Raw genomic sequence first — 57,671 nt, forward strand, 5'->3', positions numbered from 1 at the left:
TGCCGTCATATCGCCCCGGGCCATCGCCTACTCGGTTCTCGGCGCCATCGTGCTGAACGCCTTTCTGGCGATCAACCACCGGACCGATCGATACCTCGCCACCTGACTTGGCGGCATCGCTGCCCGATCCTATGTTGAGGCGGTGACGATACACCCCGCCAACGACGCCGGCCTGCGCCTGCCCGAAACAGTCCGCGCATGGTTTGCCGGCAAGGGCTGGACACCGCGTCCCCATCAGCTGGACCTTCTCGGCCTGGCCGAGAATGGGCGATCCGTGCTGCTGATCGCGCCAACCGGGGCCGGCAAGACGCTGGCCGGCTTCCTACCGTCGCTGGTGGACCTGTCGCGCCGCACGCCGCGCAAGCCGGGCACCCGCGCACCCGGCATCCACACGCTCTACATCTCGCCACTCAAGGCGCTCGCCACGGACATCCAGCGCAATCTTGCCGCCCCGGTGGAAGAGATGGGCCTCAGGATCGAGATCGAGACGCGCACCGGCGATACCAGCCAGCACCGTCGCCAGCGCCAGAAGCTGCGTCCGCCGGACATCCTCCTCACGACGCCCGAGCAATTGGCGCTGCTGATCGCATCCAAGGACGCGGAAGCTTTCTTTTCCGATCTGAAGACGGTGATCTTCGACGAGTTGCACTCGCTGGTTACGTCCAAGCGCGGCCATCTCCTTTCGCTGGGCCTTGCGCGGCTGCGCAAGCTGCGTCCCGACCTGCAGACGATCGGTCTTTCGGCCACCGTTTCCGAACCGGGGGAACTGCAACGCTGGCTCGTCGGCCAGCGGCCCGGCAGCGAAGCGCCCATGGCCGATCTCATCACCGTTGCGGGCGGCGCGCGGCCGCAGATCACGATCCTGCAGTCCGAGACGCGCATTCCCTGGCAGGGGCATCGGGCGCGCTACGCCATTCCGGAAATCTATGAGGCCGTCCGGCGGCACAGGACGACGCTGCTCTTCGTCAATACGCGCAGCCAGGCCGAGCTCCTGTTCCAGGATCTCTGGCGCATCAACGAGGAGACATTGCCGATCGCGCTGCATCACGGCTCGCTGGACGTGCAGCAGCGCCGCAAGGTGGAAAGCGCCATGGCGGCCAACCAGTTGCGCGCCGTCGTCGCCACATCGACGCTGGATCTCGGCATCGACTGGGGCGATGTCGACCTCGTCATCCATGTCGGCGCGCCCAAGGGCGCCAGCCGGCTTGCCCAGCGCATCGGCCGCGCCAACCACCGCATGGACGAGCCGTCGCGCGCCATCCTGGTGCCGGCCAACCGGTTCGAGGTCATGGAGTGCCAGGCGGCGCTGGATGCCAACTATCTGGGGGATCAGGACACCCCGCCCCTGCGAAGCGGGGCGCTGGACGTGCTGGCGCAGCATGTTCTGGGCATGGCCGTTGCGGCGCCGTTTCATGCGGACGATCTGTTCGACGAGGTCCGCAGCGCAGCTCCCTATGCGGCACTTGACCGGGAGACATTCGACCGTGTCGTGGATTTCGTGGCCACCGGCGGCTATGCGCTGAAGGTGTACGACCGCTATGCGCGCATTCGCCAGACGGAGGACGGCACCTGGCGCATCACGCATCCGCGCGTCGCCCAGGATTACCGCCTGAACGCGGGCACAATCATCGAGGCCAACAACCTGAAAGTGCGCGTCATCAGGCGCCGTACGCGCGCCGCCATCGCGCGCGGCGGGCCGGTGCTGGGCCAGATCGAGGAAAACTTCCTGGAGACGCTGTCGCCCGGCGACACGTTTCTGTTTGCCGGCACGGTGCTGCGCTTCGAGGGTATCCACGAAATGGAGTGCCTCGTCACCCGGGCGCCCGATGGCGAGGAAGCCAAGATTCCCTACTATGGCGGCTCCAAATTTCCGCTCACCACCTTCCTGGCCGCCCGGGTGCGCGAGATGCTGGCTGATCCCGCCCGCTGGCGCGCCTTGCCGGAACAGGTGTCCTCCTGGCTGGAAATCCAGAAGACCAAGTCCCTCATACCCGGCCCGGACGACCTTCTGATCGAGACGTTTCCCAACGGCAACCGCTTCTATCTCGTCGCCTATCCGTTCGAGGGGCGCCTCGCCCACCAGACTCTCGGCATGCTCCTGACACGGCGCCTCGAACGCGCACGCGCCAAACCGCTGGGCTTCGTCGCGACCGATTATTCGCTGTCGATCTGGGGCGCCGCCGACATGGGCCGGATGATCCGTGGCGGCCTGCTGGATCTGGCCGACCTCTTCGACGAGGACATGCTGGGCGACGACCTCGAGGACTGGATGGCCGATTCCTGGCTGCTCAAGCGCACTTTCCGCCAATGCGCCGAAATTTCCGGGCTCATCCACCGGCGGCAATCCGGCGCCGAGAAGACGGGGCGGCAGGTTACCGTTTCGGCTGACCTCATCTACGATGTCCTGCGCGGCCACGAGCCGGACCATATCCTGTTGCGCGCCACCTGGGAGGACGCGGCGACGGGCCTTCTCGACGTGCGTCGCGTCTCCGACCTCCTTGGCCGTATCCGCCACCATATCGTGCATCGCGACCTCGACCAGATATCGCCGCTGGCCGTCCCGATCATGCTGGAGATCGGCCGCGAGCGCATCGAGGGCGAAGCGCGGGACGAGGTCCTTCGCGAAGTCATGGAGGCCGAGCTGGTGGCGCAGGCGCTCGGGTGACGCGCGCCTGCCCTCACTTGAGCCGCAAATCCGGTATGGTTAACGCAACGACCGCGAATCACCATGCACGAGCCTTGTCGATGAACATGATCCAGCGCCGCTTCCGACTGGCGGAGCAACCGGGCACCGAGGCAGAGGTGAATGGCGAGCGCCTCGTCTGCGACCCGACGGGCGCGCTTTACGTGCCGGCGCACCGGCTCCTGGTGGTGTCCGACCTGCACCTTGAAAAAGGCGCCGCCTTCGCGCGGCGCGGCATGATGCTGCCGCCCTACGACACGGCGGCGACGCTTGCCCTGCTGGCCGGCGTGATCGCCCGGTACGAGCCGTCGCATGTCGTTTCGCTGGGCGACAGTTTCCACGATACGCACGGCGCGGCATACATGCCGGCGCCGTTCCGGCAGCAGCTTCTGGCCTTGATGTCCGGGCGCGACTGGACCTGGATCACCGGCAATCACGACCCGGAGCCGCCGGCTTCGGTTGGTGGCCGGACGCTGGGGGTTGCCCATGTGGCGGGACTGCATTTCCGCCACGAGCCGGGCATCGCGGCCGGTGCGGGCGAGATCGCGGGGCATCTGCATCCGGTGGCCAAGGTGGCGTCCCGCGGACGCACGGTGCGCTCGGCCTGCTTCGCCACCGATGGACGACGCTTGATCATGCCATCCTTCGGTGTGACGACGGGCGGGATGAACGTCCTGGGACATGCCTTTGCCGGCATGTTCGCGCCGGAGCTCGGCCGCGCCTACGTGGTCGGGCTGTCCGGTATCTTTCCGATTTCCTTCGCCGCGCTCTGTCGCTGAGGTCAGTCCCGCTTGAAGAGGACGCGGCCGAACCAGCCGGTCGCAACGGCAAGCGCCACGGCCAGCAGGCCATAGAGCGCGCCGTAATTGGCGGCGAAGGTCGACACCTCGTTTTCAAGGCCCGTCTTTCGCACCCACAGCTCTTCGCTTCGCTCGCGGATGAACTGCCCTTCGCGGAACAGGTAGGCGCGCACCAGATGCCGTCCCACCGGCAGGTCCGGCGGCAACACCAGCGTTGCCCGGAAAAGCGTCTGGCTGACGAATTCGATGGTGCCGAACGAAACGGAGTAAAGCCGGCTCTGCTCCTTGAGGCGCAGCATGGCGTTGGCGTAGTCGTCGGCTTCGGCCGTCGTGTCGTCGGTGCTGCGTTGGGCACGCAGCACTTCGTTGCGCGGCCCGATGTTCAGCTGTTGCAGTACGCTGGCGGCTGCCGTGTCACGCAGGGGCCGGCTGGACGACAGCGCGTAGGATTGCGGCAGATTGTCGAACCGCTCGGACCCGCGGTTGATCCAGATGCCGAAGACACGGTCGCGCTGGCGCACCACGACGTTGCGCCTCGGCCCTTCCAGCACGACCACGATGTCGTAGCGGCCCTGCCGCAATACCCGCGTGTCGGCATTGTCGAGCGCCCCGAAGACCACGAGCCGCGATCCCCCGAAATTGGTGCCCACGGTGATCGTGTCCGTCGACAGGCCGATCTCGAACCCCTCGGTCGGGGTTTGCGCGGCGGCGGGCGCGGCAGCCGCCAGAAGCAGGGCCAGTGCGGCGAGGATCGCCCTCATTCCCGCACCCCGCTGGGCAGGCTGATGGAATACAGCTCGGCGGGGGTCACGACCAGTTCCACCAGGAGGCGGCCGGCCACGGCGATGACGAGCAGCGCCAGGAGCGCACGCAACTGGTCGCCGCGCAGCTTGCGGCCCGCCTCGACACCGAACTGGGCGCCGACAACGCCGCCGACCATCAGCAGGAAGCCGAGCATGATATCGATCGTCTGGTTTGATGCGGCCTGCAGGACGGTCGTCACCGCGGCGGTGAACATGATCTGCATGAGCGACGTGCCGACGACCACGCTGGTTGGCACGCGCAGAAGGTAGATCATCGCTGGTACCATGATGAAGCCGCCGCCGACGCCCATGATGGCGGCCAGCACGCCGATCACGAAGCCGATGCCTAGAACCGGAATGATGGAGACGTAGAGCTTGGAGCGCTTGAACCGCATCTTCAGCGGCATTTTCTGCACCCAGTTGTGGTGCGAGGCGTGCCGAATTTCCCCCGAACCGCCCTTGTGGACACGCAGCATCGCCTGCACGCTTTCCACCAGCATCAGGCCGCCCACCGTACCCAGCATGACGACGTAGAGCAGCGATACGGCAAGATCGAGCTGGCCGAGGCGTCGGAGCAGCGTGAACAGCCAGACGCCGACGACCGAGCCGGCCGCACCGCCGATCAAAAGCATCAGGCCCAGCTTGATATCGACCGTGCCGCGCTTGTAGTGCGCCAATGCCCCCGAAAAGGACGAGGCGATGACCTGGTTGGCGCCGGTGGCCACGGCGATCGCGGGAGGGATGTTGTAGAAGATCAGGAGCGGCGTGATCAGGAAGCCGCCGCCCACGCCGAACAGGCCGGACAGAAAGCCCACGGCTGCCCCCATGCCGATCAGAATGAAGGCATTGACCGAGATTTCAGCAATGGGCAGGTAAAGATTCAAGACCGGCCCCCAAGCGCCCCTACCTTCGATCCCTGGAGATGCGTCCACCGTCTGGCAGGGCGCCGCTCCGCACTAAGCCGACCCTGAGGGTCGTGTCAAACACGAGATCCGGAATACCGCTCTTCGTTGGCGGCACGGGTCGGCGTCGCGGGCCGCCAGCGCGCCACTTCCGCATCGATGGCCGCGCGCTGCGCCGCATCGAGTTCGGCCCCGACCTCGTCTCGGTTGCGCTGCGCCGTCGCGTCGCCGCCGCGCGCAGCGATGGAAAACCAGCGATAGGCCTGCGCCGGGTCGCGCGGCAGCCCGGCCCCGCGTGCGTACAGGACGGCAAGGTTGAACTGGCTGTCGGCCATGCCCCGATCGGCCGCCATACGGAACCAGTCCGCCGCCGCGCTCCTGTCGGAGGGGCCGGCAAGGCCGGATATATCGATGACCGCCAGATTGTGCATGGCGCGGACATTGCCGGCGCGCGCGGCGACGAGATACCAGTCGCGCGCGAGGGAAAGATCCTTGCTCACGCCGACGCCACGCTCATACAGGCTGCCCAGGCGATACTGCGCCGGTGCGTATCCGCGCCGCGCCGCCTGGCCCAGCCACGACAGGCCCTCCGCCGTAGCCCCACGGTCGATGGCGGCGGCCCCGATGGCAGCCATGGCCGCGGCATCGCCACCGATCGCAGCGCGGGAAAGGGTCGTGTCACCGGCCGGCGGAACCGGCAAGGCCCCCGCCGCCGCTGGCGGAAGATGCGATACCAGACGTCCTATCAGGTCGCCGCTCGTCACGTCGTCGATGGTCTGGCCCGCTGCGAGCGGGCGGGGGATGGAGGCCGTCGTTTCCTGCGTTACAGCCGGGGTCCGCGCGGAACCGTTGTCGGCAATCTCGGCCGGACGCTCGGACTGGCTCGTCTGCAGGCGCGAGATCGGCAGTGCCGTCAGCGCCAGCATGATGGCCCCGGCTGCCATCACCATGGGCTTGCGATACGTGCGATTGCGGCCGGACGGACTTTCGCCCATGCCGTTGCCGGCCCCATTGCCGGCATGCAGGGCTTCGGCTTCCGCCGCGGCCGCCGCGGCGGCGCGCCGTGCCGCCGCAATGAAATCCGCCCGGGTGGAGGGGCCAAGGCCGGCGGCGCGCTCGTGGCGGCGGACCCGCTCCAGGATGCTGCCGAAGTCGGAAACGTCACGCCCGTAGCGTGTCGCGCCATCCGGATCGGCCGTGGCCGCGCCCCCGCCATCCTGCGCTTGCGGCGCCCCGTCGGCGCGCCGACGCTTCAAATGCCGGTCGAGGGTCGCCCGCAGGCTGTCTTCCTGACCGTCTTCGGCCGGTTGCCATGTGGCGAACTCGGCGTCGAAAACGGTGCCTCCGGCGTTTTCCCCGGCCTGCCCGGTTTCCGTTTCCAGATCCGCCAGCCGGTCGGCGATATTCCTGAGAATCGAAAGAAGCTGGGCCTCGGTTTCCGCCGCCCGCTCGTCGGAGCCCTGCCACAGGGCCTCCAACCGCTTCAACTCCTGGGTAAAGGCTTCCGCGTGGCGCAGCGAGCGCTCTTCCTCGGCTTCTTCCAGGCGCTCCATGAAGGCGTCGAGCTGCCCGGACAAAGCGTCCAGGCGCTTCTCGATCCGGTCGCTGCCTTGCTCCGGCCTGTCCAGCACAAGGATCGCGCCGGAAATCTCGTCGAGCCTTTCCTCCAGCGCCGAAAGATCGACGCTGACCGAGACAGCGTCCAGCGCAATGGGGCCGGACGGCGCCGCAAGCGCCTTGAGCCGATCCTCGATGCGCTCGATCCCGAGGGTCTCCGGCAGCCGCGCCAGGAGCGTCTCGATGCTCGACAGCCGTTCGCCCAAGGCGGCGACACCGGCGTCGAAGGCACCGCGGTCCACTGCGGCGGCGCTTGTTTCCAAAAGCGCGTCGAGCCGGCCGGTGACCGACCCCATGTGCCGGGTCAGGTCTTCCTGCGTGGCCAGCCCGGAAACGACCGTCCGCATGCGGTTGAGATCGCTATTGAGTTCGGAGAGGGCCTCATTGGTCGCGCCGCGCTCCTCAAGCGTGGCCATGCGCGTCAGCATGGCGGCAAGCCCGTCGGCGATCAGCTCGGAACTGTCGCGCGCGGCAAGCGAGGCTTCGAGCGTGGCGAAGGCATGCCCCATCGTCGCCTGTCCGGCCTTTGTTCCGGCGGCGATTTCCTTGCGCATCTCGCCTCTCAATGCCCGCATTTCCTGCACGAGTTCGTCGATCGCCTCGCTCGATCGGGCTCGCGCCGATGGAGCCGAGGCCGCATATTCCGCGCTTCGGTCCACGATGCGGCGCAGCCTCTCTGCCGGGGTAGCGCCGGCGCCGACCGGTGCCGGTGCCGGTGCGCGGCTGTCTGCCTGCTTTTGCGTGGACAGACGCGCAAGGCGGCGCTCCAGCTCTTCCAGGGTCCGGGTCAGCGTCGCCACGCTGGGCGCGCCCGGCGGATCGCCGGTGCCTCGTGCCGCCTTCGCCTTGTCGGCTACGCCCATTTCCGTCCCCTCGAACGCTCGGCACAGGCGCAAAGGCCCGCCTTGCGGCGTCTCGTCAATCCCACCGGCATCTTCACGGGTAATGGTTAATTGCGCGCTAATGTATGGGAAAGAGCAGCGCCTCACGCGGAATTTTGCGCCCTGTCCGCTTTACAGGCGACCGCATTTACGTTTACGAAAACGTCAATCGAAGGGAAGGTTTTTCGATGACGCTCTACAAGGCTCCCATTGCCGATACGCTGTTCGTTCTGCGCGAAATCGTCGGGCTCGACGCCCACAACAACCGCCCGGGCTTCGAGGATGCCACGCCCGACACGGTCGCCGCGATCCTGGACGAAGCCGGGCGCTTCGCCGAAGAGGTGTTCCATCCGCTCAACCAGTCGGGCGACCGGCAGGGTTGCACCCGTGCCGCGGATGGCTCCGTCACCACCCCTTCCGGCTTCCGCGAAGCCTACAGGCAGTTCCGGGACGCCGGCTGGGGCGGCCTTTCGGCCGATACCGCCTATGGCGGTCAGGGGCTTCCGCATGTGCTGGCGGCGGCCGTCAACGAATATCTGTCTTCGGCCAACATGGCCTTCGCCATGTATCCGGGCCTGACGCGTGGCGCCATCGCCGCCATCGAGGCGCATGGCACATCGGAACAGAAGGCCGCCTACCTGCCCGAGATGATCGACGGCCGGTGGACCGGCACGATGAACCTGACGGAGCCGCATTGCGGCACCGACCTCGGCCTGCTGCGCACCCGGGCGAGGCCGCAGGATGACGGCTCCTACGCCATCTCCGGCCAGAAGATCTTCATTTCGGCGGGCGAGCACGATCTTTCCGACAACATCATCCATCTGGTACTGGCCCGAATCGACGGCGCGCCGGAGGGGGTGAAGGGCATTTCGCTCTTCATCGTGCCGAAGTTCCTGGGCGATGGCACCCGCAACGGCGTGTCGTGCGGCGCCATCGAAGAGAAGATGGGCATCCACGGCAACGCCACCTGCGTCATGAACTACGACGATGCCAGGGGCTGGCTCCTGGGCGAAGCGCACAAGGGCCTGCGGGCCATGTTCACCATGATGAACGAGGCGCGTCTGGGCGTCGGCGTACAGGGACTGGCCATCGGCGAGATCGCCTACCAGAACGCCGCAGACTATGCGCGGCAACGCCTGCAGGGCCGCAGCCCTGACGGCAAGGCGGAACCGGGCAAGCCCGCCGATCCGATCATCGTGCATCCCGATATCCGCCGCATGCTGATGACGATGCGCGCCATCAACGAGGCCGGGCGCGCGCTGGTCCTGCATTCGGCGCTGAAGGGCGATATAGCCCATCGCTCCAGCGATGCGGCGGAAGCCGCCGAGGCGGACGAGTGGCTGAGCCTGGTGACGCCCGTGATCAAGGGGGTCCTGACCGACAAGGGCTTCGAAAGCGCGGTGATGGCGCAGCAGGTGTTTGGCGGGCATGGCTATATTGCCGAATGGGGCATGGAACAGTTCGTGCGCGATGCGCGCATCGCGCAGATCTACGAGGGCGCAAACGGCATCCAGGCACTCGACCTCGTCGGGCGCAAGCTGGCGTTGAACGGCGGCAAGGCGATCATGTCCTTCTTCGGCGAGGTCGGCCGCTTTTGCGAGGGAAACCGGGTAGACCCGGCTATGGCGCGCTACACCAAAGGGCTCAAGAAGGGTCTGGACGACCTGCAGCAGGCCACCGGCTGGCTGATGCAGAACGGCCCGGCCCGCCCCGACAATGGCGGCGCCGCCGCAACGGACTATATGCACCTTTTCGGCCTGGTGGCCCTCGGCTACATGTCCGCCCGGATGGCGCTGGCGGCGCACCGGCGGCTCGCGGCGCAAGACGCGGAGGACGAAGCCTTCCTGAAGGCCAAGCTGGTAACGGCGGCTTTCTTCATGGACAGGCTGATGCCCGAGACGGCGGCGCACCTTGCGCGCATCGCCTCCGGCGCGGACAGCCTCATGGCGCTTGGCGCCGACGAATTCTGATGGGAGCGCAGAAATGAGCGAAGCATTCATCTACGATCACGTCCGCACACCGCGCGGACGCGGCAAGAAGGACGGGTCCCTGCACGAAGTGCCGGCCGTGCGACTGGGCGCGCGCGTCCTGGAATCCCTGCGCGACCGCAATGGCCTGGATACGGGAAAAGTCGACGACATCATCTTCGGCTGCGTCGACCCCGTCGGTGAAGCCGGCTCCGTCATCCCCAAGGCTGCCGCTTTCGAGGCCGGCTACGATTATTCGGCCCCGGGCATGCAGATCTCCCGCTTCTGCGCCTCCGGCCTCGACGCCGTCAATCTTGCCGCCGCGAAGGTGGCGCAGGGCGCGGACGATATCGTCATCGCCGGCGGGGTGGAGAGCATGTCGCGTGTCGGGATGGGGATGTCGGGCGGCTCCTGGTTCATGGACCCGTCGGTGGGCATTCCCGCCTATTTCATGCCACAGGGTATTTCGGCGGATCTGATCGCCACCAAATACGGTTTCACGCGAACCGACGTGGACGCCTACGCCGTGGAAAGCCAGAAGCGCGCCGCGACCGCCTGGCAGGAAGGCCGCTTCGCGCGGTCCGTCGTGCCCGTCCGCGACCAGAACGGCCTGACGATCCTGGACCGCGACGAACATATGCGTCCGGGCACCGACATGCAGGCGCTGGGTGGCCTCAACGCCTCCTTCGAGATGGTCGCGCAGATGGGCGGCTACGATGCCGTCGCCATCCAGGCCCATCCGGAGATCGAGTCCGTCACGCATGTCCACCACGCCGGCAATTCTTCGGGCATCGTCGATGGCGCGGCGGGCGTATTGATCGGCTCCGCCCGCGGCGGCGAGACGCTGGGCCTCAAGCCTCGCGCCCGTATCCGGGCCTTCGCCAATATTGGCTCCGATCCGGCCCTGATGCTGACCGGCCCCGTCGACGTTACCCAGAAGCTGCTCGACCGCACCGGCATGAAGCTCTCCGACATCGACCTCTTCGAGCTCAACGAAGCCTTCGCCGCGGTGGTGCTGCGCTACATGCAGGCGTTCGACATCGATCCGGCCGTCATGAACGTCAATGGCGGCGCCATCGCCATGGGCCACCCGCTCGGCGCGACGGGCGCCATGATCCTGGGCACCGTGCTGGACGAGTTGGAGCGGCAGGACAAGCAGACCGCGCTCGTCACCCTGTGCATCGGCGCGGGCATGGGCACGGCAACCATCATCGAGCGCGTGTAAGGGGAGGAAAAGACATGGACTTCAACAATTTCACCCTCGCCGTCGATGGCGACGGCATCGCGCTCCTGACCTGGGATATGCCGGACCGTTCGATGAACGTCTTCACCGAGGAGGTGATGGACGAGATCGAGGCGGCACTGGACGGCCTCGTCGCAGACGAGGCGGTCAAGGGCATCGTCTTCGCCTCGGGCAAGGCGGGCAGCTTCACCGGCGGGGCCGATCTCAAGATGCTCGGCCGCATGCTGGGCGACTATCGCAAGCTGGAGGCAATCGATCCGCACGCGGCGATGTCCCAGTTGTTCGAGCGCTGCGGACGCATGGGCGCGCTCTGGCGCCGCATCGAAACGTGCGGCAAGCCGGTCGTCACCGCCATCGACGGCACCTGCATGGGCGGCGGCTTCGAACTGGCCCTCGCCTGCCACGGCCGCGTCGCCACCCCGCGCGCCAAGATGGGGCTGCCGGAAGTCAAGGTCGGCATCTTTCCGGGCGCCGGCGGTACGCAGCGCATCGCCCGCATGCTGGACACGCAGGCGGCGCTTCAGTTTCTGCTGAAGGGCGAGGCCATCGGCGCCGACAAGGCCCTGGCCATGAAGCTCATCGACAAGGTCGCCGCGCCGGAAGAGCTTGTGGAAACCGCCAGGGCGATGCTCAAGGCCGGCATCCCCGCCGTGAAGCCCTGGGACCAGAAGGGCTACAAGCTGCCGTCCGGCCCCGTCTATTCCGCTGCCGGCGCGCAGCTCTGGCCGGCGGTCTCCTCGCTCTACCGCAAGGAAACGCAGGATAATTATCCGGGTGCGCGCGCCATCGTGAAATGCGTCTACGAGGGCCTTCTCCTGCCGATCGACCTCGGCCTCAAGGTCGAGCAACGCTATTTCGCCTCCGTGCTGCGCTCCACCGAAGCGGGCATGATGATCCGCTCGCTGTTCGTCTCCATGCAGGAGCTCGGCAAGGGAGCGCGCCGCCCGCAGGGCATGGCGAACCGCCAGCCGAAGCGTATCGCCGTTATCGGCGCCGGCTTCATGGGCGCCGGGATCGCCTATGTTTCGGCCATGGCCGGTATCGAGGTGCTGCTGGTCGACCGTGACATCGCGGCTGCCGAAAAGGGCAAGGCGCATTCGGCCTCCCTGATGGCCGACCGCGTCAAGAAGGGTCGCGCCAGGGAGGCCGACGCCGACGCGCTCCTGTCCCGCATCACCCCCGCGGACGGCTATGACGGACTTGCGGACGTGGACCTCGTGGTCGAAGCCGTGTTCGAGGACCGCAAGGTGAAGGCCGAAGTCATCGCGGCGGCCGCCGCCGCCATGAAGCCGGGCGCGATCTTCGCGTCCAACACCTCGACCCTGCCCATCACCGGGCTTGCGGAAAGCTTCCCGGACGCGACCCGCTTCGTCGGCATCCATTTCTTCTCGCCGGTCGACAAGATGATGCTGGTGGAAGTCATCCTCGGTGAAAAGACGGGCGACGAGGCCTTGGCCACGGCACTGGATTTCGTCCGCGCCATCCGCAAGACGCCGATCGTCGTCAACGACACGCGAGGCTTCTTCGCCAATCGCTGCGTGCTGCGCTACATGTCGGAAGCCTACGACATGGTGGTCGAAGGCGTACCCCCTGCCATGATCGAGAATGCCGCCCGCATGGCCGGCATGCCGGTGGGCCCGCTGGCGCTGAACGACGAGGTCGCCATCGACCTGTCCCGCAGGATCATGCAGGCCACGATGGCAGACCTGGGCGAAGCGGCGGTGGACAAGCGCCATTTCGACCTCGTCAACCGCCTCGTGGAAGCAGGCCGCCTCGGCCGCAAGGCCGGCAAGGGCTTCTACGACTACCCGGCAAAGCCTGCCAGGAAGCATCTATGGCCGGGTCTCAAGGAGCTCTACCCACAGCAGAACGCCGAAGATGTCGATGTGAAGGAATTGCAGCAGCGCTTTCTTGTCACCATGGCGCTCGAGGCTGCACGGACCATGGCCGAAGGCGTCGTCACCGACCCGCGCGAGGCCGATGTGGGGTCTATCCTCGGCTTCGGCTACGCACCCTACACCGGCGGGGCCCTGTCCTATATCGACGGCATGGGCGTCAAGGCGTTCGTTGCGCTGTGCGAGGCGTTGGAGAAGCGGCACGGGGAGCGGTTCGCGCCCATCCCTCTCCTGCACGAGATGGCATCCGCCGGCCAGAGGTTCTACGGCCGGTTCCGCCCTGCCCGCCAGGCCGAAGCGGCCTGACGGCGACGGCGCGCGGCGGGGTCAGCCCTTTTCCTGGCCCCGCTTGCGCCACCAGCCGAACAGGCCCGGCTTCTCGGTAGGCGGCGGCTTGTCCCCTCCGGCACGCGCACCGATCGTATCGGCAACGCGGGCGCCGCGCATCCCCAGGGGCGTGTCGCCGCGAACCGTGGTGTCCACGGCCGTCTGATGCTCCATCTCGGCGTTGATCTCGGCACCGAGGATGAAGATCACCGAGGAAATCCATACCCACATCATGAAGCCGATGACCGCCCCTAAAGAGCCGTACATCGCATTGTAATTGGCGAAATTGCGCAGGTACCAGGAAAAGCCCACCGTCGCGATCAACCAGACGGTCGCCGTCAGCGTCGCGCCGAAGATCACCCATGTCCAGCGCGCTCGCGCCCGGCTCGGCCCGTAGCGGTAGATCATCCCGATGGACGCGACCACGAGCGCGAACAGGATCGGCCATCGTCCGATGAAGACGAGATCGTCCGTGAAATTGGAAGCGCCGATGACGCCCATGATCGCCGGGATCAACCCGATGGCCGTGAACATCACCGAGATGATGAAGATGGCCCCCATCGTGAAGCACAGGGCGACGATATTCAGCTTCAGGAAGCTGCGCTCCTCCTGCTCGCCATAAGCAACGTTCATCGCTTCGAACAGTGTCTTGATGCCGTTGTTCGCGCTCCACAGGGCGAAGAGAAGACTGGTCACGAACCCGACCGACAGGGACGACCTGTCCTGATTGACGAGATATTCAAGCTGCGCATTGACGAGTTCCAGCCCGGCCTGCGGCAGGAAGCGGCCAAGGAACTCGATATGCCCGGCGATGGTCGCGGGATCCGCCATCATGCCGTAGAAAAATACGAACACGGCCAGCGCGGGAAACAGCGCAAGCAACAGGTAGAAGGTGGCGCCGGCGGCGATCAGCATGATCCGGTCTTCGAAGAAGGACACGTAGAGCCGCGCCAGAATATCCTTCCAGCCTTTCCAGGGGATATGCCATGGACCCTTGGCCGCACGCCCTCTGCCGGGCTCGCTTGCGCGCAGCTTGGTCTCTTCGCTCGTATGTGGTGCGAAACGCAGACTCTTCACCACCATGGATGCCCCCTTGCCGCCGGTCCGTCTTCGAGCTCGAACGCCGCATAATCGTCTCGATTGCCATGGGCAGCAACGTCAATGCCAGATTTGAGTCAATGTTCCGCAAAGCGGGGAATTGAATCTCATGGTTGCACAATAATATTGCTTGAGTAGTGGTAATTGAATTGCCGGGTTTGCGACGAGAGACCGATGCTATCGAACGACGAATGGTGGGCGGCCATAGACCGTCTGGCCGAGACGCGCGGTCTCACTCCATCCGCGCTGGCGCGGCAGGCTGGGCTGGACGCGACCTCCTTCAACAAATCCAAACGCCGGTCGATCGACGGGCGGCCGCGCTGGCCCTCGACCGAGTCCGTCGCCAAGGTGCTGTCGGCCACCGGAACGAGCATGGAAGATTTCCTGGGCATAACGCGCCCGCTCTCCATAAAGGTATCGTTGCCGCTGGCCACCGGCGCACACCTTACCGATGCAAGGCAGTTCGGCTCGGACGGGCCGGTGACCGGGCCGGGTTCGGTATCGCTCGACATCAAGATCGACGCGTCTTCCTTCGGCACCTATGCGCTGGAGGTCGGCAACGAGCGGCAGTTCGCGCCCCGCTATGCCGAGGGCGACATACTGCTGCTGACGCCCGACACGTCCGCGCGGCCCGGCGAGCGTGTCCTCGCGGTGCTGTACAGCGATGATTTCATCGTCGGCACGGTCAGGCGCAACGCTCCGGGCCGTGTCGAGATCGCGCCGCTGGACCCGGCGCTGCCGGTCGTTCGCTTCGCACGCAAGGCCATTCGCCATATGGCCAGGATCGACTGGGCAAGCCAGTAGACGTTCGAGGATGCCGCGTATGCGTTCGATAAGTCAGGCAATCAAGATCGCCGCGTCGCTCCTGCTGATGTGCCTGATAGTGCTGCTGATCCTGCCCGATGTCTCCGGCTTCCCGAAATGGCCGGATCGCCCAAGCCGCGCAGAGCGGCTCGCCGAGCGGCAGAGACAGGCCACACCGCCTCCGCCCCCGGCCGCAAGCCGCGGGGAGCCGCTGCCGCAAACCACCGGCATGCCCCCGCAGCCCGAAACGGAGCCGGAGCCGCAGGCCCCGCCCGAGCCGCAGCCGGCCCCCTCCCCGGCGGCGGCCGATCCGGAGCGCATCTTCCATCGCGCGGTGGCGGTGACGGCGACGGACTTCGAGGCCGATGGCCTGCGGATTTCGCTTGCCGGGGTCGAAAGCCTGCCCTTCGAGGAAACATGCAGCCTCGGCACGGTGTCCGCACCGTGCGGCGCACAGGCGCGCACCGCGCTGCGCGGCTGGCTGCGTGGCCGCAGCCTGTCCTGCAACGTACCGGCGGATGCGCGTGAGGGCGGCGTCGAAGCCGCCTGCCACGTCGGCGGCGAGGATGTGGCCCGCTGGCTGGTGATGCAGGGTTGGGCGCGCCCGGTCCCCGGAGGCGCTTATGAAAACGCGGCACAGGCGGCGCGCCGCGACGAGCGCGGCCTCTGGCGCTACGAAGAGTAGCCGTCAGCCTCAGGACCTATCGCAAGGTTCCGTCCAGCGCCGCGCGAATGAGCGCGCGTGTTTCGTCGATGCCATACAACGCCGCAAACGAGCCGAACCGTGGGCCGCGCTCCTGCCCAAGCAGGATCTGGTACAGCGCCTGGAACCATTCCACGGACACGCCGGGGCCGCCATCCGGCCCCTTCTTCGACGCATCCTGGTAACGCTGGATGGGCCGGGCGACATCCAGGACGGCATCCTGGATGGCCGCCCCATCGGCGTCGGCCGGCAGCGCGGCCAGCTTTGCGTCCAGCGTTTCCAACGCCTGCCGCTCGATGTCGTCGGGCGCGCGGAATACCTTGGCCGGCCTGACGAAATCCTCGAAATAGGCGAGCGCATAGCCGACGAGTTCGTCCAGCTCGGGCGCGCTCTGCGGCGTCACGCCCGGCGCATAGCGCGAGATGAAACCCCACAGGGTCTGCTTGTCGCCGGCGTTCGAGGCCGAGACGAGGTTCAACAGCATGGCGAAGGGAACGTCCACGCCCTTCTGCGGCACCGAACCGGAATGGACATGCCAGACCGGGTTCTGCAGCTTCTGGCGTGCATCCTGCCGCCAGTAGGCATCGACAAAGGCGTAGTAATCATCGACGGCCTTCGGGATGACGTCGAAATACAGCTTCTTGGCCGCCTTCGGCTTGTTGAACATGTAGAAGGACAGGCTCTTCGGCGAGGCATAGGTGAGCCATTCGTCGATGGTCAATCCGTTGCCCTTCGACTTGGAAATCTTGCCGCCCTTGTCGTCGAGGAAAAGTTCGTAGTTGAACCCTTCCGGCGGCGTCTGCCCCAGCGCGCGGCAGATCCGCGACGACAGGGTAACGCTGTCGATCAGGTCCTTGCCGGCCATCTCGTAATCCACCTTCAGCGCCGCCCAGCGCAGGGCCCAATCGGCCTTCCACTGGCACTTCACGGCGCCGCCGGTAACGGTGGTCTCGACGCGTTCGCCGGTGTCCGGGTCGAGATAGGCGATCATGCCGCGCTCGACGTCGCGATCGACCATCGGCACCTGCAGAACGTTGCCGCTGCGCGGGCTGATGGGCAGGAAAGGCGAATAGGTGGCACGCCGGTCGGGCCCGAGCGTCGGGAGGATGATGTCCATGACCTCGTCATAGACCGCCAGCATCCTGAGCAGCATCGCGTCGAACCGCCCGGACGTATAGTAGTCCGTTGCGGAAGCGAACTCGTAATCGAAGCCGAACCGGTCCAGGAACTGCCGCAGGCGTGCATTGTTGGCCGCGCCGAACGACGGGTACGCATCGGAAAACGGGTCGGGCACGCGGCTGAGCGGCTTGCCGATGAATGTCGCCATGCGCTCGCGGTTCGGGACGTTGTCCGGAACCTTGCGCAGGCCGTCGAGATCGTCCGAGAAGCAGATCAGCCGCGTCCTGACCTTGTCCTGCGTCAGGACACGGAATGCATGGCGCACCATCGTGGTCCGGGCGACTTCGCCGAAGGTTCCGATATGCGGCAGGCCCGACGGTCCGTAGCCGGTCTCGAACAGGATTTCGGACTTCGCGTCCGGCCCCTCGACCTTGGGCAACAGCTTGCGGGCTTCTTCGAAAGGCCAGGCGTTCGACCTCAGGGCCTCGTTCAGAAGTTCCGTATCCATGCCTTCACTCGCCATGCTTGCCGTTGCGTTCGAGGCATCGTCTAAAGCATTTCGGGCGCAAGGCAAATCCAACGATCAGAAGGCGCTGATCGGGAAATAGCGAAGCATCAGCTCCGAGAACCGCCCGCTGGCCACGACCCGCCGCAACGCCTCGTCGAAGCGCGCCGCAAGCTCTTCATCGTCCGGTGCAAGCGCGAAGGCGAGCCCTTCGCCCAGATACCGGTCCGACAGATAGGGGCCGCCGATAAATCGGCAGCAATCGGCCGCTGCCTCGCTGGCCAGCCAGAAGGACAGGCCGATGCCATCGCCGAAATAGACGGCCGCATCGCCCCGCCGCATGGCCGACAGGCCCTGGGCCGCGTTCTGCACGGGCACGGCAATGGCCGCCGGAAAAAACGCCGCCAGCATCGCCGCGTGCGCCGTGCCGGAGACGACCGCCACCCTTTGTCCGTCCAGCGAAGCGGGAAGATCGTCCCCGAGCGTCGAACCGGACGGCGCTGCAAATCGCGCCGGAAAATGCAGATAGGTTCGGGTAAAGGCCAGCCGCGCGCGCGATGCGGCGTCGATCGCGACACCGGCGATGATCGCCTCCCCTTCCCCGGCCAGCAGCGCCGGCTCGAGTTCGTCGAAGGGCCGCGCCTCGATCTGGCAGCTATCCGTGACGGACATGTCCTCGCAGACGGCGCGCGCCAGATCGACGTTGAAGCCGGTCAGCAGCCCGCGCGAATCCAGGAAGCTGAAGGGCGGGAAATCCACGCTCGTCAGAAACCGGATGCGGGCGGGCAAAGCAGCCGTCTGCGCCGCCGCGCCCCGCTGCGCCTGGTCGATGAAATTGGGCGTCGCGACCTGCGCGCCCGAACCGCCCGACAGGATCAGAAGAACCGCGATGCTGAGCAGAAATGCCGGAACGCGGCGCATCGAGCCTCTCCCGGTCAGCGCCCGGTGCCTTCGGCCACATCCTCGTCCTCGACATCGGCCTGCGGACGATCGTCCCCGCGCGAAACTTCGCTGTGCCACTTGCCGTCGGCCGTCTGGAACACGATGCCTTCGGTCTCGCCGCTCAACGCCTGCCGTGCGGCGGCGTCTTTTGCCGCGGCCAGCGCGTCGTCATGCGTCGCGAATGTTTCCGAGAAGACGTCGTTGACCTTGTAGGCCCATCCGCCGTCATGCTCGACGATCCTGTAGTGTATCTGAGCCACCGTACCCTCCTTGATGAACCGTGGCTAAACCTCGGCCGGCGTTGCCGGGTTCCCTGACCGGTCCGCCGAACCCGGCTGCAACACGACGACCCGTGCGCCGGTCGGAACGCGTCCATAGAGATCGATGATATCCTGATTGAACAGGCGGATACAGCCACTCGATACCGAGCGCCCGATGCTCCAGGCCTCGTTGGTTCCGTGGATCCGGTACAGCGTATCGACGCCACCCCGGTACAGATAGAGGGCCCGGGCCCCGAGCGGATTGGCCGGCCCGCCCGGTACGCCGTCCGCAAAGGGGCCGTTGCGCTCCGGGTCCAGGCGGATCATGTTCGGCGTCGGTGTCCAACGGGGCCATTGCGCCTTGCGCTGGATGACGGCATCCCCTTTGAACCCGAAGCCGGCACGGCCCACGCCGCAACCGTAGCGCACGCATTCGCCGTCTTCGAGCACCAGGTAGACAAAGCGCCGTTCCGGGTCCACGACCACGGTGCCGGGCGTTTCCGGCCCATAATACCGCACCACGCGGCGCCAGTACTGCGGGTCCACACCGGTCAGGTCAATCGCGGGAAGCGCGAATTCTCCGTCCTGCATCGCGGCGTACATCGACAGATATTGCTGCGGGATCGCCGGACGCGCCGGCTGGACCGGGCTGCTGGTCTGGGCGGTCGCGCATCCGGCAAGGAAAAGCGGCGCGGCAACCATGAAGCCGCGACGGCTGAGGTTATGAGACATTCTGAACCTTGATCTATCTGACTGACTGCAATCTGGAGTTTTCTCGCTTGCAGGACAACGCGCCGCTTTGAGGGCGCCATGCAGGTTCGCAACACCCTGTTGCGGCAATGCAACTGCCTGTCACACTCACCGTCGCACCGCAGGGACGGCTGCCGTTGCCTTCCAACCTGCGGCGCGGCAAGGACCTGCCGGTGCGGGGCGGCTGCCGAAGGCGCGGCCCATCCGTCAACCGAAGGGGCGATCACACCTGTGTCAGAAAATGCCAGAGATAATAGCCCAGTGCGGAAATCATGAAAACGCAGGCGGCGCAAAAGAGCGCGATACCCGCATACCCTGCGCGTTTCGCCTGGCGTTCACGTCGCGATACCGGTGCGTTCGCCATCGTGTCCCTTTCCTGAAGTCGGCAGGGAAATAGGGCCTGCACACCGATGCGGAAGGTGGTACGCCAGAGGCATCGGGTCGGAGGGCCGTTTCGGAAACACCATGTCTAGCAAGTCTTCTATGGCACCGGCCACCAATTCTCTGGCGGGCATCGGGCTGATGCTGTTCGGCGTCTTCATGTTCGCATCGAACGACGCGCTCGGAAAATTCCTGATCGCCACCTTCTCCATCGGGCAGATCCTGTTGATTCGCAGCGCAGCGGCGCTCGTCATGCTGACGCCCTTCATCTGGCGCGAGCGCAACACGATCCTGACACCCGAGCGCCGGGGCATCCACGTGTTGCGCATGGCATGCTCGACCGCCGAAGTCGCCCTGTTCTATGCCGCCCTGTTCTATCTGCCGCTTGCCGATGTCATGACATTCTACCTGGCAGGACCGATCTACGTGACGGCGCTGTCGGCCCTCATCCTGCGCGAGCCGGTGGGGTGGCGGCGCTGGTCCGCCGTTCTCGTCGGATTCCTGGGCGTCGTCATAGCCCTCGGGCCCAGCTTCCAGGAGGCATCCACCGGGGCGCTGCTGGCGATTGCCGGCAGCCTCGCCTACGCACTGCTGATCATCTCCACCCGCTCGCTGTCCGGTGCCAGCGGCACGACGCTGATCAGCTGGCAGACCGCCGGTGCCCTCCTCTTCGGGTTGGTGGTCGCCCCGTTCGACTGGGCGCCGGTCGACCTGTCCGGCTTCGCGCTGCTCGTCCTGCTCGGCCTGATTGCGATGCTGGCGCATGTCTGCGTCAACCAATCCCTGCGGCTGGCCGAGGCATCGGTGGTCGTGCCGTATCAGTATACGTTGATCGTGTGGGCCATCGTGTATGGCACGCTGTTCTTCGGTGACGAGCCGAAGCCGGCCCTCCTGGCCGGCGCGGTCCTCATCATCGGGTCCGGCATGTTCATCTTCCTGCGGGAGCAGAAGAAGGGGCGCGCACCGACGGCCACGATCGTCCCCGAAGTTGCCACCGTCATCGAAGACAAGCAGCCGCCACGGCCATGATTGGGCCGCGAAAACGGCACAATCTGCAATTGAGGATAAATAGCCTATCGCCCGCTCGAAACCCTTGATCGGTAAGCGTTCCGCATTCGTTCATGTGAGTCGGAATTGCAACGCGCGTTAACCATTTGTGGCGAGGCTATGGCAAAATTATCCACAGACTCTACCCTTGTTTTCAACATGCGAATCGGGGGATTTCCACATGCCGCTCACCGTCATCCTTGCCGATTATCTCTCGGGGGTCATCTCGGCACGCGAAGCGCTCAAACGTTCCAAGATGCAGGCGATCGAGGATCTGATCCGGGCCGTCCAGGCTGAGCCGCCCCGGCGTGCGTTGGAACAGCAGCCCAATGTGTGAATCGGGCGAAATCGGGCGCGGTCGCCCTGCCCTTCACAAAATCGTCAAGCAATGACCATCTGAGCTGCGTGTTGTCGCCACACCCGGTGACGAGGTTCCGCTCGCCGCATCGCACGGTGCCGGCAAACAGGAACCGAACACGGAGTAAGCCAGTGAAGCCTTGGATACTGGTGGGCGCCCTTGCCGCCCTGGCAGCAGGACCCGCACTCGCCCAGGACGCCACGGCGCCGCAGGCGTCATCCCCAACCTGCGCGGAAGCCCTCCCGCAAATCAACCAGCTCGTTGGCCAGGCCGAATCGAGTGGACTGGAGACCGCACAAGCCAAGACGCATGTCGGCGAGGCCGAGGCCGCAAAGGCGCGCTCCGACGAGAATGGCTGCATCCAGGCCCTGGTGCTGGCGCAGAACACCATCCTGGATCAGGTCCGCGATCAGCAGCCCCCGTCCTGATGGCCACACTTCGGGCGCCCTTTCCGGGCGCCCGGACCTTTAGGCGAACACCCGCTCGTATTCCGCCGGCCTGAAGCCGGCCAGAAGCGCGCCGTCGGCCTCCAGTATCGGTCGCTTGATCATCGACGGCTGCTCGAGCATCAAAGCCCGCGCCTTTTCCGCATCCAGCCCGGACTTTGCCTCGTCCGGCAGTTTGCGGAACGTCGTGCCGGCGCGGTTCAACACCACCTCCCAGCCGAGCGCGTCGATCCAGCCCTGCAGGCGGGCAGGCTCCACCCCCTCGGACCGGTAGTCGTGGAAGACATAGGAGACACCCTGCGCGTCAAGCCAGGCACGTGCCTTCTTCATGGTGTCGCAATTCTTGATTCCGTAGATGGATACAGTCACTGTGCGCTCCAAACGAGAACAGCGTTCGGTGAAAAGGCAAAGTCCATGTCAGTCAACCCCTCGATCCGGGTCGGTGTCGGCGGCTGGACCTTCGAGCCCTGGCGCGGCAGCTTCTACGACAAGGGCCTTGCCCACTCCCGCGAGCTTGCTTTCGCAAGCAGCAGGCTGACGACGATCGAGGTCAACGGAACATTCTACCGGTCCCAGAGCCCGGAGACGTTCCGCAAGTGGCGGGACGAAACGCCGGACGGATTCGTCTTCGCGCTCAAGGCGCCACGCTATGCCACCAACCGGCGCAACCTGGCGGAAGCCGGCGAATCGATCAGCCGGTTCACCGAAGGTGGCCTTGCGGAGCTGGGCGACAGGCTTGGCCCGATCAACTGGCAGTTCGCCGGCACCAAGCGCTTCGATCCCGAAGAGTTCGAATCGTTCCTGCGCCTGCTTCCCGAGGCCGCCGGCGGCCTTCCGCTTCGCCACGCGGTGGAAGTGCGTCATGAAAGCTTCCGCGACGAGCGCTTCGTCGATCTGTGCACGGCGCGCGGCGTGGCCATCGTCACCGCGGCGGACAGCCAATACCCGCTCATCGGCGACCAGACCGCCGGCTTCTCCTACCTGCGCATCATGGGTACGGTGGCAGACGAGCCGTTGGGCTACCCGGACGATCGCCTTGCCGGCTGGGCGGAGGCGGCGCGCGCATTGTCCCGCGGCGAAGTCCCGGCCGAGCTGGCGCCCGTACGCCCGGCAGGCACGGCGGCCGCCCGCGACGTGTTCCTCTATGTCATCAGCGGCGCCAAGGAAAAGAACCCGCAAGCCGCCATGGCACTGATCGACCGCCTGGGCCGTCCCTGAAAGAGCCATCCCGATGAGCCTTCAATCCGTACGCGCCTTCCTGAAGGAGCGCGCCCCCGAGATCGACGTCCTGGAGCTGGAGGTGAGCACGGCTACGGTGGCCGAGGCCGCGGCCGGCCACGGCGTCCAGCCCGGACAGATCGCCAAGACGCTGTCCCTGCGCGTGGGCGACAGGGTCGTCCTCGTCGTCGCGGCGGGCGATGCGCGGCTCGACAACCGCAAGATCAAGACACTTCTGGGCGGCAAGCCCCGCATGCTGGACGCCGCAGAGGTGGAGGCCGTGACGGGACATCCCGTCGGCGGGGTCTGTCCCTTCGGCCTGCCCGCTCCGCTGCCGGTCTATTGCGACCAGTCGTTGCGGGCATGGGACGTCGTGGTGCCTGCGGCCGGTTCGCGCAACAGCGCGGTGCGCATTGCGCCCGAACGGCTTGCCGAGATCGTCGATGGCCTTTGGGTGGATGTCTGCCAGTCCGTCGCGCCCTGAATACCGGCGGTTTCATTCTTTGCAAAATGGCAGGCAAGACCTTATAGCTTGCGCGCAAAGCCGCGCGGCATTAGGTGCTGCACGACACCATTCGTGGCCCGAAACGTCATAAAATCGCTGCCGTCCTTGCGCATCGATCGGGCAGCCAGCATCAGGAGATGGAACCTTGTCCAATACGTTCGACCGGGTCGCCGACATCATCGCCGAAACCAGCGAGATCGACCGTTCCAAGATCACGCCCGAAAGCCATACGATCGACGATCTGGGCATCGACTCGCTCGATTTCCTCGACGTCGTCTTCGCGATCGACAAGGAATTCGGCATCAAGATCCCACTGGAAAAGTGGACGCAGGAGGTCAATGACGGCCAGGTCGACACGGAAGAGTATTTCGTGATGAAGAACCTCTGCGCCAAGATCGACGAACTGCGCGCCGCCAAGGCAGCCTGAGGCGCAAGCCCGTCATGGCCAAGCAATCCGTCGTCGTCACCGGCATCGGGCTGGTATCCTCGCTGGGCGAGGGCGTGGAGACTCATCTGCGCCAGCTTGCCGGCGCCAGCGCGCCCCAGCCCATCATCGAGGCCGGCGCCTATGCGCCGGCGCTCGTCCATCCGCTTCCTCCGATCGACTGGTCGACGCAGATCGAGCGCAAGGGCGATCTGCGCCAGATGGAGACCTGGCAGAAGCTCGGCACCTATACTGCCGGGCTGGCGCTGGACGACGCCGCCATCCCGGAGGACGAAGCCTTCCGCTCCACGATCGACATGATCGTCGCGGCCGGCGGCGGCGAGCGGGACGAGACCGTTGATGCGCTTGTGATGGCGCGCTCGCGCGGGGCGGAAGACCCGCGCGCGGATATCAACGAACTGCTGATGACCGAGCTTCGGCCCACCTTGTTCCTGGCGCAATTGTCCAACCTCATGGCGGGCAACATCTCGATCGTCCACAAGGTGACGGGCTCGTCGCGCACCTTCATGGGCGAGGAAAGCGCCGGCATATCGGCCTTTCATGTGGCCGCCTCCCGCATCGCGGCAGGCCAGAGCCGCATCTGCCTCGTCGGCGGGGCGTTTTCGGCGCAGCGCAAGGATATCCTCGTCAATTACGAATTGGGGGATTACCTGCTGCATGCGCCCTGGCAGCCGGTGTTCTCGCGCAGTGGCAAGGGCGGCTTCACGCCGGGGGCCATGGGCGCCTTCCTGGTTCTGGAATCGGCCGAGTCGGCGGCAGAGCGCAACGTGCCGGCCTATGCGAAGCTTGGCTTCGTGGGGGGTGATCGCGGCCCGCGGGACGAAGAGGCGCTTGCCGCCCGTCTGTCCCGCATGTTCGCCGACAGCGGCGCCGACGCGCGCGATCTGATGGTCCTGTCCGGGGCGACGGGGCTGCAGCCCATCACGGATGTCGAGCGCCGCGCGATCGCCGCCCGCTATCCCGACGCGGCGCTGCGCGCCTACGGCAATGCCATGGGCCACGGCATGGAAGCGCAATTCGGCATGGGGCTGGCGCTGGCCGCGGCGGCCGTGTCGCGCGGGGCGATGCCCGCGCCGGCCGATGGCGGTGAAGAGCGGCCGGCAGACTTTACGCCGCGACAGGCCCTGGTAACGACCATAGGGCATGTCCGCGGCGAAGGTGTCGGCCTTCTCGAGGCGATAGGTTAAGCCAATGAGCGCAGATACTCTGGACACATTCGGGCGGCCGGTCGTCGCCATCACCGGGGTCGGTGTCGTCAGCTCGCTCGGCCGCGGCGTGGAAGAAAACTGGACCGCACTGACGCAGGGGCGTTCGGGCATCCACCGGATCACCCGCTTTCCCACCGACAATCTGCGCACAACCATCGCAGGCACCGTCGACTTCATGGACGTGGAGCCGTGGAGCGGTATCGACCTGTCCTATGCTCTGGCCGAAGCGGCCGGAACGGAAGCCATCGAAAGCGCCGGGCTCGACGCGCGCCGCTTCGATGCACCCCTGTTCCTCGCCGCCCCCCCCATCGAGCTCGAATGGTCGCAGAGGCTCTATCTCGACAGCCTGCCCGATGCCGTCCTGGAGGAGGCCGGCTACGACCGGCTGATGCTGCTGGCTGCCCGGCGGCATGCACCCGACATCTACCGGCTGACCTTGTTCGGCGGGATTTCCGAGCGTCTGGCCGACAGTTTCGGCACGCGCGGACTACCGGTCACCCTGTCCACCGCCTGCGCCTCCGGCACGACGGCGATCCAACTCGGCATCGAAGCGATCCGGCGCGGAGAGACCTCGCGCGCAATCGCCATCGGCACCGACGGCTCCGTCGGCGCCGAAGCCTTGATCCGCTTTTCGCTGCTGTCCGCCCTGACCACGGCGAACGACGCGCCGGAAAAGGCATCCCGCCCCTTCTCGAAGGACAGGAACGGCTTCGTCATGGCGGAAGGCGCCGGGGCGGTAGTGCTGGAATCGCTGGAATCGGCCCGCGCGCGGGGCGCGAACATACTCGGAATCATGCTGGGCCACGGAGAATCGGCGGACGATTTCCATCGCACGCGCTCCAAGCCCGACGCCACGCCCATCGTGGCCTCGGTCCAGCGCGCGCTGGCCGATGCGGGCCTGCAGCCCGAGGATATCGACTATATCAACGCGCACGGCACCTCGACGCCGGAAAACGACCGCATGGAATATACCGGCCTGTCGAAGGTATTCGGGGACGCCGTCACCACGACGCCCATTTCCTCGAACAAGTCGATGATCGGCCATACGCTGACGGCGGCCGGCGCCATCGAGGCGGTGTTCTCCACGCTGACGCTTGCCCGCGGCGTGCTGCCGCCGACGATCAATTACGACACGCCGGACCCGGCCATTCCGCTCGACACGGTGCCGAATGTGGCGCGCAGCGCCGAGCCGGCGACCGCCCTTTCCAATTCGTTCGGGTTCGGCGGCCAGAACGCAAGCCTCGTCGTCGGCCGCGCCCCGCGCGACTGACCCCGCACGACCGACCCTTTTTACGAGAGACCAAGATGCGCGCCTTGCAACTCGTCGCGGACCGCGACCTCAAAGTGGTCGACCTGCCGCCGCCGCCGCCGCCCGGCCCCGGCGAGGTCACCGTGGCCATCCGCGTCGTCGCGCTCAACCATATCGATGTCTGGGGCTGGCGCGGCATGGCCTTCGCCAAGCGCAAACTGCCGCTGACCATCGGCGCGGAAGCCTCGGGCGTCGTGGAGCGCCTCGGCGAGGGCACGTCCGGCCTCGTTCCTGGCCAGCTCGTATCGATCTATGGCGCGCGCACCTGCGGCCTGTGCCGCCCGTGCCGGGAAGGGCGCGATAATCTCTGCGAGCATGTGTCCGGCGTCCACGGCTTTCATCTCGACGGGTTCGCGCAGGAGCGTATCAACTTGCCGGCCCGGCTTCTGGTACCTGCGCCGCCGCGCTGCGACGCTGTCGGGGCGGCGCTCGCCCCCGTCACCTTCGGTACCGTGGAGCACATGCTCTTCGACAATGCCCGGCTGCAACCCGGCGAAACCATTCTTGTTCATGCCGGCGGTTCGGGCATCGGCACCGCCGCCATCCAGCTTGCCAAGCGGCACGGCGCCACCGTCATCACCACCGTCGGCTCGGACGACAAGATCGAGAAGGCGCGGGCTCTCGGGGCAGATCATGTCATCAACTACCGGACCGACCGGTTCGAGGGCGTCGTGCGAAAGCTCACGCGCAAACGCGGTGTCGACGTCGTATTCGAACATGTGGGCGCCGACACATGGGCCGGCTCCATGCTGTGCATGAAGCGTGGCGGCCGGCTGGTCACTTGCGGTTCGACCTCGGGCGTCTCGACCCAGATGAACCTGATGCAGCTCTTCCAGCAGCAGTTGAAGCTGCTGGGCTCGTTCGGCTGCCGTATGGAGAACATGGCCGACGCCATGCAGAAGATGGCCGAAGGCAGCGTCCAGCCCGTGATCGACATGGAAGTCGGCCTCGACGACATCGCCCCGGCTTTGAAGCGGATGGAAGGGCGGCAGGTCTTCGGCAAGATCATCCTGCGCATGTCGGACGCGCAGGACGGATGAAGAGGGGGTTGCGCCGCCTGCGCGATCGCCTCGGCCTGATGGTCGACTGGGTCGTCGCGCAGATCGCCTTTTCGTTGCTGGCGGTGCTGAAGCGGCTGCCCCCGCACAAGGCATTGAACTTCGCCGACTGGCTTGCGCGGACGCTTGGCCCGTTGACGCCCCGCCACAAGCTGGCCCTCGACAATCTGCGGCAGGCCTATCCTGACAAGGACGCCGCCTGGGCGGAGCGAACCGCCCGTGCCAACTGGGGGCAGATGGGGCGGATCGCCGCCGAATACGTCTTTCTGGATCGCCTTTTCGACTACGTGCCCGGCCGGCCCGATGGCGAGGGCCTGATCGACGTGGACGGGGTTGCGCTCTTCGAGGAACTGCGGGATCGCAAAGGCCCCTTCATCTTCTTCACGGCGCATATCGGCTGCTTCGAGCTGCTGCCGGTCTGCGCGGCGACCTTCGGGCTGGAGGTCACGGCCCTGTTCCGCCAGCCCAACAATCCCTTTATCGCAGCCCGTGTTCTGAATGCGCGGCGCACCGATGGCGGGCATCTCGTGCCGTCCAAGGCGGGGGCCGCCCGCAACCTTGCCGCCCGGCTGGACGAAGGCCGGGCCGTTGGCATGCTGGTGGACCAGAAGTTCCAGAAGGGCATTCAATCGCTCTTCTTCGGCCGGCCGTGCCTGACAAACCCGCTTCTGCCCAAGCTGGCGCGCCAGTTCGACGCCGAAGTCTATCCGGCGCGCTGTGTCCGCCTGCCCAATGGCCGATACCGGCTGCAGCTGGAGCCGAAGCTGGATTTGCCACGCACCGGCGACGGCGATATAGACGTCACGGCAAGCGCGCAGGTGCTCAATGACATCGTCGAGCGGTGGGTCCGCGAGACGCCGGAACAGTGGATGTGGTTCCACAGGCGCTGGCAGATCGTTAACCGTTCATAGAGCATATCGAAACAGAACCGCCCCGCGGGGCAACCGTCGTCAGCCAACGGCGTTTCCTTGTCAGGCGGGTTCGAGTCCCGCCTAGATGTCCGGCAACCAGCCGCCGGGCCGATTCCAGGCAGGAGGCCGTACGATGCGTATCCTGATCGTCGAAGATGACGCGCTTATCGCCATGGACCTGGAGGACATCGTCCAGGCACACACGGGCGCTGAGTGCCTGTTTGCCGCAACCGTCGAACAGGCGCTTGCCCATCTGTCACAGGGCGTCGATTTTGCTCTTCTGGATGTCAATCTGCGGCCAGCCGGCGCGACCTCGCAACCGATTGCCGAGCGCCTTCGGGCGATGGGTGTGCGGTTTGTCTTCGTAACGGCCAATCCCGGCGAGATACCAGCCGACATGCGCTCGATGCCGCATGTCCGCAAGCCGTTCCATCACAGCGAGATTGAACGCGCCCTGCCCCGTACATCGGGCGGAGATGGCGGCTTGCCCCGGTACGCAAGACCTGAAGCCGGGGCATGGGCGACGTCGCCGCGTCATCAGGCTTAAGGCAGATTCACTAAGGTTAGCCTAACGCACTCGCATCTTTGTCGCGTCGACGAAAAAATACCCGCGAGCGGATAAGGCTCGCGGGTCCTGGTGAAACAAAGGAGTATGGCGCCAGGTGGCTGGCAGGGTTAGCGGCTCGCCACGTCGTTTACGGCACCCTCGGTTGCTGACACGGTGTTGCCGACATCGCGGCCCACGCCGCGTACGGTATTGGCACATGCCGAAAGCGCCATGACAGCGACGAGGCCGAGAGCGATGGTTGCGGTACGACGGGGCATGGTTGTTACTCCAGGTTAAACTGCCTATGCCTAGAAAACGCCACATGTGGCAATTCGTTCCACTTGCCTTCAAAAATCGATAACAGGGACTTGAGGCTTTACCCGGGCCGGTTCGCGCGCGGTCGATTAATCGTTTGTCGCACTTTCTTCGTATCCGGGCAGACGATAAGACAGGTCGTGCCCTGCCGCGCCGCGGGATGAACCAATCCGAAAACTGGAGGTAGCGAGAAGCCCGATGAAGCTTAAGGACTACATCTGGCCGGTCATCGGTCTCGCCGCGGTGATCTTTTCCGGCTGGATCCTGTTTCACGAAGTCAGGGAGCTTTCGCTCGACGCCATCCTCACCAGCTTCCAGGCGATCTCGGCCCGGCAATGGACCCTCAGCGCCGTTGCCGCCATCGTGGCCTACACCATGCTGGCGCTCTACGATCAGTTGGCCTTGCGCCATCTGAAGCGCTGGATTCCGTTTCGCTTCGTGCTTGCCACCTCGTTCACCACCTACGCCCTGTCCCACAATATCGGAGCATCGGTGTTTTCCGGCGCGGTGGTGCGATACAGGGCCTACACGTCCAAGGGCCTCAGCGTTTCCGACGTCGCGCTGCTCATTGCCTTCTGCTCGTTCACCTTCGCTCTCGGCGTCCTGATCGTGTCGGCGGTGTCGCTGCTCGTCTATCCCGAAGCGCTGAACGGCTATTTCGACGTGTCGCCTGTCGTCCCGCGGGCGATCGCGACGGCCATCCTGCTGCTCGTTGCCCTCTATGTCTTCGGCAGCTTCGCGGGCCTGCGTCCTCTGCGCATCGGCAAGTTCAACCTGTATTATCCTGCGCGTGACGTCGTGTTGCGCCAACTCGTCATTGCGCCGGCGGAAATCCTTGCGGCGGCGGCCATCATCTATTTCGCGCTGCCGCCGGAAAACCACCCCGGCTACATGATGGTGGTCGCCGTTTTCGTGATTGCCTTCTCGCTGGCGCTCATATCCCATGCGCCCGGCGGTCTTGGCGTCCTGGAAGTGGCCTTCCTGGCCGGTTTCCCCTTCCTGCCCGAAACGGACGTCCTTGCGGCCCTTCTGGTTTTCCGCATCCTCTATCTGCTCATCCCGTTCGGGCTGGCGATCATTATCGTGCTGGGCTTCGAACAAAGTTCGATCTGGCGTCGCCACAAGCAGGACACGCGTCGACGCTGATCAATTGGGCGGGCTCCAACGCTCCAGGCGTTGCTGCCACATGCGTTCGCCGATGCGGCAATCGACCGCCGTCTCACTTGCCTGAACCCGTATGGGCGCCTCGGCGCCGACTGGCTTCGGCCATGTGCCCGCAAGCTCGAGGATGAGTTTGCGGCGTATCGCCTCCGGAAACTGCGACCAGTCGTTGACCGGGATGACGAAGGCTCCGGGGCCGCCCGTCACGCAGGCGGTATAATAGGCATCGAGATTTGCGATGCCACCCCAGGAAAAGTTGCCGGGCTCTTCTCCGGACGTCATCAGGGGCAGGCCGTTGATCGTCACCCCCCGCGCCACGGCTGCATCTCGCGCCACGTCCACCGGCCGACCCTGATTGTTGGGGCCATCGCCCGAAACGTCGATCACCCGGCGCAATCCGGCAAAGCCATTATCCGCGAACAGCGCCGCGGAGAAATCCAGGGCAGCGGAAAGGGAGGTGCGTCTTTCGCGGTTCGGTTCCTCTTGCGACAGCCGATAGGCGAAACCGTCCGCTGCCTCGCGAGAGTCGATCAGGGTCCACGGCACCACCACGGACTGGGTGAAGCTGCCGGCCCATTCGACATAGGTCACCGCGACCCGGCCCCACCCGCCGTCCAGAATGGCTCTCTGCACCTCCGGGCTTCGAAAGGCGGCGATATACCCATCCCGCTGGATCGCCTGTTCTGACATATCCATCGACCACGAGACGTCCACCGCGAGCACCAGTTCCACGTCCACATCGACATCCTGCGCCGCGGATGGCACGGCGAAGACGGCGGCGGCGACGGACGCTGCAATAGCAGCGGCGAGGTACGGTCGGCAGCGCATGCGAGAAAGCGTCCCCCCGCTCGAAGCGGGGGGCAATTCACGAATGCGTGACAGCTTGCGTCCTAGTACAGGGCGTTATGCGTCACGAATTTGGTGGTCAGGTAGGCGTCCATCGATTCCGCCCCGCCCTCCGACCCGTAGCCGGAATCCTTCATGCCGCCGAACGGCGTTTCAGGAAGCGCGAGGCCGAGATGATTGATCGTCATCATGCCGGCTTCGACGGAATCGGCCAGCGTCTCCACGGTCCGCGCGGACCGCGTGAAGGCATAGCTCGCAAGGCCGAATGGCAGGCGATTGGCTTCTTCGATCACCTCGTCCACCTTGGCGAAAGGCGTCATCAGCGCCACCGGGCCGAAGGGCTCTTCGTTCATGATGCGCATGGTCCTGTCGACATTGCGCAGGACGGAGGGCTTGTAGAAGGATCCCTTGTTGCCGATCCGCTCGCCGCCGAGCGAAAGCTCGGCCCCATCGCGCACCGCATCGGAGATGAGCTCGTCCACCGCCTGGACGCGCTTCTCGTTGACGAGAGGGCCCATCTGGGTACCGTCGTCGAGGCCGTTGGCCACCTTCAACGCCGATGCCTTCTCCACGAAGCGGCTGACGAAATCGTCGTAGATCGATTCCTGGATCAGGAAGCGGGTCGGCGATACGCAGACCTGCCCGGCATTGCGATATTTGGAACCGACCAGCGTTGCGGCGGCACTGTCCACATCGACGTCGTCGAACACCATCACCGGCGCATGGCCGCCGAGTTCCATCGTGGCGCGCTTCATGTGCTGTCCGGCCAGGGCGGCGAGATGCTTGCCGACCGGCACGGATCCGGTAAAGGACACCTTGCGGATAACCGGGTGCGGCACCAGGTGGCCGGAAATCTCGGCTGGCGAGCCATAGACGAGTTGTACGACGCCGGCCGGAATCCCGGCATCGACGATCGCACGGATCAGGAGCGCCGGAGAGGCCGGCGTCTCTTCCGCCGCCTTGACGATGATGGTGCATCCGGCCGCGAGGGCCGGCGCCACCTTCTTTACCACCTGGCTGACGGGAAAGTTCCACGGCGTGAAGGCGGCCACCGGGCCCACCGGCTCGCGCAGCACGCGCTGGTTCACGCCATCGGCGCGCGGCGGGATAAGGCGCCCATAGATACGGCGCGCCTCCTCGGCAGACCATTCCAGCACGTCGGCGCAGGAGAGCACCTCGCCCTTCGCCTCGGCAAGCGGCTTGCCCTGTTCGGTCGTGAGGGTCCGGGCAATGTCGTCGGCGCGTTCGCGGACGATCTCCGCCGCACGCCGCAACAGCCGCGACCGTTCTACGGCTGGCACCTTGCGCCAGGTCCTGAACGCCGAATCGGACGCGGCAAGGGCCCTGTCCAGATCGGACGTGGCGGCCTTGGCCACCGTTCCGATGACGTCACCGGTTGCCGGATTGACGACTTCGATCGAGTCGCCCCCCTCGCCGTTGACCCATTCGCCGGCGATCAGAAGCTGCGTATGCGGATACATTTGAGAAACCCCATCAATCTGGCCTGTCGCCAGGCCGTGTCTGGCAGTTCCCATATAGACACGCACGCCATCGCTTCACACCCTTTTCGCCCTGAAACGGACCGTTTCGAGGAAGTCCGGGCCGCATTCTGAAAAAAGTGCAGCGAAGCTCTGGACACCGCCGCCCTCAGCCACTAGAAACCCGCTCGTGAGCACGGGCCAACCGGCTCACAGCGCGAAGGCGCTCGGGTGATTAGCTCAGTTGGTAGAGCAGCTGACTCTTAATCAGCGGGTCGTAGGTTCGATCCCTACATCACCCACCATTTTCCTTGAATGAAATGAACACGTTAGACGAACGATGGCGAACCGGGGTTAGACCGGGACGCCTTGGTTTGCAGCCAGTTTGCAGAAATCGTTCTAGCTGTGTTCTCGGACGGCATAAAGAAAGCCCCGCTTAGGCGGGGCTTTTGTTCGTCTTGGAGGTTATTTTGGCTGCCCGGATTGCATCTCGCTTCTTGCGCTTCTCAAGCTTGCGATAAAGCCAGACCCCCTCTGTTTTCTCTCCGCAGTTTGGGCATCGGTACGGCCGATTGACGGCAGCAAGACAGAACCAAACGATGAGCCAAAGACCGCCCGTGAGCACTGTAAGCACCAAGTGCAAAAAGTGGTTTGGCGTGTTTTTCTCGCCGAGAACCAGCCTGTCCTCGGCGGCACAATACCTCTGCTCCTTCTTGATACCCATTTTCGCCCTCCTCTACCTGCACCGATAGATGAATTCCCACTGCGGAGGGAATATCTCCTCGCGAGTCTCTATCGCACAGGTGCGACCCGTCCCCTTTAGGAAGTTTAGCCCTCGCACGCTACCGTCAGTTTCGCCGGCCACTCTCGACCCTCTTGCCCATGCTTTGGAATTTCCGGGCCCGAACGGCGAGCCTGGTATCGAGGCCCGCAATCGCCGATGAGATCGCCGCGCCCCCGTGTGACGTCGTTTCCGCATTGCGATCCATGCGAGCGTTGAAGGTCGCATACATATCGTCGATGCACCCGTCGATGCCGCCGTGTCGCGTCCCCGTCGGCACCGTCACGCCCCGAGATAGACGCCCTGAAAGCCGGCAGGCGATCCTTGCTGGTCTCTTCGGGGAAACTGGCGAAGCTCTAGAACAGACTGCGAAAGGGCTTATCGGAACCGCCAGATGAACGTTTGGCCGGCCACTGACATACAGTCCGCACCTGGACCCCGGCGAGCGAACCATCGCTTCAACTGATCGTTATCAGGTTTTACGCGTGCAGCCGACGTGGTGCTGGCGGCCGCATATCGAAGGTAACGATACGATGAGCGATCCTACTCGACCGAGGCCAGCAGGTGTTGACGCGGCTCATACCTCCCCGTCCGTTGTGGACGACGCGCATGCAATCATGATCAACAAGGTGTCCTGGGGAGCGATCTTTTCTGGTGTCGCCCTTGCGCTGATCGTACAGGTCTTACTTACGATGCTGGGGGTCGGTATCGGCGTAGCGACGCTGGACCCCGGAACAGGCGACAATCCTGCAGCTTCGACGTTCTCCATCGCGGCCGGAATTTGGTACGTAGTTTCCGGCCTGATTGCTGCGTTTGCCGGGGGGTATGTTTCGGCCCGAATGTCCGGCAAGACCGTCCCAACGTCGGGCGCTCTGCATGGGCTCACCACCTGGGCCGTAACGACGCTCCTGGTGTTGTACTTTCTGACAAGCTCGGTCGGGGCTCTCGTGGGCGGCGTATTCAGCGGCGTGTCAAGCGCCATCGGCGGCGTCGGCTCGACGATCGCGGAGACCGCCAGTCCTGCACTTCAGGACGTAAATCCCCTCGACGCCATCGAAGGGCAGGTTGCTGCTACCGGTACCGATCCTGAAGCACTCCAGGCGAACGCAGTGAATGCGATGCGCGCTCTGGCAACGAGCGGACCCGACGGGGCTGATCAAGCACGGCAGGAAGCCGCTGAAGCGCTTGCCCAGGCACGGTCGATTCCCCTTGACCAAGCCCAGCAGCAGGTTGCCCAGATCGAGCAGCGGTATCGCGATACCGTCGCGAGGGCGCAACAGGCCGCCACTGAAGCCGCGGACGCTGCCGCGGCCAGTGTGGCAACTGGAGCGATCCTGGCGTTTGTCGCCCTGGTACTGGGTGCCGGCGCCGGCTGGCTCGGTGGCCGATCGGGGGTTGTCCATCCCGCATATGCCGACAGGGTCGTACCCACCCGTCGCCAACCTTGATCATCGGATGGGCTGAGTCAGCATGGCTGTTTGGCGCCGGCATGGATGTCGGCGCCCAAAATGGTGACCACGACCAGTACCTGCATGGCCCTGATGTCACAGGAGACCGGTATGACAGCCGAATTCATCATTGTCGTCGTAACGGTTATCCTCATCCCGGGCGTGGACCAGTTGATGGTACTGCGCAATACGCTTGCAAGAGGACGCTCCGCCGGGGTCGCGACTGCGCTCGGGATCGGTACGGCCTCGTCCATGCAGGCGATCCTGGTTTCTGTCGGTGTCGGTTCCGTGATCGTTGCAGTCCAACCGCTGTTCGAGGCGATCAGGTGGCTTGGGGTCGCATACCTTCTCTGGCTGGGCGCAAGCGATACGGTCCGCCGTAAAGGGGGTCTATCCCCGGAACGACGAAGGAGAATCCGGGGTGCCCCTCCGTGGTTTTCGGGACGGCCTGTTGTGCAACATCACGAATCCGAAGATCCTGGTTTTCTATCTCGCGCTGCTGCCACAGTTTGTCGGACCTTCGGCCCCCATTGCACACTGGGTTCTTTTTGCGATGACCTTGCCGGCGCTTGGAACGCTCTGGCTTGTCGGGATGGCACTGGCTTTCGATTTGGCGCGCACTCTCCTCCTGCGCCGGACGGTACGACGTGTCATCGATGGCGCAAGTGGATTTCTGTTGATTGCATTCGGCCTTCGACTGGCGCGTGAACCTTGAGACAGGTGCAGCGTAAGCTTCGATCGGCGACGTCGCGTTTCAGAGAGTCGCTCGTGGCCCATCCAACGACGCGGCGGACGAAGAGGGCTAGGACGACAGCGAGGTAAGTCGGCCTTGCGCCGCGAAAGTCCCCGCCCCTTCACTGACACTATCCCGCCACCTTGCACGACGATAGCGACCGGCCCGCATGTGATGAGCATTCGGCCTGCGGTTGCAGGACCTTGGGCTGAGTAAAAGGAAAGCGCGAACCGGAGGCCGATTCGCGCTTCATGATTGCTTCGATCCCTTGGATCGTCACCTGGCATGCACAGCGCATGCCGGGACGGCGATACCTAGAGATTGTTGAATATGTTGGAGTAATTGTAGTTGGTTTCCTGATAGGGATTGAGCAGCCCGATGCCGGAGATGTGCGGGTTTTCCTTGGCGAATGCGTAGATCTGCTGTGCATCGTCAATCGAGAACGTGCCCCCGCCGCCATTGGCGCCGGCTCGTACCAGGATACCGACCTTGGTATCGGTGTAACCGACAGCGTCGAGCTTCTGGATGGCGTCAAGCGCGACATCGATGGCCGTTCGGCCCATGTCGATCCCGCTTCCCGAGCCCCAGTAGTCCGCGGCCAGGATGTTCAGCACATCCAGCTTGACACCGGTCCCATGCGCCGCCTGCAACATCTGGAACGCACCCGCCGTGAGGCCGGTCGTCGACGTTTCGACGGTGTAGGAGATGTGCAGTGCATCGTTCTTCTGGTTGTCGAGATCCCGAAGGGCGAGATCGCGGACCGTATGTTTGCTCGCATTCGTCGCGTAGGCGCTGAGGTCGGAATTCCAGAAGGTGAAATCGACGTAGTCGGTATTATATCGACTTGTCAGGGCTGACAGCTGGGGCAATAGAGCCGATGAGGTTGGATATCCGAGGGCCAAGTCGCTGGTGCTGTCGGAGGTATCCCGTGCGAACGACAGAATAACCGGTTTCCCCCCAGAGCTTGCGTATTCGTTGATCTGACCCTGCCCGGTGGTATTCCCGGTTCCGGCTGCACCGTAGTTCATCCATCTATCCTGGCCGCCGACACCGATCAGTGAGGAGTTGCCCCCGGCCCAGACAATCGAGTTGCTCATGTTCTCCACATGGTTGTGGATGTAACTCGTGGACATGGACGAAGAATGGCCGATGAAGTTCGTGACGTCGGTATCGGTCCGGCTGACATCCGCCACGATCGTGTAGGTCTGCGCGATGTCCGGCACCGGGCTGGAGCGCGTGATGACCGATAGCGGCGTAGAAGCGACCGACGATCCGGTCTCGTCCTTGGCCACAACCGTTACGGCATAGGTATGCGCCGCCGTCAGCCCCGTCAGCGAGAACTGCGTGTCGGTTGCGCTGCCGACCTTCGTACCGTCGACGAAGATGTCGTAGCCCGACACCGTCCCGGTGCCCGGTATGAGCGCCTTGTCCCACATGACGAAGGCGCCCGTCTGGCTGATGCCCGTTGCATAAAGGCGCGTCGGCGCGTTCGGCACCGCCGGATCGGAATAGAGGGGCCCGACAAGCGTCCACTCCGAACTGGCCGAAGGGGGCGTGTAGTCGCTGGGATACCATTTCGTCTTGTAGACCTGTCCCTCATAGCTCGCATACAGGCCGCCGCTCGTGTAGGCGCCGACCGCATCCGTCCAGGGCTTTACGAAGGCGTACTTCTGGACGATCACCGATTCCGTCGCCGACGTGCCGCCGATATTGCCCGCCAGATCACGCACCTTGGCGGTCAGGGCGATCGTCGTGTTGGATTCCGTGGCAAGGCCGAGGTCCGCCGCATAGAGGCTGACCGACGTCTGGGTCGTTCCGGCGAGCATGGTGACGGTACGGATCAGCGCGCCGTCCTTGTAGATGTCGAGCTTGGAGCCGGCAGATGCCGCGCCATGCGAGAAGGAAACAGGGATGCCTTCGGCACCCTCGCCACCAACGACCTTATGATCGCTGCTGACTGCCGCGATCACCGGAGCCGTTGGGGCCACGGTGTCGACGATCACGTGATGGAGGACACTCCTGGTTCCCTCCACACCATTGGAGACCAGGGATGCGGCAAAGGTGTAGTCGCCGTCGATCGAGCCGAAGTCGCTTCCGCTGATACTGACCGTCGTCTGGTTCGATCCGGCCGATGCCGCGACGGACTTGATCAGGACGCCGTCGCGGTAGAGCTTCACGACCGAGTTGGCCACTGCTGCGGCATGATTGACCGTGAAGGATACGCCGCCGGTCTTTTCGGCCGCGTTGACAATATCGTCGGACGACAAGGCGTTGACGATCGTCAGCCCCGAGTGGGTATCATAGCCCGCACCGGCATCGGTGATGCCTTCGAAGATCGTGGTGAACCCGTATGGGTCCTGCGTGATCCCGCTGCCGCCCACGGTCAACTGACCTGGCGTACCGGTTTCATCGCGGCCGAGCGACCAGATGCCCAGGGATGCGACATCCGGATTGTCCTTGGCGAATGCCAGGAGTTCCTGCGCATCCTGGAGTGTGAAGATCTCGGTCTGGACGTCGTTGATGCCGATCATCGGCGTGATGCCGACCTTGGCATCGAGTCCGATCTGCCGCAACTGCGCGATGGTGTTGCGGGCGGCGTCGATGGCGTTGCGCCCCTGGTCGCCGCGATGGCCCCAGTCCCCCGCCCCATAATCCATGGCCATGATGTTGACGACATCCAGATCGAGGCCGTGGTCCTTGACCATCTGCATCAGGGCGACGGCGTTCGGCAGCATGCCGTCCGGCGTGATCGGGATCGTGTAGGAGATCGTCACGTCGGGGTTGGCGGCCTTGATGGCCTTCAGCGCCTCGATCCGGTTCAGGTGCGTCTGGTCCAGATAGGCCTGGTGGTAGAAGCCGTGATATCCGCCGGACTCGACCGAATTCAGCGACGCGCCTTCGATGTCGATGTCGAGATGCTTGACCCCATAGGTGTCGAGTACGGACTGGTACATGGCGGTGAGCGCCTGCACATTGGTCACGAACAGGGCCGGCTCGCTGCCGGAGAAACCGCCGAGACCGATCGTGACGTCGATGCCCCTGCCCTGCAGTTGCTGGATCAGCGCCTTGATCGTGGTGCTGCCGTTCGCCGTCTTGTCGTCCGGGAAGATCGACAGGTTGCCTTCACCCCAACGCAGACCATGGGTGACGCCTGTCGGGTTGCCGTTCGCGTCCACGGCTGCCGGCGTGTCGGAATCCACCCATCCGTCCGGCTTGAGCACCAGGAACGCGAGGGTCACGTGCTTGGCGTTGCTCGTGGTCAGCGCTTCCAACTGGCCCTGCGACTTGCCAAGCCCCATGTCGATATAGGGGGAGTAGTACTGGGCGATGTCCCACAACGGATAGGCGGTCGTTTGAACCGAAACGCTTTCCGCGACCTGCGTTTCCGTTCCATTTTCTACGACATGAACCGAGAATTGGTAGGCAGTCGACGCCGTCAGGCCGGTGACCTTATAGGACAGGTTCGAGGTGGTCGTGAGTAGATCGGTGCCCTTGTAGATCTTGTAGGTCACCGCAGCACCGCTGCTGCTTGCCGCGTGCGCATCCCACATCAGCATGACCGAGGTGTCGGCCAACGCGGTCGGCAGGATACGCAAGTCCCCCACCTGCGGCTGCGGATTCGTCGGCAGCGTTTCCACCACTTCCCAGGGGTCCGAGGAAGGGTCGCTGATCGTGCCGGGCTCCTCGCCAAGGGAAGCGTACCACTTCGTGCGATACACCACCCCGTCATGCAGGACGTAGAACGGCTGGCTGCCCTGCACCGTGGAATTGTACGGATAGTTCTTGCCGGCGTCCCAGTTCTGCAGCGTTGCGTATTTGGAGACGGCAACGGTATGCCCGGCGCTGGCGGCCGAGGCATTGCCGGCCGCGTCGATGAGCTGAACCGTGTAGGACGGCGTGGCGGCAGTGCCGACCGTCCCCCAGTCGCTGCCATAGAGCATGACCTGCGTCTGGGTCGAGTCCGTTGCCAGCGTCACCGTCTTGACCAGAACCCCGTCGCGGAAAATCCGCGCCTTCGTCCCGGCATCGGCGACGGCATGCGTGAAGGTGAAGGCAAGGCCATTGCTTGCCTCCTGCGACCCCACCGCATCGTCACCGGCCTGCTGGCCGACCACCGGCGCTGTGGGCGCGGTCTTGTCCACGGTCACCGCACGCGGAGCGCTGGTCGACAGGGTAGCGCCACTGCCGTTGACCACGCGGACGGAGAACATATGAACGCCTTCCGCGCCCCAGTCCGCGCCGCTCAACGCCACATCGCGCGATGTGGCGCCTGCGGTGAGCGCCAGCGTCTTGACGACGATGCCGTCGCGGATCACCTGAAGCTGGGACCCGGCAACGGCCGCCGGGAAGTTGGCGGTCACCTGGGTCGTTGCCGTGCTTTCGGCGGTACCGACCATATCGTTGCCGGAGACCACGCCCAGAACGGTCAGGCCGCTGGCCGGATTGTAGCCCGCGCCCACATTGGAAAGCTGGTTGAAGATGCCCGAGAACTCATAGTGCGTCTGGTCGACGATCGCACTGCCGTTGGGGATGACATCGTCCTGCGTGAAACCGTTGGAGCCTGGATCGCTCGGAAGGTCGCGGCCAAGCGACCAGATGCCGAGGGACGCGATATCGGGATTGTCCTTCGCGAATTCGAGCAGTTCGCGCGCATCCTCGAGCGTGAACACCTCACTGATCACGTCATTGATGCCGATCATCGGCGTAACGCCGACCTTCGTGGCCAACCCCAGTCCCCGCAACTGGGCAATGGTATTCTGGGCCGCCTCGACGGCGTTGCGTCCCTGATCCGGATCGCCCGTACCGTAATCCATGGCCATGATATTCAGGACATCGAGGCCGAAACCCTCGTCCTTGACCATCTGCATCAGGGCGACGGCATTCGGCAGCAATCCTGATGGCAGGACCGGCAGGGTGAAGGAGATCGACACATCCGGGTTCGCCTCCTTGATGGCCTTGAGCGCCTCGATGCGATTGAGGTGGGTCTGGTCGAGATAGGATTGCGGATAGAAGCCGTGATACCCCCCGGATTCCAGGGAGTTCAGCGACGCGCCCTCGATATCGATATCGAGGTGCTTGATGCCGTATTCGTCGATGATCGACTGGTAGATCGCCGTCAGCTTTTCGACATCCGTCTCGTAAAGCGCAGGCTCGCTTCCGGAAAAGCCGCCGAGTGCGATGGTGACGTCGATATTCTTGCTCTGCAGCTCGGCGATCATCGCCTTCACGGAAACGGTCTCGGTGATCATGTCCGACGGGAAGATCGTGGTATTCGACTCGCCCCACCGCAGGCCGTCGGTATTACCGGTCGGAACACCGGTGCCATCGACCTGGGACGCATGGTCGGCGTCGATCCAACCCTCGGGCTTCAGGATCAGGAAGCCGAGAGTGACGGCCTTGAGCCCGGACTGCTCGATGACCTTGAGATGGTTGTTATAGGTGACCGGACCGATTCCGACATCGATATAGGGGGAATAGACCTGCGGGATGTCCCACCAGCCGGACGCCGTCGTATGGAATGCGATCTGCTCGCCAAGGTTGGTTTGTACGCCCTGCTCGACGACCTTCACCGACAGCACGTAATCCGTCGAGGCCGTCAGCCCCTCGACCTTGTAGGCAAGGTCCGTCGTCTCCCCCAACAGCGTGCTACCGTTGAAGATCCGGTAGGCGACGGTGTGCCCCGCCTGCGCCGGTGTGTAACGATCCCATACCAGGAGGGCCGACTGGTCGCGCACGGCCGCGGCAGAGATATCGAGTAGCGATGTGGCCGGTTCCACCGTGACGGTGCGGGCCGCGCTCTGCACGGTGACGTTGCCTGCTGCATCCACCAGGCTGACCGTAAAGGCGTGAGAACCGTCGCTGCCCCAATCGGACTCGCTGAATGAAACGGCCGTCGATGTGGAGCCGGCGGCGACCGCCACGCTTTTCACCAGGACGCCGTCCCGGTAGAAGTTGAGGCTTTCTCCGGTTTCTGCCGCGGCATGCGTTACGATGGCGTCGGCGGACTGCTGGCGCTCGACCGCCGTGACGGTGTCGTCACCGGCAATCACGCCCAATGCCAGCGATGCCGCATCCGGAGCGGTATAGTCGACGAGCACCTGACGCGCAGCCGTCGACCGGATGACCGAAGCCGGGCTGACGAGATGGGCGCTGAAGCTGTGCGTGCCCTCGGTGCCCCAATCGGCATCCGTCACCTGGATCGCCGTCGAGGTAGACCCGGAGGACACCGAAACGGTCTTGACCAAGGTCGAGTCCCGATAAAGCTCGATTGTCCAGCCAACCCCCACGGCGGCGTGCGAAACGGTCGCTGTGGTCGACTGCATCCGTTCCGTGCCGTTGACGACCCCATCCGAGAGAGTGGAAAGCGTCGTTGGCAACGCGACAGTCACGGTCTTGGAGAAGCTGAAGGCGCCTGCATTGCCGGCTGCGTCGACCACGCGAGCCTTGAATGCATATACGCCGTCGGCCCCCCATTCGGACGGGTCTATGTCGAACGTCGTCTGCGTCGCGCCGGCCGTAAGATCGATGCGTTTGAACAGCGTATCGCCGCTGTAGAGTTCGAGCTTGGAGCCGGCAGTCGCCGCATCGTGCCGCACGGTCGCCTGCGAAGCCGCCGCGAGTTCGGCGGCGCCGACGGAACCGTTATTGGCTATCGAAAGGATCGAGGATGCCGCTGGAGCCAGGCTGTCCACGAGAACGGAGCGGACCTCACTCCAGGCGCCGGCATTTCCGGACCCGTCGACCATGCGGGCCGTGAAGGCGTGCGCACCCTCGCTGCCCCAGTCGCCGGCAGCCAGGGATACCGTCGTGCTCGTGGCGCCCACAACGAGAACGACCGTCTTTACGAGCCTGTCATCCCTGTAGATTTCGAGCCGCGCCCCGGTTTCCGCCGCATCATGCCCGATCGCGACGTCGACCCCCGCCGCTTTCTCCGCGGCATTCACCATGCTGTCCGTTGCGAGTGTACCCCAGGTCACCGCCGCCGGTGCGGACGACGCCACGGTAACGACCTGCACCCCGCTCCATGCGCCGATGTTGCCGGCACCGTCCACGAGGCGCGCCTTGAACGCGTGCTCACCCTCGCTCCCCCAGTCGCTGCCGGTCAGCGTGATCGCCGTGGCCCGGACACCCGCGGAAACGGAAACCGCACGAACGAGATCGCCATCCCGCCAGAGCTGGACGACCGAACCCGCCGTTGCCGCCTCGTGCGAGATCCTGACGATCGTGGCACCCTGCTTCTCGGTCGCGTTCACATTGCCGTCGCCGACAGCCGTCAGCACGGCAGCGACGGGTGCGATCGTATCGATGGAAACCCGCTGTTCGGCAGAAAACTGGCTGACGTTTCCGGCCACGTCCACGATACGGACCTTGAAGCCGTGAAACCCGTCGCTTCCCCAGTCCGAGCCGCTCATCGCCAGGTCGGTGGCCGTCAGGCCCGCCGTAACCTGCACGGTCTTGACGCGAACGCCGTCGCGATAAAGCTCGAGCGTCGCCCCTTCGCTCATGGCGCCATGCGTGACGGCCACCGTCGAAGATGCCGCCTTTTCGACGGCATTGACGATTGCGTCGGTGCCAAGAACCGGGAGCGTCGGTGCAAGCGGCGTCCCCGTCATGACGGTGACGTTCCGCGCGGCGCTCAGGTCGCTTTCGTTGCCGGCGGCATCGACCAGCTTTGCGGTGAAGACATGCGCACCGTCGACGCCCCAATCCGAGGCGCCGACGACGATCCTGGTGGAGGTGGCCGCATAGGCCGGCGTTACCGTCTTCAGAAGAACGCCGTCCCGGTAGAGGGATAGCGTGGTTCCCGTTGCGGCGGCGTCATGGGCGACCGTTATCAACCGGACATTCGTCTTTTCGAGCGCGTTGACGAAATCGTCCCCGGCCACGGTTTCGATGACGGGCGCGCCATCCGCCACCGTGTCCACGAGGACACGGCGCTCCGAGCTCCAGGCGCCGAGATTACCGGCGCCGTCCACCAGGCGGAACTTGAAGACATGGATGCCGTCAGCCCCGATATCCGCCGCCAGCAACGTCACCGTCGTGGTTGTGGACGCCTCCGAAAGCGCGACCGTCCGCAGCTCCGCGCCATCGCGGTATATCTGCAGCATGCTGCCGGGCTGCGCCGCCCCGTGCGGTATGACCAGCGGGACGCCGGTCGCCTTCTCGGCGGCGTTGATCCGGTCATCCCCCGCGATTACGGGCACCACGACCGCGGCCGGCGGGCTGGTGTCGACCCGGACGCTGGATACCACGCTCCAGTCACCCGCGCCGCCCGTCGGATCGACCATGCGCGCTTTGAACTGATGCTGACCGTCCACGCCCCATTCCGCGCCGGACATGGAGATGGCGGTAGAGGTGGAACCGGCGCTTGCGGTAACGGACTTCAACAGGACGTCGTCACGATATAGCTGGATGACGCCTCCAGGCAGGGCGGCCTCATGGCTGACCTGCCACAACGTGACCGAACGCCGTTCCTCGGCGTTGACGATCCCGTCCGTGGCAACCGTTGCAAGGGTCACTGCGGCGGGCAGCGCGCCGGCAACGGAAACCCGCTGCTCCACGCTCCAGGCACCCTCGTTGCCCGCAGTATCCACAAGCCGGGCCTTGAGCTGCAGCGTTCCTGGCGCTCCCCAGTCGGACGGCTCCACGACGATGTTCGATGTCGTCGCACCGGCCACCGGTGAGACCGTCTTCCAGAGGGCGCCATCGCGGTAGAGCTGCAGGACCGAACCGTCCGAGGCGGCCTCGTGGCCGATGGCGATGGTGACGTTCGCCTGTTTCTCGCCAAGCGTGATCTTGTTGTCGCCGGTGATGGAAGGCAGCGTGACGGCAAGCGGGCTGCGCGTATCCACCAGCACGGTAGACACGGCGCTCGCTTCGCTCGCGTTTCCGTACGCGTCGACGATGCGCGCGGTGAATGCGGCCTGGCCATCGGCACCCCAGTCCATCCCGGACAACTGCAGGTCCGTGGATGTCGAGGCCGTGGCCATGCTTACGCGGCGAACGAGGGTCGATCCGCGATACAGTTCCAGCTGGGACCCGGCGGAAGCCGTCTCGTGAGCAACGGAAAGGGTCGACGTCGCGATCCGCTCCGCCGCGTTCACCATGCCATCGTCTGCGAAGACCCCGAGGACAGGCGCCGCGGGAAGCGTCGATGCAACCGTGACGGACCGAACCGCGCTCCATTCGCCTTCGTTGCCGGCGGCGTCGATCAGGCGGGCCTTGAACGCATGGGCACCATCGATGCCCCAGTCGCCCCCGGTCAGGCTGATGGATGTCGAAGAGGCGGCGGCCGTCAGGGTGACGGTCTTCACCACCACGTCATCGCGCATCAACTCGACGCGCGATCCGCTCATGGCCAGACCGTGGCGGACGACGACCGCCGTCGATTGCGCCTTCTCCGCCGCGCTGACCTGGTCGTCGCGCGCGATCACCGTCAACTCGGGGGCTGCCGGCGTGGCCGTGTCGGCGCTGTACGAGGCGTTCGCACTCCAGGCGCCGATATTCCCTCCGGCATCGACCACGCGTGCGCGGAGCGTATGCGCCCCTTCGGCGCCCCACTCGCTGGTCAGCAGGGTGACCGATGTCGAGGAAGAGCCGACATCGAGATCGATGGTCCTGATCAGCACGCGATCGCGATAGAGCTCCAGCTTGTCGCCGGCGCCGGCGGCCTGGTGTTCGACCGTGAAGCCGGCACCCTGCGCAGCCTCAGCGGCGTTGACGAACCCATCGCCCGCGATGGCGGAGAAAGTCGGCGCCAGCGGAGCGGCGGTATCGACCATGACGGTCTGAGAGCCACCGAAATCGCCCGGATTGCCGGCGCTGTCGACGACGCGGGCCTGGAAAACATGGCTTCCGTCGGAGCCCCAATCCGCACCGCTGAAGCGCACGGCGGTCGAGGTCGCGTTTGCGGCGATCGCGATCGACTTCAGCAATACGCCGTCGCGCCAGATCTCCAGCTTGCCGCCGCCAAGAGTGCCTGCATGCTGCACGGAAACGGTCGTGACCGTGGCGCGCTCTGCCGCGGACACGATATTGTCGCCCGCCAGGACGGGCATGGCGACACCTTCCGGAGTCTGCGCGATGACCTGTACCGAACGCGCGGCACTGACCGGGCTGGCATTGGCTGCGCTATCGATCAGCCGGGCGGAGATATCGAAGGTGGTCACCTCTTGGAAGAGCGCCGCCGGCAGATCGACGGTCGTGCTGCGCGCGCCGGCTTGCAGGGTCACCGTCCTGACCGGCACCCCGTTCATCAGGATGTCCATGGTGGTTCCGCTGACAGCGGCCTCGTGGGACACGATGACGGGAATGTCGGCGGACCGCTCGCTGGAATTGATCTTGTTGTCGCCGGAAACGGACAGAATCGTCGGGCGCGAGGGCGGACGCGTATCCACCAGAACCGTTTCGCTTGCACTCCAGGCGCCGGCGACGCCGGTGCCGGGCGCGATCGTCCGGACTTTGAACGCGTGCGTGCCGTCGGCACCCCAGTCGGCACCGGACAGGCTGAACGTCGTCGAGTTCGCATTGTCGCCCACGATGACGCTGCGCACCCGGACGTTGTCGCGCCATAGTTCGAGTCGCGTGCCCTCGGGCAGCTCGTCGTGCGACGCGGTGACCAATGTGACGCTCTGCTTTTGCTGCAGATTGACGATGTCTTCGAGTGTCAAGCTAATATCAGTCATGGCCGCCGCCTTAAAATAAAAACTTATAGTTGTATCTAATTTATACTACATGATGTCCTATACATCAAGTTGAAGTACTCGCGCAAACAATAATGCCGCCCGGCGCGGTGCGCCGGGCGGCATGAAACGAAAACAGCAAGTCAGAATGGTCGGGGCCAGGCCCCGGCCGTCAGGTCAGTTGCGGGCCTTGTCGACCAGCGCGTTCGACTTGATCCACGGCATCATGCCGCGCAGCTTCTCGCCGACTTCCTCGATCTGATGGCTGTCGTTCATCCGGCGGATGCCCTTGAAGCGGGCACCGCCCGAGCGATACTCCTGCATCCACTCGGAGGTGAACCGACCGCTCTGGATGTCCTTCAGAACGCGCTTCATCTCGGCCTTCGTCTCTTCCGTGATGATTCGCGGCCCGGTGACGTACTCTCCCCACTCGGCCGTGTTGGAGATGGAGTAGTTCATGTTTGCGATGCCGCCCTCATAGATCAGGTCGACGATCAGCTTCACTTCGTGCAGGCACTCGAAATAGGCCATTTCGGGTGCGTAGCCGGCCTCGACCAGCGTCTCGAAGCCCGCCCGGATCAGCTCGACCAGGCCACCGCACAGAACCACCTGCTCACCGAAGAGATCGGTCTCGCACTCTTCCTTGAAGTTCGTCTCGATGATGCCGGAACGGCCGCCGCCGACGCCGCAGGCATAGGACAGCGCAAGTTCAAGGGCATTGCCCGACGGGTTCTGGTGCACGGCCACCAGGCACGGCACGCCGCCGCCCTTCTGGTATTCGCCGCGCACCGTGTGGCCGGGCCCCTTCGGGGCAATCATGACCACGTCGACGGTGGACTTCGGCTCGATCAGCCCGAAATGCACGTTCAGGCCGTGCGCGAAGGCGATGGCCGCGCCGTCGCGAATATGCGGGGCGATTTCGTCACGATAGATGTCGGATTGCAATTCGTCCGGCGTCGCCATCATCAGGAGGTCGGCCCAGCCGGCCGCCTCGGCGACCGTCATGACCTTGAAGCCATCGGCCTCGGCCTTCTTGGCCGTCGCCGAGCCGGGACGCAGCGCCACGGCGACGTCCTTCGCACCGCTGTCCTTCAGGTTCAGCGCATGGGCGCGGCCCTGGCTGCCGTAGCCGACGATCGCCACCTTGCGGGACTTGATCAGGTTCAGGTCGGCATCGCGATCGTAATAGACGCGCATAGTCAGTCCTCCAAGTTCAGGATTGGTCCGGCCGTCCGGGCCGAATTTTGGTTGTTCCGTAGAGCGTCAGGAACTGGCGTACCGCCAGTCTGGCGTCGTGTTCCACCAATGCGTCGTCCGCATTGAGCTTTTCGCCGAGCAGAAGGCGGATCTGCGTATCGCGAACGACCAGGCCGAACAGGGCGCCGAACGCCTCGTCCGGGCTATCGAAAGCGAGCAGGCCAAGCGACCGCCCTTCTTCCAGCAAGGTCTTGATCCGGCTGCGCACCGCGGCCGGCCCATTGTCGAGCATGATATCGCCGAGGCCATGCCGCTGATGTCCAGCCTGGCCGACGGCAAGCCGGTTGAGTGCAACGGATGTCTGGCCGTGAATGACCTGCAGCCAGTCCCGCGCGAAAACTTCCAGGCGCAGCACCAGCGCCGCGGCGTCCAGCCCGTCGGTGCCCAGCGGCAGGCCACGCACCTTCGATGCCTGGCGTCGAACCATGGCCGCAAGCAGCCCATCGCGGCCGCCGAACCACTTGTAGAGCGTTTCCTTCGAGCAGGAGGCCTCGCGCGCGACTTCCGTCATCGTTGGCGCCCGGCCTAGCGCCACGAGCAGCGCCAGCGCCGCATCCAGCAGCTCGACCTGTCTTTCCGTCCAATCGATGTCGCTCGAGTCGCTCAAGACGATCGCAATCCCCTGCCGCGCCGTGGGCGCCAAACCGTAACGCTGGTTACGGCCAGAGCCTCTACAGCACTTGCGCAGCGGCTGCAAGTACCCAGAAGGTCAGCCTTGCAGCTGGATGGCCCGGAGGAATCGGCCGACAGCGCCCGCCATCCCGAATTCGAGCGCTTCCGCCGTCAGGCCATGGCCGATGGACACTTCCGCGATGCCGGGCAGCCGGCGCAGCAGCGGCGGCAGGTTGGCGACGGTCAGGTCATGGCCGGCATTGAGCGAAAGGCCAAGAGCCTCCGCATGTCGTCCGGCGGTTTGCAGCCGGTCCAGTTCCAGGTTCTGCGCGGCGCTGTCGTCGTAAGTGGCGCCGTAGGGCCCGGTATAGAGCTCGAGCCTGTCTGCGCCGATCTCCACCGCCTGCTCGTATCCCGTAGGATCGGGGTCGGCGAAAAGCGAAACGCGGATGCCCTCGCCTTTCAGTCGGTCGACAACCGGCTTCAGGAACGCGGCCCTGCCGATGAAATCCCAGCCATGATCGGACGTCGCCTGCGCCGGATCGTCGGGCACCAGCGTCACCTGGTCGGGGCGGCCCGTCCGCACGAGATCGAGAAATTCGGGCGTCGGATAGCCCTCGATGTTGAATTCCGCCGCGGGAAACTCGGCATCCAGCAATGCGCGCAGCTCCGGCACGTCGGAGAATCGGATATGCCGCTGATCCGGTCGGGGATGCACGGTGATGCCGGCGGCACCGGCCGCCAGCGCGATACGCGACAGGCCCGTCACGCTCGGCCAGGGTAGGTCGCGCCGATTGCGCAACATGGCCACCGCATTCACGTTCACCGACAGACTGGTCATCGCCCTCTCCCTTACCGAACGACGGTCAACCGTTCGGCCGCCCGGGTGATCGCCGTGTACAACCAGCGCTCCCGCGTGTCGCGGAACGCGAAACTTTCGTCGAACAGCATCACGTCGTTCCACTGCGAGCCCTGCGCCTTGTGCACGGTCAGGGCATAGCCGAAATCGAAATCGTCGTAGCGCTTGCGCGTCTGCCATGGAATGTCCGTGTCGGGCTCCTCGAACACGGCTTTCAACAGCTTTATCTTCGCCGCGCCCCTGTCCAGATCGTCGTCTTCCGGCCGCACGATCAGGTTGACGCCGGGCTTCACCGTCTCTCGGGAGGCAGTCATGACCTGCCACAGCGAGCCGTTCAGCAGCCCCTTGGCCGGATCGTTGCGCAGGCAGACCAGCTTGTCGCCGGAGATGGGCGTAGCGCCTGCAAAGCCTTTCAACTCCCGCAGGCGCGTATTATAGCGCCGTCGCGTGCGGTTGGTGCCGACGAGCACCTGGTCGGCCGCCAGGACGGCATCCCTGTCCACCTCGTGACGCGAGATGACGCGCGCCGCCCCATAATCTCCATAGGCGATCTCTTCTCCCTCGCGCACCTTCAACGCCAGGTCGATGATCGGATTGTCGCGCGCCTGCCGGTGGATCTCCGTCAAGAGGAAGTCGGGCTCCGCTTCGGTGAAGAAGCCGCCGCCCGATACCGGCGGCAACTGCCCCGGGTCGCCCAGCACCAGGACCGGCGTGCCGAAGCTCAAGAGGTCGCGGCCCAAGGCCTCGTCGACCATGGAGCACTCATCCACGATGATCAGCTTTGCCTTGGCGACGGGGCTTTGCCGGTTCAGCGAAAAGGCCGGCGAAACGCGGGCGGTGCCCGTCTCGGCATCCTCGACTGTTTCTTCGCCCCGCGGGCGATAGATCAGCGAATGGATGGTGCGGGCGTTGCGGGCGCCCTTGCTGCGCAGCACCTGCGCCGCCTTGCCGGTAAAGGCGGCAAACTGCACCTGCCCGTCCAGCCCCTCGGCAAAGTAGCGGGCCAGCGTCGTCTTGCCGGTCCCGGCATATCCGAACAGCCGGAAAACCGGCTGGTTGCGGGTCTTCAACCATTCTGCGACGCGGTCGAGCGCATCTTCCTGCTGTTGCGATAGCTTCATGCCAACCGCCTCGCAGAAAAACACCGGCGCCGCAAGCTCATCGCAGCATCGGCCACAAGGTGGCGACGAGTAGAAGCCCCATCGCGATGTTGAAGATGCGCAGACGCGTACGATTGGCAAGAAAGCCGCGCAGGGCAATGCCGAATCCTGTCCACACCGAGACGCTCGGCAGGTTGACGAGGGTGAAGATGACGGCCACCAGCACGACCGACAGCCAGGGCCGTTCCATGTTGACATAGGCCCCCATCCCGACAAGAGCCATGGCCCAGGCCTTGGGATTGACCCACTGGAACATCGCCGCCTGCAGGAATGTCAGGGGCTCCGCACCGGCCTGGCCGGATCCCACGCTGCGGGAAAAGGCGATCCGCCACGCCAGGTATATGAGGTAGGCCGCACTGGCGAATTTCATGGCCAGCGACAGTCCGGGATAGGCGTGGATGATCGCCCCGAGGCCCATGCCGACCGCCAGCAGCAGAACGGCGAACCCGCCCGAGATGCCGAGCATATGGGGGATGGAGCGGCGGAAGCCGAAATTGACGCCCGACGCCATCAGCATGAGGTTGTTGGGGCCCGGCGTGATGGACGAAACAAACGCGAAGACGACCAGACCGACCAGCAGTTCGTGGGTCATGTATCAGGGCCTTTGCCGAACCTACTCCTCACCGATGACGATCATCGGCTCCCGGCCGCGGCTCATGGCGGAAACGCCGGTGCGGCACACTTCCGTCAGGCCGATGGGGCTCATCAGCTGGATGAATTTTTCGATCTTGGTGCTGCGGCCGGTGATCTCGAACACGAAATGGGCCGTGCTGGAATCCACCACCTTGGCGCGAAACACGTCCGCCAGCCGCAGCGCTTCCACGCGGTCTTCCCCGTCGCCGGCAACCTTGACCAGTGCGAGTTCGCGCTCGATGGGGCCGTCCTCACCGTTCCCGACCGCGGCGTTGGTCAGGTCCACCACGCTGTGCACCGGCACGATCCGGTCGAGCTGGCTCTTGATCTGCTCGATGACGTGCGGCGCACCACGGGTTACCACCGTAATGCGCGATAGATGCCGCGCATGCTCCGTTTCGGACACGGTCAGGCTCTCGATATTATAGCCGCGGCCCGAGAACAGGCCGATCACCCGGGCCAGCACGCCCGGCTCGTTGTCGACGATGACGGCAAGCGTATGCGACTCCGCCCGCTCCTTCTCCTCGGTGATGAAATAGGCGGATGCGGGCGGCTGAAGCGGGCTGGTCATGGTTCTCGGACTCTGGAAAACGGTTGGATCGTGGGGTGGCGCCGGTTCTAGACCAGCGCCTTGCCCTTGGCATCGATGGCGTTGGCGACCACTTCGTCGGTCGCCTCGTCCGGCAGCAGCATCTCGTTGTGGGCGCGGCCCGAGGGGATCATCGGGAAGCAGTTCGCAAGGTTCGCCACGCAGCAGTCGAAGATGACGGGGCGGCGAACGTCGATCATCTCGCGGATGGCGCCGTCCAGATCGCCGGCCTTCTCGACCCGCAGCCCGACACCGCCGAAGGCTTCCGCCATCTTGACGAAGTCGGGCAGCGCCTCGCTGTAGGAATGAGACAGGCGGTTGCCGTGCAGCAGCTGCTGCCACTGGCGCACCATGCCCATATACTGGTTGTTGAGAATGAATATCTTGATCGGCGCCTCGTACTGCACCGCCGCCGACATCTCCTGCATGGTCATCTGCACGGAGGCGTCGCCCGCAATGTCGATCACGAGCGCGTCCGGATGGGCGATCTGCACGCCCAGCGCCGCCGGCAGCCCGTAGCCCATGGTGCCGAGCCCGCCGGAGGTCATCCAGCGGTTCGGCTCCTCGAAGCCGTAGAACTGCGCCGCCCACATCTGGTGCTGGCCGACTTCGGTGGTGATGTAGGTCTTGCGGTCCCGGGTCAGCTCATACAGGCGCTTGACCGCGTGCTGCGGCATGATGATGTCGCCGTCCTGCCGGTAGGCAAGGCAGTTGCGCGCCTTCCACCTTGCGATCTGGCCCTTCCACTCGGCCAGGGCGGCCGTGTCCGTCTTCAGCCCCAGTTCGTTCCACGCCTCCAGCATGGCCTTCAGCACATGGCCGACATCGCCGATGATCGGCAGGGCGACGCGGACATTCTTGTTGATCGACGATGGATCGATATCGACGTGGATCTTGCGGGAATTGGGCGAGAAGGCATCCAGGCGACCGGTGATGCGGTCGTCGAAGCGCGCCCCGAGGCACAGCATGACGTCGCAGTCGTGCATGGCGAGGTTGGCCTCGTAGGTGCCGTGCATGCCGAGCATGCCCAGCCAGTTCTCGCCCGATGCGGGATAGGCGCCAAGCCCCATCAGCGTCGAGGTGACGGGGATGCCGGTCCGCGCAACGAATTCGCGCAGCAGCCGGCTTGCCTCCGGTCCGGAGTTGATGACGCCGCCACCCGTATAGAAGACCGGCCGTTTCGCCGAGGCGAGCAGTTCGACGGCCGCGCGCACCCGCGCCCGGTCCGCATCGACGCGCGGATGATAACGGCTCGCTGCGCGGCTCATCTGCGGCGGCGTGTAGGTGCCGGTGGCGAACTGGATGTCCTTCGGGATATCGACGACGACGGGACCGGGCCGGCCGGACATCGCGACATGGAACGCCTCGTGCAGGATCTCCGCCAGCTCCTCGACGCTCTTCACCAGCCAGTTGTGCTTGGTGCAGGGCCGCGTGATGCCCACCGTATCGCATTCCTGGAACGCGTCGGAACCGATCAGCGACGTCGGAACCTGCCCGGTGATGCACACCAGCGGGATCGAGTCCATCAATGCGTCCTGCAACGGGGTCACCGCATTGGTTGCGCCGGGGCCGGAGGTAACCAGCATCACGCCGACCTTGCCCGTGGAACGGGCATAGCCTTCGGCCGCGTGGCCGGCGCCCTGCTCGTGGCGGACAAGGATGTGCTGCACGGCATCCTGCTGGAACAGGGCATCGTAGATCGGCAGCACAGCACCGCCCGGATATCCGAAAAGGTGCTCGACGCCGTGATCCTTCATCGCCTGCACCACCATTTCGGCGCCGGTCATCTTGCGGATCTCCGGATTGGTCGTCATGTCGTCCATGGCTGCTGTTCCTGCTTGGCGCCTTCCGTCGAGCGGTGCGCGTCGTGTCCCTAAAGTGTCATTCAGGCAATAAAAAAGGCCCTTCGAGGGGCCTGTCTTTCGCGCACACGTGGCATTCGCCGGACGGTCGTTAAACCGCCTCGCGTGTGCGCCTGCCTACGAGAATGAGCGTGATGTTCTTCATGGGGCGGGACGATACTTCCATAGACTTCGCGCGTCAACGCAATTTCGCTCAGCTCTCCAGCCGCTCCCAATCCGGGCCGAACTGGTTGCGGAACCACGTCTCCTGCCGTTTCGCATACTGCCGCGTCCGCACCACTGCCCGCTCCACCGCAGCGCGCGGTGCCATGTCGCCACGCTCCGCCGCAAGAAGCTCGGCCAGGCCGATCGCCTGCCCGGCCGAATGGTCGAGCGCGCCCGGACGCCGCGCGAAGCGCAACGCCTCCTCCCTCGCGCCCTCGGCCATCATGGCGTCGAACCGCCGGGCGATCCTGTCCCGCAGAACGGCGCGGTCCGGCGCAAGAACGATCCGGCGCAGGCCGGCGTCAGGCAGGAGTGGGCGGCCCTTCCCTTCCTGAAGGGTCGCCAGCGGCCGGCCCGTCGTCATCACGAGTTCCAACGCCCGCAGGATGCGCTGGCTGTCGGTGGGCCGCAGCCGCGCCGCAGCCTGCGGATCGAGCGCGCCAAGCGCCTCGTGCAACCGCCCCGGGCCCTCTTCCGCATGGCGCGCGCGCAGCGCGGCGCGGAGCTCCGGCGCGATCGCCGGCATATCGTCCAACCCCTGCGTCAGAGCCCGGAAATACAGCCCCGTGCCCCCCACGAAGACCGGCACCGCGCCGGCCGCGCGGATCTCCTGCAGCACGCGCTCCACCTCCGTCAGCCACATGCCTGTCGAATAGGGCGCGGAGGGGTCTGCGTAGCCGTACAGACGATGGGGAATTCCCCCCATGTCCGATTCGGTCGGGCGCGCGGTCAGAATCCGCAATCCATCGTAGATCTGCATCGAATCGGCATTCACCACGACGCCGCCATGGCTTCGCGCCAGGTCGACGGCCAGCTTCGACTTGCCGCTCGCGGTGGGGCCCGCTATCAGAATCGCGTTCAACCGGTCCAAGCCTGCCAGGTCCCCTGCCAATGCACGTCGTTACCCTGATTTCCGCCCGGAACGATCCGCGCGTCAGCCGCTCCCTTGCGGAGCAGGCACAGTATATCATCGGCGAGGCCGAGATATTCTGGCTGGAGCGGGATACAGCCTGCGACCTCGTGACGGAAGACGCGCCCGACGCTGCGACGCTGAATGCCCTGTCGCGGCTTGCCCTGTCCGCCGCGGTGGACTGCGTCGTCCAGCCCGTCGAGGGCCGACGGAAGTCCATCCTGATCGCGGACATGGATTCCACCATGATCGACCAGGAGTGCATCGACGAACTGGCGGCCGAGATCGGCCTCAAGGACAAGGTCGCGGCCATCACCGCCCGTGCCATGAACGGGGAGATCGCGTTCGAGCCCGCCCTGCGCGAACGTGTGGCCCTGCTGCGGGACCTGCCGGTCGCCCGCGTGCACGACGTTCTGGCCACGCGCATCCAGCTTGCCACGGGAGGCGCGACGCTGGTTGCCACCATGCGGGCCAATGGCGCCTACACCGCCCTGGTCTCCGGCGGCTTCACCCTGTTTACCCAGGATGTGGCGCGGCAACTCGGCTTCGACGAAAACCGCGCCAACAGGCTGGATGTCGTGGATGGCGTGCTGACGGGTACGGTTGCCGAACCGATCCTGGGCGCGGATTCCAAGCTGGCCGCCCTGCACGAGATCGCCGCCGCGCGCGGCGCGGACGCGGGCGACGTGCTGGCCGTCGGCGACGGCGCCAACGATCTGCCGATGATCCTTGCCGCCGGCGCCGGCGTCGCCCTGCATGCCAAGCCGGCCGTCGCCGCAAAGGCGCCGTTCCGGATCGACTATTCAGACCTGACGGGGCTTCTCTTCCTGCAGGGCTACAAGGCCGAGCAGTTCATCGCCGCATAGGCGCCGCTGCCTCAATCGAGCGGCAGAACCACGAAACGCAGATCGCCCCCGGGCGATGCCACGAGCAGCAGGGCGTTGCGGCGGCCATCGGTGCGCAGGTCGGCAAGGCTGGTCCGCAAGGCCTCCGCCGTGGCCACCGATTCCTGTCCGATTTCGGTGATGACCGAGCCCGGCTCTATGCCTTTTTCCGCGGCCGGCGATTCGGCCGCGACCTCGGTAACCACGACCCCCTCCAGCTCCTCGTCGATGCCGAACTGCGTCTTCAATGCGTCGGACATGTCGGCAAGCGTCATGCCGAGCGTCCCGGCGGCGGCATCGGCGACACCCTCGTCACCGCCCTCCTCGCCGGTGGCGCCTTCCTGCCGCTCCATCATGGCCTCGCCATCCTCGAGCCGGCCCAGCGTCACCTCCACATCGATGGAGCGTGGCTCCGCGTCCTGGCTTTCCTTGCGCATCAGCGTCAGCGTGACGCGTTTGCCGACCTCCGTTTCGGCGACAAGGCGCGGCAGATCGCGCGAGGTCGGCACCGGCCGGCCATCGAACCGGGTGATCACATCGCCGATCTCGATCTGGCCGGTATCCGAGGGGCCGTTCGGCACGACGCCCATGACGATGGCGCCCGACGTGTCCGGAAGCCCCAGCCCTTCGGCGATTTCGTCCGTCACCTCCTGCAGGCGTATCCCGAGCCAACCACGCCGCGTTTCTCCGAATTCCCGCAGCTGGCCCACCACATTCTCGGCCAGCAGTGATGGAATGGCGAAGCCGATGCCGATGGAGCCGCCTGTCGGGGAGATGATCGCCGTGTTGATGCCGATGACGCGGCCATACATATCGAAAAGCGGGCCGCCGCTGTTGCCGCGGTTGATGGCGGCATCGGTCTGGATGAAATTGTCATAGGGGCCGGCATTTATGTTGCGGCCGCGCGCGGAGACGATGCCCACCGTAACCGAACCGCCAAGGCCGAACGGATTGCCGATGGCCATGACCCAGTCGCCGATGCGCACGGCCTCGCTGTCGCCAAAGGAAACGGCGGTCAGGGGCTCTACCGGCTCGACCCTCAGCACCGCGAGATCCGTCTTCGTGTCGGTGCCCAGAAGCGTCGCCTTCAGCGACGAGCCGTCCGCGAAGTTCACGGTGATCTCGTCGGCATCGGCGATGACGTGATTGTTGGTGACGACGATCCCCGAAGGGTCGATCACGAAGCCCGATCCAAGAGACTGCACCCGCTGTGCGTTGGTCCCTTCGTTGCCTTGCAGCAATTCGTCGAAGAATTCCTGCAGCGGCGAGCCTTCCGGCGCGGACAGCGGCGGCACGGCCGATCCGCCCGCCACGCGCTGCGATGTCGAGATGTTGACCACCGCATCGAGCAGGCCTTCGGCCAGCCCCGCAACGGAAGCGGGCCCCTGCATGCGCGGCTGGGCGGAAGCGGGCGGAACGCCGGGGGCCGGCGCATCCTGCGTTTCGGATGGCGGCCGTTGCGGCGCGATCTGCTGGCCCTCGGCCGGTGGCGGAATGACGCCTTGCGCCAGCGCGCTGCCCGTCATGGCGGCCAGGATTGCCGCTGCGATCGCATTGCGGGCCTGCGGTAGCTGCGTCATCACTGCCCTTTCCATCACTGACGGCCTGTTGCGCCGAGGCAAGCCGATAAAAGCGACTGAATCAAGAACGCATCGGGGACCGCCAGCAAAAAGCCCGGGACAATGCCCGGGCTTTCCACATCAGTTGCCGATCGCGGCGGAGGATGGCGTTGCCGCCGCCGGCCCCGTCGCGGGCGGCGTCTCGCGCGGCGGCGTGAGATTGCCGTCGACGTCGGAGCCGTCCGTACCAAAATAGCGGAAGAACTCCGAATCCGGCGACAGCACCATCGTGGTGCCGGTGCCCTCCAGCGCCGTGCGGTAAGCCTGCATCGAGCGATAGAACTCGAAGAACTGCGGGTTGCGGCTGAACACCTCGGCAAAGGTGGCGTTTCGCTCGGCCTCGCCAAGGCCCTGAAGCACCGCTGCCTCACGGCGCGCACCGGCGACCGTCTCGGACGCCTCGCGGTCCGTGTTGGCGCGCAGGGTCCTGGCGCGCACCTGGCCTTCCGCGCGCAGACGCTCGGCTTCGGCAAGGCGCTCGGCGGCCATGCGCTCGTAGGTGCGTTCCGAAATCTCGGGCGTCAGGTCCGTCCGGCCGATACGGACGTCGACGAGGTCGATGCCCAGGCGTTGCGCTTCGGGGCGCACCTGGTCGCGGACCTCCACCATCATCGAGGCGCGCTCGTCCGACAGTGCGGCCGAGAAGCTGCGACGGCCATAGGTGGCGCGGATGGCGGAATCGAAGCGCGTCAGAAGCAGGCGCTCGGCCTCGTCCAGCTGGCCCCCGCGAACGCCGCGGCGGAACAGCGCCGGATTCTCGATGCGATACACCATGAAGGCATCGACGTCATAGAAGGCGCCGCCCGACACCTGCACGCGCAGATTGTTCAGGTCGGACCGCAGAAGCCGCTTCGGCAGCAATTGCACATTATCGGCCTGGGCAAATGCGAAGGGCATCTTGAAGTA

Annotated in this window: 49 protein-coding genes and 1 tRNA gene (2 of these 50 cut by a window edge); 24 read left to right on the top strand and 26 right to left on the bottom strand. The window is 65.2% G+C overall.

Features of this window, described 5'->3' with window-relative positions; all coding sequences use genetic code 11:
• The 3 genes from IGS74_RS16655 to pdeM all read left to right on the top strand — a co-directional run.
• A protein-coding gene (locus IGS74_RS16655; protein ID WP_192387575.1) for a YitT family protein crosses the window boundary here: on the top strand, positions 1-106 show its end. 569 nt of this gene lie to the left of the window's left edge; 106 of the gene's 675 nt are visible here — the last part of the coding sequence; its start codon lies off the left edge, out of view; its stop codon occupies positions 104-106.
• A gap of 36 nt (positions 107-142) precedes the next feature.
• Positions 143-2,665, top strand: coding sequence for a ligase-associated DNA damage response DEXH box helicase (locus IGS74_RS16660; protein WP_192387576.1), 2,523 nt, complete (start codon positions 143-145; stop codon positions 2,663-2,665).
• An 80-nt stretch (positions 2,666-2,745) separates the two neighbouring features.
• Positions 2,746-3,462: a ligase-associated DNA damage response endonuclease PdeM gene (pdeM, locus tag IGS74_RS16665; RefSeq protein ID WP_192387578.1), complete on the top strand. Its 717-nt coding sequence runs from the start codon at positions 2,746-2,748 to the stop codon at positions 3,460-3,462.
• A 2-nt stretch (positions 3,463-3,464) separates the two neighbouring features.
• On the opposite strand, the gene IGS74_RS16670 is transcribed toward pdeM, so the two are convergent.
• The 3 genes from IGS74_RS16670 to IGS74_RS16680 all read right to left on the bottom strand — a co-directional run bounded on the left by IGS74_RS16670 (position 3,465) and on the right by IGS74_RS16680 (position 7,668).
• Positions 3,465-4,244 carry a TIGR02186 family protein gene (locus tag IGS74_RS16670; protein ID WP_192387580.1) on the bottom strand — a complete coding sequence of 260 codons (780 nt, stop codon included), beginning with the start codon at positions 4,242-4,244 and terminating at the stop codon, positions 3,465-3,467.
• Positions 4,241-5,170, bottom strand: a complete 930-nt coding sequence (locus IGS74_RS16675) for a sulfite exporter TauE/SafE family protein (RefSeq protein WP_192387582.1) — start codon at positions 5,168-5,170, stop codon at positions 4,241-4,243. Before IGS74_RS16675 ends, IGS74_RS16670 begins: the two co-directional genes overlap by 4 nt.
• Before the next feature lie 95 nt (positions 5,171-5,265).
• Complete coding sequence (locus tag IGS74_RS16680; protein WP_192387584.1) at positions 5,266-7,668, bottom strand: tetratricopeptide repeat protein; 2,403 nt, start codon at positions 7,666-7,668, stop codon at positions 5,266-5,268.
• 206 nt (positions 7,669-7,874) lie between these two features.
• On the opposite strand from IGS74_RS16680, the gene IGS74_RS16685 reads away from it, so the two are divergent.
• The 3 genes from IGS74_RS16685 to IGS74_RS16695 are packed head-to-tail and all read left to right on the top strand — an operon-like array spanning position 7,875 to position 13,097.
• Complete coding sequence (locus IGS74_RS16685) at positions 7,875-9,656, top strand: acyl-CoA dehydrogenase (RefSeq protein ID WP_192387586.1); 1,782 nt, start codon at positions 7,875-7,877, stop codon at positions 9,654-9,656.
• A 13-nt stretch (positions 9,657-9,669) separates the two neighbouring features.
• Positions 9,670-10,878 (top strand): acetyl-CoA C-acetyltransferase, encoded by a 1,209-nt coding sequence (locus tag IGS74_RS16690; RefSeq protein ID WP_192387588.1) that lies wholly within the window; start codon positions 9,670-9,672, stop codon positions 10,876-10,878.
• A gap of 14 nt (positions 10,879-10,892) precedes the next feature.
• Positions 10,893-13,097 carry a 3-hydroxyacyl-CoA dehydrogenase NAD-binding domain-containing protein gene (locus IGS74_RS16695; protein ID WP_192387590.1) on the top strand — a complete coding sequence of 735 codons (2,205 nt, stop codon included), beginning with the start codon at positions 10,893-10,895 and terminating at the stop codon, positions 13,095-13,097.
• Between the two features lie 21 nt (positions 13,098-13,118).
• On the opposite strand, the gene IGS74_RS16700 is transcribed toward IGS74_RS16695, so the two are convergent.
• Positions 13,119-14,201: a YihY/virulence factor BrkB family protein gene (locus IGS74_RS16700; protein WP_192387592.1), complete on the bottom strand. Its 1,083-nt coding sequence runs from the start codon at positions 14,199-14,201 to the stop codon at positions 13,119-13,121.
• A 189-nt stretch (positions 14,202-14,390) separates the two neighbouring features.
• Here IGS74_RS16700 and IGS74_RS16705 point away from each other — a divergent pair, with 189 nt between their 5' ends.
• Together IGS74_RS16705 and IGS74_RS16710 are read left to right on the top strand one after the other, a co-directional pair.
• Complete coding sequence (locus IGS74_RS16705; RefSeq protein ID WP_192387593.1) at positions 14,391-15,020, top strand: helix-turn-helix transcriptional regulator; 630 nt, start codon at positions 14,391-14,393, stop codon at positions 15,018-15,020.
• A 19-nt stretch (positions 15,021-15,039) separates the two neighbouring features.
• Positions 15,040-15,705, top strand: a complete 666-nt coding sequence (locus IGS74_RS16710) for a thermonuclease family protein (RefSeq protein WP_192387595.1) — start codon at positions 15,040-15,042, stop codon at positions 15,703-15,705.
• A 16-nt stretch (positions 15,706-15,721) separates the two neighbouring features.
• Here IGS74_RS16710 and IGS74_RS16715 read toward each other — a convergent pair whose 3' ends face one another.
• The 5 genes from IGS74_RS16715 to IGS74_RS16735 all read right to left on the bottom strand — a co-directional run bounded on the left by IGS74_RS16715 (position 15,722) and on the right by IGS74_RS16735 (position 19,663).
• Positions 15,722-17,350 carry a lysine--tRNA ligase gene (locus tag IGS74_RS16715; protein ID WP_246722621.1) on the bottom strand — a complete coding sequence of 543 codons (1,629 nt, stop codon included), beginning with the start codon at positions 17,348-17,350 and terminating at the stop codon, positions 15,722-15,724.
• Positions 17,351-17,425: 75 nt separating this feature from the next.
• Positions 17,426-18,268, bottom strand: a complete 843-nt coding sequence (locus IGS74_RS16720; RefSeq protein WP_192387599.1) for a transporter substrate-binding domain-containing protein — start codon at positions 18,266-18,268, stop codon at positions 17,426-17,428.
• 14 nt (positions 18,269-18,282) lie between these two features.
• On the bottom strand, positions 18,283-18,549 hold the full coding sequence (locus IGS74_RS16725; protein WP_192387601.1) for a DUF2188 domain-containing protein: 267 nt from the start codon (positions 18,547-18,549) through the stop codon (positions 18,283-18,285).
• A 24-nt stretch (positions 18,550-18,573) separates the two neighbouring features.
• The gene (locus IGS74_RS16730; RefSeq protein WP_192387603.1) at positions 18,574-19,281 is read right to left on the bottom strand and encodes a L,D-transpeptidase; all 708 of its coding nucleotides are present in this window, start codon (positions 19,279-19,281) and stop codon (positions 18,574-18,576) included.
• 241 nt (positions 19,282-19,522) lie between these two features.
• Entirely contained in the window at positions 19,523-19,663 is a 141-nt protein-coding gene (locus tag IGS74_RS16735) for a hypothetical protein (protein ID WP_192387605.1), read from the bottom strand.
• Positions 19,664-19,764: 101 nt separating this feature from the next.
• On the opposite strand from IGS74_RS16735, the gene IGS74_RS16740 reads away from it, so the two are divergent.
• The 3 genes from IGS74_RS16740 to IGS74_RS16750 all read left to right on the top strand — a co-directional run bounded on the left by IGS74_RS16740 (position 19,765) and on the right by IGS74_RS16750 (position 21,513).
• On the top strand, positions 19,765-20,709 hold the full coding sequence (locus IGS74_RS16740; RefSeq protein WP_192387607.1) for a DMT family transporter: 945 nt from the start codon (positions 19,765-19,767) through the stop codon (positions 20,707-20,709).
• Positions 20,710-20,908: 199 nt separating this feature from the next.
• Complete coding sequence (locus IGS74_RS16745; protein ID WP_192387609.1) at positions 20,909-21,064, top strand: hypothetical protein; 156 nt, start codon at positions 20,909-20,911, stop codon at positions 21,062-21,064.
• Positions 21,065-21,216: 152 nt separating this feature from the next.
• Positions 21,217-21,513, top strand: coding sequence for a hypothetical protein (locus tag IGS74_RS16750; RefSeq protein WP_156122302.1), 297 nt, complete (start codon positions 21,217-21,219; stop codon positions 21,511-21,513).
• 39 nt (positions 21,514-21,552) lie between these two features.
• On the opposite strand, the gene IGS74_RS16755 is transcribed toward IGS74_RS16750, so the two are convergent.
• Positions 21,553-21,900, bottom strand: a complete 348-nt coding sequence (locus IGS74_RS16755) for an ArsC family reductase (RefSeq protein ID WP_039192821.1) — start codon at positions 21,898-21,900, stop codon at positions 21,553-21,555.
• Between the two features lie 45 nt (positions 21,901-21,945).
• Here IGS74_RS16755 and IGS74_RS16760 point away from each other — a divergent pair, with 45 nt between their 5' ends.
• From IGS74_RS16760 to IGS74_RS16795, 8 genes are all read left to right on the top strand, one after another.
• Positions 21,946-22,749: a DUF72 domain-containing protein gene (locus IGS74_RS16760; protein ID WP_192387611.1), complete on the top strand. Its 804-nt coding sequence runs from the start codon at positions 21,946-21,948 to the stop codon at positions 22,747-22,749.
• 13 nt (positions 22,750-22,762) lie between these two features.
• On the top strand, positions 22,763-23,233 hold the full coding sequence (locus IGS74_RS16765) for a YbaK/EbsC family protein (protein WP_039191748.1): 471 nt from the start codon (positions 22,763-22,765) through the stop codon (positions 23,231-23,233).
• 166 nt (positions 23,234-23,399) lie between these two features.
• Entirely contained in the window at positions 23,400-23,681 is a 282-nt protein-coding gene (locus IGS74_RS16770; protein WP_039191744.1) for an acyl carrier protein, read from the top strand.
• Positions 23,682-23,695: 14 nt separating this feature from the next.
• Positions 23,696-24,886 carry a beta-ketoacyl-ACP synthase gene (locus IGS74_RS16775; protein WP_192387613.1) on the top strand — a complete coding sequence of 397 codons (1,191 nt, stop codon included), beginning with the start codon at positions 23,696-23,698 and terminating at the stop codon, positions 24,884-24,886.
• Between the two features lie 4 nt (positions 24,887-24,890).
• Positions 24,891-26,177 carry a beta-ketoacyl-ACP synthase gene (locus IGS74_RS16780; protein WP_192387615.1) on the top strand — a complete coding sequence of 429 codons (1,287 nt, stop codon included), beginning with the start codon at positions 24,891-24,893 and terminating at the stop codon, positions 26,175-26,177.
• Positions 26,178-26,212: 35 nt separating this feature from the next.
• Entirely contained in the window at positions 26,213-27,256 is a 1,044-nt protein-coding gene (locus tag IGS74_RS16785; RefSeq protein WP_039191734.1) for a zinc-binding dehydrogenase, read from the top strand.
• Positions 27,253-28,185 carry a lipid A biosynthesis lauroyl acyltransferase gene (locus tag IGS74_RS16790; RefSeq protein WP_192387617.1) on the top strand — a complete coding sequence of 311 codons (933 nt, stop codon included), beginning with the start codon at positions 27,253-27,255 and terminating at the stop codon, positions 28,183-28,185. The genes IGS74_RS16785 and IGS74_RS16790 overlap by 4 nt, the downstream gene beginning before the upstream one ends.
• Positions 28,186-28,318: 133 nt before the next feature.
• The gene (locus IGS74_RS16795) at positions 28,319-28,732 is read left to right on the top strand and encodes a response regulator (RefSeq protein ID WP_192387619.1); all 414 of its coding nucleotides are present in this window, start codon (positions 28,319-28,321) and stop codon (positions 28,730-28,732) included.
• A gap of 128 nt (positions 28,733-28,860) precedes the next feature.
• Here the strand turns inward: IGS74_RS16795 and IGS74_RS16800 are convergent, their stop codons facing one another.
• Complete coding sequence (locus tag IGS74_RS16800; protein ID WP_192387621.1) at positions 28,861-29,010, bottom strand: hypothetical protein; 150 nt, start codon at positions 29,008-29,010, stop codon at positions 28,861-28,863.
• Positions 29,011-29,245: 235 nt separating this feature from the next.
• Here IGS74_RS16800 and IGS74_RS16805 point away from each other — a divergent pair, with 235 nt between their 5' ends.
• On the top strand, positions 29,246-30,193 hold the full coding sequence (locus tag IGS74_RS16805; protein WP_192387623.1) for a UPF0104 family protein: 948 nt from the start codon (positions 29,246-29,248) through the stop codon (positions 30,191-30,193).
• Here IGS74_RS16805 and IGS74_RS16810 read toward each other — a convergent pair whose 3' ends face one another.
• Entirely contained in the window at positions 30,194-31,036 is an 843-nt protein-coding gene (locus IGS74_RS16810; RefSeq protein ID WP_192387625.1) for a DUF1194 domain-containing protein, read from the bottom strand.
• Between the two features lie 62 nt (positions 31,037-31,098).
• On the bottom strand, positions 31,099-32,535 hold the full coding sequence (locus IGS74_RS16815; protein ID WP_192387627.1) for an NAD-dependent succinate-semialdehyde dehydrogenase: 1,437 nt from the start codon (positions 32,533-32,535) through the stop codon (positions 31,099-31,101).
• Between the two features lie 226 nt (positions 32,536-32,761).
• On the opposite strand from IGS74_RS16815, the gene IGS74_RS16820 reads away from it, so the two are divergent.
• A tRNA-Lys gene (locus IGS74_RS16820) sits at positions 32,762-32,837 on the top strand.
• A gap of 131 nt (positions 32,838-32,968) precedes the next feature.
• Here IGS74_RS16820 and IGS74_RS16825 read toward each other — a convergent pair.
• The gene (locus tag IGS74_RS16825; protein ID WP_192387629.1) at positions 32,969-33,256 is read right to left on the bottom strand and encodes a hypothetical protein; all 288 of its coding nucleotides are present in this window, start codon (positions 33,254-33,256) and stop codon (positions 32,969-32,971) included.
• A gap of 674 nt (positions 33,257-33,930) precedes the next feature.
• Here IGS74_RS16825 and IGS74_RS16830 point away from each other — a divergent pair.
• Positions 33,931-34,761, top strand: coding sequence for a PhnA-like protein (locus tag IGS74_RS16830; RefSeq protein ID WP_246722623.1), 831 nt, complete (start codon positions 33,931-33,933; stop codon positions 34,759-34,761).
• Between the two features lie 17 nt (positions 34,762-34,778).
• Here IGS74_RS16830 and IGS74_RS20320 read toward each other — a convergent pair whose 3' ends face one another.
• Positions 34,779-35,015 (bottom strand): hypothetical protein, encoded by a 237-nt coding sequence (locus IGS74_RS20320; protein WP_246723225.1) that lies wholly within the window; start codon positions 35,013-35,015, stop codon positions 34,779-34,781.
• 167 nt (positions 35,016-35,182) lie between these two features.
• On the opposite strand from IGS74_RS20320, the gene IGS74_RS20440 reads away from it, so the two are divergent.
• Entirely contained in the window at positions 35,183-35,476 is a 294-nt protein-coding gene (locus IGS74_RS20440; RefSeq protein ID WP_192387633.1) for a LysE family transporter, read from the top strand.
• 332 nt (positions 35,477-35,808) lie between these two features.
• On the opposite strand, the gene IGS74_RS16845 is transcribed toward IGS74_RS20440, so the two are convergent.
• The 9 genes from IGS74_RS16845 to miaA form a co-directional block, all read right to left on the bottom strand.
• A complete protein-coding gene (locus IGS74_RS16845) occupies positions 35,809-46,179 on the bottom strand; it encodes a glycosyl hydrolase family 18 protein (protein ID WP_192387635.1) in 10,371 nt (3,456 codons plus the stop codon).
• Positions 46,180-46,353: 174 nt separating this feature from the next.
• Positions 46,354-47,373 carry a ketol-acid reductoisomerase gene (gene ilvC / locus IGS74_RS16850; protein ID WP_039191707.1) on the bottom strand — a complete coding sequence of 340 codons (1,020 nt, stop codon included), beginning with the start codon at positions 47,371-47,373 and terminating at the stop codon, positions 46,354-46,356.
• A 16-nt stretch (positions 47,374-47,389) separates the two neighbouring features.
• Positions 47,390-48,040 carry a TetR/AcrR family transcriptional regulator C-terminal domain-containing protein gene (locus IGS74_RS16855; protein ID WP_246722625.1) on the bottom strand — a complete coding sequence of 217 codons (651 nt, stop codon included), beginning with the start codon at positions 48,038-48,040 and terminating at the stop codon, positions 47,390-47,392.
• Between the two features lie 102 nt (positions 48,041-48,142).
• Positions 48,143-48,886 (bottom strand): pyridoxine 5'-phosphate synthase, encoded by a 744-nt coding sequence (locus IGS74_RS16860; protein ID WP_192387637.1) that lies wholly within the window; start codon positions 48,884-48,886, stop codon positions 48,143-48,145.
• Positions 48,887-48,897: 11 nt separating this feature from the next.
• A complete protein-coding gene (locus IGS74_RS16865) occupies positions 48,898-50,025 on the bottom strand; it encodes an ATP-dependent RecD-like DNA helicase (RefSeq protein WP_039191702.1) in 1,128 nt (375 codons plus the stop codon).
• Between the two features lie 37 nt (positions 50,026-50,062).
• Complete coding sequence (locus IGS74_RS16870; RefSeq protein WP_192387639.1) at positions 50,063-50,656, bottom strand: LysE family translocator; 594 nt, start codon at positions 50,654-50,656, stop codon at positions 50,063-50,065.
• A gap of 21 nt (positions 50,657-50,677) precedes the next feature.
• Entirely contained in the window at positions 50,678-51,268 is a 591-nt protein-coding gene (gene ilvN, locus IGS74_RS16875) for an acetolactate synthase small subunit (RefSeq protein WP_039191697.1), read from the bottom strand.
• Between the two features lie 47 nt (positions 51,269-51,315).
• Entirely contained in the window at positions 51,316-53,109 is a 1,794-nt protein-coding gene (locus IGS74_RS16880; RefSeq protein WP_246722627.1) for an acetolactate synthase 3 large subunit, read from the bottom strand.
• Positions 53,110-53,341: 232 nt separating this feature from the next.
• Positions 53,342-54,223 carry a tRNA (adenosine(37)-N6)-dimethylallyltransferase MiaA gene (gene miaA / locus IGS74_RS16885; RefSeq protein ID WP_246722629.1) on the bottom strand — a complete coding sequence of 294 codons (882 nt, stop codon included), beginning with the start codon at positions 54,221-54,223 and terminating at the stop codon, positions 53,342-53,344.
• A gap of 20 nt (positions 54,224-54,243) precedes the next feature.
• Here miaA and serB point away from each other — a divergent pair, with 20 nt between their 5' ends.
• On the top strand, positions 54,244-55,128 hold the full coding sequence (gene serB / locus IGS74_RS16890; protein WP_192387641.1) for a phosphoserine phosphatase SerB: 885 nt from the start codon (positions 54,244-54,246) through the stop codon (positions 55,126-55,128).
• 11 nt (positions 55,129-55,139) lie between these two features.
• Here the strand turns inward: serB and IGS74_RS16895 are convergent, their stop codons facing one another.
• Together IGS74_RS16895 and IGS74_RS16900 are read right to left on the bottom strand one after the other, a co-directional pair.
• Positions 55,140-56,726, bottom strand: a complete 1,587-nt coding sequence (locus IGS74_RS16895; RefSeq protein WP_246722639.1) for a Do family serine endopeptidase — start codon at positions 56,724-56,726, stop codon at positions 55,140-55,142.
• A gap of 120 nt (positions 56,727-56,846) precedes the next feature.
• On the bottom strand, positions 56,847-57,671 hold the 3' portion of the coding sequence (locus IGS74_RS16900) for a protease modulator HflC (protein WP_192387643.1). The gene runs 147 nt beyond the window's last position; 825 of the gene's 972 nt are visible here — the last part of the coding sequence; the start codon falls outside the window, past its right edge; it ends in the stop codon at positions 56,847-56,849.

This window comes from Aureimonas sp. OT7 (assembly GCF_014844055.1).
Classification (GTDB): domain Bacteria; phylum Pseudomonadota; class Alphaproteobacteria; order Rhizobiales; family Rhizobiaceae; genus Aureimonas; species Aureimonas altamirensis_A.

Excerpts from the sequence above, each read along its gene's own strand:
- pdeM (WP_192387578.1), top strand. The coding sequence starts at position 2,746 with ATGAACATGATCCAGCGCCGCTTCCGACTGGCGGAGCAACCGGGCACC.
- IGS74_RS16670 (WP_192387580.1), bottom strand. The coding sequence starts at position 4,244 with ATGAGGGCGATCCTCGCCGCACTGGCCCTGCTTCTGGCGGCTGCCGCG.
- IGS74_RS16680 (WP_192387584.1), bottom strand. The coding sequence starts at position 7,668 with ATGGGCGTAGCCGACAAGGCGAAGGCGGCACGAGGCACCGGCGATCCG.
- IGS74_RS16685 (WP_192387586.1), top strand. The coding sequence starts at position 7,875 with ATGACGCTCTACAAGGCTCCCATTGCCGATACGCTGTTCGTTCTGCGC.
- IGS74_RS16690 (WP_192387588.1), top strand. The coding sequence starts at position 9,670 with ATGAGCGAAGCATTCATCTACGATCACGTCCGCACACCGCGCGGACGC.
- IGS74_RS16695 (WP_192387590.1), top strand. The coding sequence starts at position 10,893 with ATGGACTTCAACAATTTCACCCTCGCCGTCGATGGCGACGGCATCGCG.
- IGS74_RS16700 (WP_192387592.1), bottom strand. The coding sequence starts at position 14,201 with ATGGTGGTGAAGAGTCTGCGTTTCGCACCACATACGAGCGAAGAGACC.
- IGS74_RS16705 (WP_192387593.1), top strand. The coding sequence starts at position 14,391 with ATGCTATCGAACGACGAATGGTGGGCGGCCATAGACCGTCTGGCCGAG.
- IGS74_RS16710 (WP_192387595.1), top strand. The coding sequence starts at position 15,040 with ATGCGTTCGATAAGTCAGGCAATCAAGATCGCCGCGTCGCTCCTGCTG.
- IGS74_RS16715 (WP_246722621.1), bottom strand. The coding sequence starts at position 17,350 with ATGGATACGGAACTTCTGAACGAGGCCCTGAGGTCGAACGCCTGGCCT.
- IGS74_RS16720 (WP_192387599.1), bottom strand. The coding sequence starts at position 18,268 with ATGCGCCGCGTTCCGGCATTTCTGCTCAGCATCGCGGTTCTTCTGATC.
- IGS74_RS16730 (WP_192387603.1), bottom strand. The coding sequence starts at position 19,281 with ATGTCTCATAACCTCAGCCGTCGCGGCTTCATGGTTGCCGCGCCGCTT.
- IGS74_RS16735 (WP_192387605.1), bottom strand. The coding sequence starts at position 19,663 with ATGGCGAACGCACCGGTATCGCGACGTGAACGCCAGGCGAAACGCGCA.
- IGS74_RS16740 (WP_192387607.1), top strand. The coding sequence starts at position 19,765 with ATGTCTAGCAAGTCTTCTATGGCACCGGCCACCAATTCTCTGGCGGGC.
- IGS74_RS16745 (WP_192387609.1), top strand. The coding sequence starts at position 20,909 with ATGCCGCTCACCGTCATCCTTGCCGATTATCTCTCGGGGGTCATCTCG.
- IGS74_RS16760 (WP_192387611.1), top strand. The coding sequence starts at position 21,946 with ATGTCAGTCAACCCCTCGATCCGGGTCGGTGTCGGCGGCTGGACCTTC.
- IGS74_RS16765 (WP_039191748.1), top strand. The coding sequence starts at position 22,763 with ATGAGCCTTCAATCCGTACGCGCCTTCCTGAAGGAGCGCGCCCCCGAG.
- IGS74_RS16775 (WP_192387613.1), top strand. The coding sequence starts at position 23,696 with ATGGCCAAGCAATCCGTCGTCGTCACCGGCATCGGGCTGGTATCCTCG.
- IGS74_RS16780 (WP_192387615.1), top strand. The coding sequence starts at position 24,891 with ATGAGCGCAGATACTCTGGACACATTCGGGCGGCCGGTCGTCGCCATC.
- IGS74_RS16785 (WP_039191734.1), top strand. The coding sequence starts at position 26,213 with ATGCGCGCCTTGCAACTCGTCGCGGACCGCGACCTCAAAGTGGTCGAC.
- IGS74_RS16790 (WP_192387617.1), top strand. The coding sequence starts at position 27,253 with ATGAAGAGGGGGTTGCGCCGCCTGCGCGATCGCCTCGGCCTGATGGTC.
- IGS74_RS16795 (WP_192387619.1), top strand. The coding sequence starts at position 28,319 with ATGCGTATCCTGATCGTCGAAGATGACGCGCTTATCGCCATGGACCTG.
- IGS74_RS16800 (WP_192387621.1), bottom strand. The coding sequence starts at position 29,010 with ATGCCCCGTCGTACCGCAACCATCGCTCTCGGCCTCGTCGCTGTCATG.
- IGS74_RS16805 (WP_192387623.1), top strand. The coding sequence starts at position 29,246 with ATGAAGCTTAAGGACTACATCTGGCCGGTCATCGGTCTCGCCGCGGTG.
- IGS74_RS16810 (WP_192387625.1), bottom strand. The coding sequence starts at position 31,036 with ATGCGCTGCCGACCGTACCTCGCCGCTGCTATTGCAGCGTCCGTCGCC.
- IGS74_RS16815 (WP_192387627.1), bottom strand. The coding sequence starts at position 32,535 with ATGTATCCGCATACGCAGCTTCTGATCGCCGGCGAATGGGTCAACGGC.
- IGS74_RS16825 (WP_192387629.1), bottom strand. The coding sequence starts at position 33,256 with ATGGGTATCAAGAAGGAGCAGAGGTATTGTGCCGCCGAGGACAGGCTG.
- IGS74_RS16830 (WP_246722623.1), top strand. The coding sequence starts at position 33,931 with ATGATCAACAAGGTGTCCTGGGGAGCGATCTTTTCTGGTGTCGCCCTT.
- IGS74_RS20320 (WP_246723225.1), bottom strand. The coding sequence starts at position 35,015 with ATGGACGAGGCCGTACCGATCCCGAGCGCAGTCGCGACCCCGGCGGAG.
- IGS74_RS16845 (WP_192387635.1), bottom strand. The coding sequence starts at position 46,179 with ATGACTGATATTAGCTTGACACTCGAAGACATCGTCAATCTGCAGCAA.
- ilvC (WP_039191707.1), bottom strand. The coding sequence starts at position 47,373 with ATGCGCGTCTATTACGATCGCGATGCCGACCTGAACCTGATCAAGTCC.
- IGS74_RS16860 (WP_192387637.1), bottom strand. The coding sequence starts at position 48,886 with ATGACCAGTCTGTCGGTGAACGTGAATGCGGTGGCCATGTTGCGCAAT.
- IGS74_RS16865 (WP_039191702.1), bottom strand. The coding sequence starts at position 50,025 with ATGAAGCTATCGCAACAGCAGGAAGATGCGCTCGACCGCGTCGCAGAA.
- IGS74_RS16870 (WP_192387639.1), bottom strand. The coding sequence starts at position 50,656 with ATGACCCACGAACTGCTGGTCGGTCTGGTCGTCTTCGCGTTTGTTTCG.
- ilvN (WP_039191697.1), bottom strand. The coding sequence starts at position 51,268 with ATGACCAGCCCGCTTCAGCCGCCCGCATCCGCCTATTTCATCACCGAG.
- IGS74_RS16880 (WP_246722627.1), bottom strand. The coding sequence starts at position 53,109 with ATGGACGACATGACGACCAATCCGGAGATCCGCAAGATGACCGGCGCC.
- serB (WP_192387641.1), top strand. The coding sequence starts at position 54,244 with ATGCACGTCGTTACCCTGATTTCCGCCCGGAACGATCCGCGCGTCAGC.
- IGS74_RS16895 (WP_246722639.1), bottom strand. The coding sequence starts at position 56,726 with ATGACGCAGCTACCGCAGGCCCGCAATGCGATCGCAGCGGCAATCCTG.